At 68.4% G+C, this 57190-nt stretch carries 51 protein-coding genes (2 of these 51 running past the window's edge); 12 read left to right on the top strand and 39 right to left on the bottom strand.

Features of this window, described 5'->3' with window-relative positions; genetic code table 11:
* The 3 genes from EHF44_RS22925 to EHF44_RS22915 all read left to right on the top strand — a co-directional run.
* On the top strand, positions 1–290 hold the end of the coding sequence (locus EHF44_RS22925; protein ID WP_124685981.1) for a YihY/virulence factor BrkB family protein. It extends 610 nt beyond the left edge of the window; 290 of the gene's 900 nt are visible here — the last part of the coding sequence; its start codon lies off the left edge, out of view; it ends in the stop codon at positions 288–290.
* A gap of 320 nt (positions 291–610) precedes the next feature.
* Positions 611–2854, top strand: a complete 2244-nt coding sequence (locus tag EHF44_RS22920) for an NADP-dependent isocitrate dehydrogenase (protein WP_124685980.1) — start codon at positions 611–613, stop codon at positions 2852–2854.
* A gap of 163 nt (positions 2855–3017) precedes the next feature.
* Entirely contained in the window at positions 3018–3326 is a 309-nt protein-coding gene (locus EHF44_RS22915; protein ID WP_124685979.1) for a DUF1272 domain-containing protein, read from the top strand.
* Positions 3327–3335: 9 nt separating this feature from the next.
* Here the strand turns inward: EHF44_RS22915 and EHF44_RS28900 are convergent, their stop codons facing one another.
* On the bottom strand, positions 3336–3752 hold the full coding sequence (locus EHF44_RS28900; RefSeq protein WP_124685978.1) for a rubredoxin: 417 nt from the start codon (positions 3750–3752) through the stop codon (positions 3336–3338).
* Between the two features lie 213 nt (positions 3753–3965).
* Here EHF44_RS28900 and EHF44_RS22905 point away from each other — a divergent pair, with 213 nt between their 5' ends.
* The 4 genes from EHF44_RS22905 to EHF44_RS22890 are packed head-to-tail and all read left to right on the top strand — an operon-like array spanning position 3966 to position 7382.
* Positions 3966–5237, top strand: a complete 1272-nt coding sequence (locus tag EHF44_RS22905) for a flavin-dependent oxidoreductase (RefSeq protein WP_124685977.1) — start codon at positions 3966–3968, stop codon at positions 5235–5237.
* 17 nt (positions 5238–5254) lie between these two features.
* Positions 5255–6400, top strand: a complete 1146-nt coding sequence (locus tag EHF44_RS22900; RefSeq protein ID WP_124685976.1) for an ABC transporter substrate-binding protein — start codon at positions 5255–5257, stop codon at positions 6398–6400.
* On the top strand, positions 6397–6882 hold the full coding sequence (locus EHF44_RS22895; RefSeq protein ID WP_124685975.1) for a DUF3237 domain-containing protein: 486 nt from the start codon (positions 6397–6399) through the stop codon (positions 6880–6882). Before EHF44_RS22900 ends, EHF44_RS22895 begins: the two co-directional genes overlap by 4 nt.
* 2 nt (positions 6883–6884) lie before the next feature.
* Positions 6885–7382 carry a MarR family winged helix-turn-helix transcriptional regulator gene (locus tag EHF44_RS22890; RefSeq protein ID WP_124685974.1) on the top strand — a complete coding sequence of 166 codons (498 nt, stop codon included), beginning with the start codon at positions 6885–6887 and terminating at the stop codon, positions 7380–7382.
* Between the two features lie 92 nt (positions 7383–7474).
* Here the strand turns inward: EHF44_RS22890 and paoC are convergent, their stop codons facing one another.
* The 10 genes from paoC to EHF44_RS22840 form a co-directional block, all read right to left on the bottom strand.
* Positions 7475–9667, bottom strand: a complete 2193-nt coding sequence (gene paoC, locus EHF44_RS22885; protein WP_124685973.1) for an aldehyde oxidoreductase molybdenum-binding subunit PaoC — start codon at positions 9665–9667, stop codon at positions 7475–7477.
* Positions 9668–9671: 4 nt separating this feature from the next.
* Entirely contained in the window at positions 9672–10622 is a 951-nt protein-coding gene (locus EHF44_RS22880) for an FAD binding domain-containing protein (protein ID WP_124685972.1), read from the bottom strand.
* Positions 10619–11275, bottom strand: coding sequence for an aldehyde dehydrogenase iron-sulfur subunit PaoA (paoA, locus tag EHF44_RS22875; RefSeq protein ID WP_124685971.1), 657 nt, complete (start codon positions 11273–11275; stop codon positions 10619–10621). Before paoA ends, EHF44_RS22880 begins: the two co-directional genes overlap by 4 nt.
* A gap of 234 nt (positions 11276–11509) precedes the next feature.
* Positions 11510–11968, bottom strand: coding sequence for a flagellar protein FlhE (locus EHF44_RS22870; RefSeq protein ID WP_437340334.1), 459 nt, complete (start codon positions 11966–11968; stop codon positions 11510–11512).
* Positions 11968–12684, bottom strand: a complete 717-nt coding sequence (locus EHF44_RS22865) for an RNA polymerase sigma factor FliA (protein WP_124685970.1) — start codon at positions 12682–12684, stop codon at positions 11968–11970. The genes EHF44_RS22870 and EHF44_RS22865 overlap by 1 nt, the downstream gene beginning before the upstream one ends.
* Before the next feature lie 113 nt (positions 12685–12797).
* Complete coding sequence (locus EHF44_RS22860; protein ID WP_124686742.1) at positions 12798–13613, bottom strand: MinD/ParA family ATP-binding protein; 816 nt, start codon at positions 13611–13613, stop codon at positions 12798–12800.
* A 12-nt stretch (positions 13614–13625) separates the two neighbouring features.
* Complete coding sequence (gene flhF, locus EHF44_RS22855) at positions 13626–16166, bottom strand: flagellar biosynthesis protein FlhF (protein WP_124685969.1); 2541 nt, start codon at positions 16164–16166, stop codon at positions 13626–13628.
* 10 nt (positions 16167–16176) lie between these two features.
* A complete protein-coding gene (gene flhA / locus EHF44_RS22850; protein ID WP_124685968.1) occupies positions 16177–18264 on the bottom strand; it encodes a flagellar biosynthesis protein FlhA in 2088 nt (695 codons plus the stop codon).
* Positions 18261–19406: a flagellar biosynthesis protein FlhB gene (flhB, locus tag EHF44_RS22845; protein ID WP_124685967.1), complete on the bottom strand. Its 1146-nt coding sequence runs from the start codon at positions 19404–19406 to the stop codon at positions 18261–18263. Before flhB ends, flhA begins: the two co-directional genes overlap by 4 nt.
* Before the next feature lie 353 nt (positions 19407–19759).
* Entirely contained in the window at positions 19760–20464 is a 705-nt protein-coding gene (locus EHF44_RS22840) for a YceH family protein (protein ID WP_124685966.1), read from the bottom strand.
* Between the two features lie 217 nt (positions 20465–20681).
* Here EHF44_RS22840 and maiA point away from each other — a divergent pair, with 217 nt between their 5' ends.
* Positions 20682–21320 carry a maleylacetoacetate isomerase gene (gene maiA / locus EHF44_RS22835; protein WP_124685965.1) on the top strand — a complete coding sequence of 213 codons (639 nt, stop codon included), beginning with the start codon at positions 20682–20684 and terminating at the stop codon, positions 21318–21320.
* 105 nt (positions 21321–21425) lie between these two features.
* The gene (locus EHF44_RS22830) at positions 21426–22373 is read left to right on the top strand and encodes an ABC transporter substrate-binding protein (RefSeq protein WP_124685964.1); all 948 of its coding nucleotides are present in this window, start codon (positions 21426–21428) and stop codon (positions 22371–22373) included.
* 13 nt (positions 22374–22386) lie between these two features.
* On the opposite strand, the gene EHF44_RS22825 is transcribed toward EHF44_RS22830, so the two are convergent.
* The 19 genes from EHF44_RS22825 to EHF44_RS22735 all read right to left on the bottom strand — a co-directional run bounded on the left by EHF44_RS22825 (position 22387) and on the right by EHF44_RS22735 (position 43556).
* Positions 22387–23739 (bottom strand): M20/M25/M40 family metallo-hydrolase, encoded by a 1353-nt coding sequence (locus EHF44_RS22825; protein WP_124685963.1) that lies wholly within the window; start codon positions 23737–23739, stop codon positions 22387–22389.
* 306 nt (positions 23740–24045) lie between these two features.
* Positions 24046–24681: a protein phosphatase CheZ gene (gene cheZ, locus EHF44_RS22820; RefSeq protein ID WP_124685962.1), complete on the bottom strand. Its 636-nt coding sequence runs from the start codon at positions 24679–24681 to the stop codon at positions 24046–24048.
* 15 nt (positions 24682–24696) lie between these two features.
* Positions 24697–25083: a chemotaxis response regulator CheY gene (gene cheY / locus EHF44_RS22815; protein WP_124685961.1), complete on the bottom strand. Its 387-nt coding sequence runs from the start codon at positions 25081–25083 to the stop codon at positions 24697–24699.
* A gap of 82 nt (positions 25084–25165) precedes the next feature.
* Positions 25166–26242 carry a protein-glutamate methylesterase/protein-glutamine glutaminase gene (locus EHF44_RS22810; protein ID WP_124685960.1) on the bottom strand — a complete coding sequence of 359 codons (1077 nt, stop codon included), beginning with the start codon at positions 26240–26242 and terminating at the stop codon, positions 25166–25168.
* A 23-nt stretch (positions 26243–26265) separates the two neighbouring features.
* Positions 26266–26928 carry a chemoreceptor glutamine deamidase CheD gene (gene cheD, locus EHF44_RS22805; RefSeq protein ID WP_409559042.1) on the bottom strand — a complete coding sequence of 221 codons (663 nt, stop codon included), beginning with the start codon at positions 26926–26928 and terminating at the stop codon, positions 26266–26268.
* Complete coding sequence (locus tag EHF44_RS22800; protein WP_124685959.1) at positions 26925–27836, bottom strand: CheR family methyltransferase; 912 nt, start codon at positions 27834–27836, stop codon at positions 26925–26927. The genes cheD and EHF44_RS22800 overlap by 4 nt, the downstream gene beginning before the upstream one ends.
* A 70-nt stretch (positions 27837–27906) precedes the next feature.
* Entirely contained in the window at positions 27907–28401 is a 495-nt protein-coding gene (locus EHF44_RS22795) for a chemotaxis protein CheW (RefSeq protein ID WP_124685958.1), read from the bottom strand.
* A gap of 21 nt (positions 28402–28422) precedes the next feature.
* Positions 28423–30450 (bottom strand): chemotaxis protein CheA, encoded by a 2028-nt coding sequence (gene cheA / locus EHF44_RS22790; protein WP_124685957.1) that lies wholly within the window; start codon positions 30448–30450, stop codon positions 28423–28425.
* Between the two features lie 76 nt (positions 30451–30526).
* Complete coding sequence (gene motB, locus EHF44_RS22785; protein ID WP_124685956.1) at positions 30527–31498, bottom strand: flagellar motor protein MotB; 972 nt, start codon at positions 31496–31498, stop codon at positions 30527–30529.
* Positions 31499–31511: 13 nt separating this feature from the next.
* Entirely contained in the window at positions 31512–32375 is an 864-nt protein-coding gene (gene motA / locus EHF44_RS22780) for a flagellar motor stator protein MotA (RefSeq protein WP_124685955.1), read from the bottom strand.
* A 127-nt stretch (positions 32376–32502) separates the two neighbouring features.
* On the bottom strand, positions 32503–33108 hold the full coding sequence (gene flhC / locus EHF44_RS22775) for a flagellar transcriptional regulator FlhC (protein ID WP_124685954.1): 606 nt from the start codon (positions 33106–33108) through the stop codon (positions 32503–32505).
* A complete protein-coding gene (gene flhD, locus EHF44_RS22770) occupies positions 33105–33476 on the bottom strand; it encodes a flagellar transcriptional regulator FlhD (protein WP_172966159.1) in 372 nt (123 codons plus the stop codon). Before flhD ends, flhC begins: the two co-directional genes overlap by 4 nt.
* Before the next feature lie 344 nt (positions 33477–33820).
* A complete protein-coding gene (locus EHF44_RS22765) occupies positions 33821–34573 on the bottom strand; it encodes a DUF4088 domain-containing protein (RefSeq protein WP_124685953.1) in 753 nt (250 codons plus the stop codon).
* A gap of 112 nt (positions 34574–34685) precedes the next feature.
* Positions 34686–36530 (bottom strand): methyl-accepting chemotaxis protein, encoded by a 1845-nt coding sequence (locus EHF44_RS22760; RefSeq protein ID WP_124685952.1) that lies wholly within the window; start codon positions 36528–36530, stop codon positions 34686–34688.
* A 173-nt stretch (positions 36531–36703) separates the two neighbouring features.
* Positions 36704–38341: a methyl-accepting chemotaxis protein gene (locus EHF44_RS22755; RefSeq protein WP_124685951.1), complete on the bottom strand. Its 1638-nt coding sequence runs from the start codon at positions 38339–38341 to the stop codon at positions 36704–36706.
* A gap of 70 nt (positions 38342–38411) precedes the next feature.
* Complete coding sequence (locus tag EHF44_RS22750) at positions 38412–38900, bottom strand: chemotaxis protein CheW (protein WP_124685950.1); 489 nt, start codon at positions 38898–38900, stop codon at positions 38412–38414.
* A 169-nt stretch (positions 38901–39069) separates the two neighbouring features.
* Entirely contained in the window at positions 39070–39453 is a 384-nt protein-coding gene (locus EHF44_RS22745; RefSeq protein ID WP_124685949.1) for a response regulator, read from the bottom strand.
* A gap of 223 nt (positions 39454–39676) precedes the next feature.
* On the bottom strand, positions 39677–41653 hold the full coding sequence (locus tag EHF44_RS22740) for a putative bifunctional diguanylate cyclase/phosphodiesterase (RefSeq protein WP_124685948.1): 1977 nt from the start codon (positions 41651–41653) through the stop codon (positions 39677–39679).
* Positions 41654–41798: 145 nt separating this feature from the next.
* Positions 41799–43556 (bottom strand): methyl-accepting chemotaxis protein, encoded by a 1758-nt coding sequence (locus tag EHF44_RS22735; protein ID WP_124685947.1) that lies wholly within the window; start codon positions 43554–43556, stop codon positions 41799–41801.
* A 556-nt stretch (positions 43557–44112) separates the two neighbouring features.
* On the opposite strand from EHF44_RS22735, the gene EHF44_RS22730 reads away from it, so the two are divergent.
* Positions 44113–44424 carry an H-NS histone family protein gene (locus EHF44_RS22730; RefSeq protein ID WP_124685946.1) on the top strand — a complete coding sequence of 104 codons (312 nt, stop codon included), beginning with the start codon at positions 44113–44115 and terminating at the stop codon, positions 44422–44424.
* Positions 44425–44492: 68 nt separating this feature from the next.
* Here the strand turns inward: EHF44_RS22730 and galE are convergent, their stop codons facing one another.
* Both galE and EHF44_RS22720 read right to left on the bottom strand, forming a co-directional pair.
* Complete coding sequence (gene galE, locus EHF44_RS22725; RefSeq protein ID WP_124685945.1) at positions 44493–45512, bottom strand: UDP-glucose 4-epimerase GalE; 1020 nt, start codon at positions 45510–45512, stop codon at positions 44493–44495.
* Positions 45513–45617: 105 nt separating this feature from the next.
* Positions 45618–46682 (bottom strand): tyrosine-type recombinase/integrase, encoded by a 1065-nt coding sequence (locus EHF44_RS22720; protein ID WP_124685944.1) that lies wholly within the window; start codon positions 46680–46682, stop codon positions 45618–45620.
* A gap of 188 nt (positions 46683–46870) precedes the next feature.
* On the opposite strand from EHF44_RS22720, the gene EHF44_RS22715 reads away from it, so the two are divergent.
* Positions 46871–47860: an NAD(P)H-dependent flavin oxidoreductase gene (locus EHF44_RS22715; RefSeq protein WP_124685943.1), complete on the top strand. Its 990-nt coding sequence runs from the start codon at positions 46871–46873 to the stop codon at positions 47858–47860.
* A 62-nt stretch (positions 47861–47922) separates the two neighbouring features.
* On the opposite strand, the gene EHF44_RS22710 is transcribed toward EHF44_RS22715, so the two are convergent.
* Positions 47923–48498 carry a PadR family transcriptional regulator gene (locus EHF44_RS22710; RefSeq protein WP_124685942.1) on the bottom strand — a complete coding sequence of 192 codons (576 nt, stop codon included), beginning with the start codon at positions 48496–48498 and terminating at the stop codon, positions 47923–47925.
* A 344-nt stretch (positions 48499–48842) separates the two neighbouring features.
* Here EHF44_RS22710 and EHF44_RS22705 point away from each other — a divergent pair, with 344 nt between their 5' ends.
* On the top strand, positions 48843–49058 hold the full coding sequence (locus tag EHF44_RS22705; protein WP_124685941.1) for a hypothetical protein: 216 nt from the start codon (positions 48843–48845) through the stop codon (positions 49056–49058).
* A gap of 177 nt (positions 49059–49235) precedes the next feature.
* Here EHF44_RS22705 and EHF44_RS22700 read toward each other — a convergent pair whose 3' ends face one another.
* From EHF44_RS22700 to EHF44_RS22675, 6 genes are all read right to left on the bottom strand, one after another.
* Positions 49236–50240, bottom strand: a complete 1005-nt coding sequence (locus EHF44_RS22700) for a Bug family tripartite tricarboxylate transporter substrate binding protein (protein ID WP_124685940.1) — start codon at positions 50238–50240, stop codon at positions 49236–49238.
* A gap of 95 nt (positions 50241–50335) precedes the next feature.
* Positions 50336–51067 (bottom strand): SDR family NAD(P)-dependent oxidoreductase, encoded by a 732-nt coding sequence (locus EHF44_RS22695; RefSeq protein WP_124685939.1) that lies wholly within the window; start codon positions 51065–51067, stop codon positions 50336–50338.
* Positions 51068–51264: 197 nt separating this feature from the next.
* Positions 51265–52467, bottom strand: coding sequence for a 3-oxoadipyl-CoA thiolase (gene pcaF, locus EHF44_RS22690; protein ID WP_124685938.1), 1203 nt, complete (start codon positions 52465–52467; stop codon positions 51265–51267).
* A gap of 28 nt (positions 52468–52495) precedes the next feature.
* Positions 52496–53143 carry a 3-oxoacid CoA-transferase subunit B gene (locus tag EHF44_RS22685; RefSeq protein ID WP_124685937.1) on the bottom strand — a complete coding sequence of 216 codons (648 nt, stop codon included), beginning with the start codon at positions 53141–53143 and terminating at the stop codon, positions 52496–52498.
* A 20-nt stretch (positions 53144–53163) separates the two neighbouring features.
* Positions 53164–53847 (bottom strand): 3-oxoacid CoA-transferase subunit A, encoded by a 684-nt coding sequence (locus tag EHF44_RS22680; protein WP_124685936.1) that lies wholly within the window; start codon positions 53845–53847, stop codon positions 53164–53166.
* 344 nt (positions 53848–54191) lie between these two features.
* Positions 54192–57190, bottom strand: the 3' portion of a protein-coding gene (locus EHF44_RS22675) for an AAA family ATPase (protein WP_124685935.1). 55 nt of this gene lie beyond the right edge of the window; only the last 2999 of its 3054 coding nucleotides appear in the window; its start codon lies off the right edge, out of view; its stop codon occupies positions 54192–54194.

The raw sequence follows: 57190 nt of genomic DNA, 5'->3' as shown, positions 1-57190 counted from the left end.
CGATCTACCTGGTCATGCCGGTGGGCCGGCTGTCGGTGCGCCATGCGCTGGTCGGCGCGATCTTTGCGGCCGTGCTCTGGGAAATCTCGCGCCATGTGCTGGTCTGGTATTTCTCGACGCTGTCCCAGGTGGGGCGGGTCTATGGCTCACTGACCACGGCCATCGTAGTGTTGCTGAGCCTGGAGATCGCCGCCACGCTGCTGCTGTTCGGCGCGCAGATCATTGCGGACTTCGAGCGCAGTGCCACGCCCGCCCCGGGCGCGCGCGACGCCGGCGCCTTCCACACCTGACGCCAACGCCTCAAAGTGCGTCTTTGCGCACTTCACATGCCGGGATACCCGAGCAGCGCAGTCGAACTCTTCTATAAGACATAAGAATCGTCAATTTTGCATGCGCCAGAATCTATCCTAGATTGATGATTTTGAGCGCCGAAGACAGACATTGACACAACGTTCCGCAAACGGGCGTTGGATGCCGGTGTATGCAGCACACAAATTTCACATGAAGGATGGCCCCTCCGCCATGCAAAATCAGGCAAAATTCGAGTCTTGCCTCGGACCGCGACCCGGGCGGGGCATTTTCCAACCCCGAATTTGATGCGAGATCAGCGATGAGTAACCAGCAGCCCACCATCATCTACACCCTAACCGACGAAGCTCCGCTGCTGGCCACCAGTGCCTTCCTGCCCATCATCCGCACGTTCACCAAGCCCGCCGGCGTGAACGTGGTAACCAGCGACATCTCGGTGGCCGGCCGTATCCTGGGCGAATTCCCCGAATTCCTGACCGAAGAGCAGCGCGTGCCGGACAACCTGGCCGAACTGGGCAAGCTCACGCAGGACCCCGACACCAACATCATCAAGCTGCCGAACATCAGCGCATCGGTGTTCCAACTCGTCAGCGCGATCAAGGAACTGCAGTCGAAGGGCTATCGCATCCCCGACTACCCCGAAGATCCCAAGACCGACGAGGAAAAGGCCATCCAGAAGCGCTACTCCAAGTGCCTGGGCAGCGCCGTGAACCCGGTGCTGCGCGAAGGCAACTCGGACCGCCGCGCCCCGGCCGCCGTCAAGAACTACGCCCGCAAGCACCCGCACAGCATGGGCGAGTGGAGCATGGCGTCGCGCACGCACGTTGCCCACATGAAGCACGGCGACTTCTACCACGGCGAAAAGTCGATCACGCTCGAAAAGGGCCGTGAAGTCCGCATGGAACTGGTGACCAAGAGCGGCAAGACCATCGTGCTCAAGCCGAAGGTGGCCCTGCAGGACGGCGAGATCATCGACAGCATGTTCATGAGCAAGAAGGCCCTGCTGGCCTTCTACGAGGAACAGATGGAAGACGCGCGCAAGACCGGCGTCATGCTGAGCCTGCACGTCAAGGCGACGATGATGAAGGTGTCGCACCCCATCGTGTTCGGCCACGCCGTCAAGGTCTTCTACAAGGACGCCTTCGCCAAGCACCAGAAGCTGTTCGACGAACTGGGCGTGAACGTCAACAACGGCCTGGTGGACCTGTACACCAAGATCGAGGCGCTGCCCGAGTCGAAGAAGGAAGAAGTCATCCGCGACATGCACGCCTGCCACGAGCATCGCCCGGAACTGGCGATGGTGGACTCGGCCAAGGGCATCTCGAACCTGCACGCGCCGAACGACGTGATCGTCGACGCATCGATGCCGGCCATGATCCGTATCGGCGGCAAGATGTGGGGCGCCGACGGCCGCACCAAGGACACCAAGTGCCTGATCCCGGAATCGACGTTCGCCCGGATCTACCAGGAAATCATCAACTTCTGCAAGACCAATGGCGCGTTCGACCCGGTGACGATGGGCACGGTGCCGAACGTCGGCCTGATGGCGCAGAAGGCCGAGGAATACGGCTCGCACGACAAGACCTTCGAGATTCCCGAGGACGGCGAGGCCCGCATCGTCGACAACGCCACCGGCGAAGTGCTGACGGCGCTGACGCAGCAGGTCGAGCAGGGCGACATCTGGCGCATGTGCCAGGTCAAGGACGCACCGATCCGTGACTGGGTGAAGCTGGCCGTGACGCGCGCCCGCAACTCGGGCATGCCGGCCGTCTTCTGGCTTGACCCGTACCGTCCGCACGAGGCCGAGCTGATCAAGAAGGTGGAAACGTACCTGAAGGATCACGACACCAACGGGCTGGACATCCAGATCATGTCGCAGGTCCGCGCCATGCGCTACACGCTGGAGCGCGTGATCCGCGGCCTGGACACCATCTCGGTCACCGGCAACATCCTGCGCGACTACCTGACCGACCTGTTCCCGATCATGGAACTGGGCACCAGCGCCAAGATGCTGTCGATCGTCCCGCTGATGGCCGGCGGCGGCATGTACGAGACCGGCGCCGGCGGTTCGGCCCCGAAGCACGTGCAGCAACTGGTGGAAGAAAACCACCTGCGCTGGGACTCGCTGGGTGAATTCCTGGCCCTGGCCGTGTCGCTGGAAGAGCTCGGCATCAAGTCGGGCAATGCCCGCGCCAAGATCCTGGCCAAGACGCTGGACGCCGCGACCGGCAAGCTGCTGGACAACGCCAAGAGCCCGTCGCCGAAGACCGGCCAGCTCGACAACCGTGGCAGCCAGTTCTACCTGGCGATGTACTGGGCCCAGGAACTGGCCGCGCAGACCGACGACGCCGAACTGGCCAAGGCGTTTGCTCCGCTGGCCAAGACGCTGACCGAGAACGAGAAGACCATCATCGGCGAACTGGGCGACGTCCAGGGCAAGCCGGCCGACATCGGCGGCTACTACAAGCCGGACGAGGCCAAGCTGTCGGCCGTGATGCGTCCGAGCAAGACGCTGAACGCCGCGCTGGAATCGGTAAAGGCGTAAGCCCGCACCGGCCACGCGCCGCAAGCGAAACGCCCCGGGGCAGCGATGCCCCGGGGCGTTTTTTTCTTGGCCGAAAGCTGGCGCGTGCGAAGGCACCTGCATGGCGCGCGGGACAGGTTGGCGGCTATGATGGCACGAACCATCACGACCCAAGGAGAACGCCGTGCTTGAGCTGCGCCCCACCTGCGAACACTGCAACGTCGCCCTGCCACCCGCATCCACGCAGGCGCGCATCTGCAGCTTCGAATGCACGTTCTGCGCGGACTGTGTCGATGGCGTGCTCGGCAACGTCTGCCCCAACTGCGGCGGCGGCTTTGCCCCGCGCCCGGTGCGTCCGGCCCGCGACTGGAAGAACGGCAATACCGTGGCCAAGTATCCGCCGTCGGCCACCGTCAAGCACCGCCCGGTCGACGCGGCCGCGCATGCCGCATTCGCGGCGCGGGTAGCCGACGTCCCGCCGGCGGAGCGCTGAGCGCCGGCCTTAGAACGCCACCATCGCAAAGTCTTCCTTGCCGACGTCGCATTCGGGGCAACGCCAGTCGTCCGGAATGTCTTCCCAGCGCGTGCCGGGCGCGATGCCGTCCTCGGGCAGGCCGGCCGCCTCGTCGTAGATCCAGCCGCAGATGATGCAGACCCACTGCCTGAAATCGTCGGCCGGGGGTGCGACAGGCGCCTGCGCCGCAGCGTCCTTCTGTGCGTGGATGACCGGCGGGCCTTCCAGGCTGAACACCAGCGGCGCGGCCGTGGGGTCGCCCGACTGGGCCAGATGCTGTTGCAGGCGCGCGAGCAGCGCCTGCGCCTCGTCGGTCGTCAGGTCCACCCAGTACGGATCGCCGGCGGCGTCGTTCAGGCGTTGCGGGGGAAACTGGATCTCGACGGAAGTGCCTTTCTTGTACATGCGGGGGCGGGGCGAAGTGAAAACAAGCAGACCGCAGATGGGGCATGCGTGCGCAAATTCAAGGCGGGTGGCCGCCGCCACGTTGTCCACGACCCGCGCGCATGGCCGACGCCCTGCTGGCCGGCTGACCGCTCAGGGAAACCGCTAGCTGGCGGCGCGGCCGATTAGTTATACAGTAGAACAATCACAGAACACGGCGGTGCCAGGAGACTCATGAAGATCGCAATCGCCGGCGGTGGCATCGGCGGGCTGACGCTCGCGCTGCTCTGCCATCGCCACGGGCTCGACGTGGAGGTGTGGGAAGCGAGCGAATCGCTGCGCCCGCTCGGCGTCGGCATCAACCTGCTGCCCCATGCCGTGCGCGAACTCTGCGCGCTGGGGCTGGAGGCGGACCTGGCCCGCATCGGCATCCAGACATCGTCACTGTCCTACTACAACAAGTTCGGCCAGCGCATCTGGCACGAGCCCCGCGGCCGCGCGGCCGGCTACGACTGGCCGCAGTTCTCGGTCCATCGCGGCGAATTCCAGATGCTGCTGTACGAGACCGCGCGGCAACGGCTTGGCGCCGACCGGCTGCACACGGGCCATGCGCTGGAGTCGATCGAACACACCGGCGGCCAGGGCGAGCCGGCGCGCTTCACGCTGCGCCGGCGCCATGACCAGGCGCTGGTCGCGGCCCAGGCCGACGTGCTGGTGGGCGCCGACGGCATCCACTCGGCCGTGCGCCGGCATTTCTATCCGACCGGCGACGCCCCGCGCTTCTCGCGCCGCCTGCTGTGGCGCGCCACCACCGACGCGGCGCCCTACCTCGACGGCCGCTCGATGTTCATGGCCGGCTTCCAGGACCAGAAGTTCGTGGCCTATCCGATCTCCGAGCCGCTACGCGCGCAGGGCCGCTCGCGCATCAACTGGATCGCCGAGCTGAAGGTGCCCGACGACTACCCCGACACGCCGCCGCGCAGCGACTGGAACCGCCAGGTCGACAAGTCAGTCTTCCGCGATGCCTTTGCCGGCTGGCGCTGGGACTGGATCGACATCCCGGCGCTGATCGACGGCGCCGAAGCCATCTACGAGTTCCCGATGGTCGACAAGGACCCGCTGCCGCGCTGGACGTTCGGCCGCGTGACGCTGCTGGGCGACGCCGCGCATCCGATGTACCCCATCGGCTCCAACGGCAGCGCGCAGGCCATCGTGGACGCGCGCTACCTGACCGACTGCCTGCTGGCCGAACGCGACCCCGACTACGCGCTGCGCGAGTACGAGGCGGAACGCCTGCCGCGCACGGCCGGTATCGTGCTGCGCAACCGCATGAACGGCCCCGAGCAGGTGATGCAGCTGGCCGAGGAACGCGCGCCGCAGGGCTTCAGCGATATCGACACCGTGATTCCGCTGCGCGAACGCGAGGCGATTGCCCAGCGCTACAAGACACTGGCCGGCTTTGGGCAGCAGCAGTTGCAGGCCAGCCAGCCGCAGGCATCCAGATAACAAGGGAGACCAACAACATGCCCCAATTCCTGATCCCGCGCGCCGCCATCGCGGCCGCCGCGCTGATGCTGCTGAGCGCCACGGCGCGGGCCGACGTGACCGTCGGCGTCAGCATCGCCTCCACCGGGCCGTCCGCGTCGCTGGGCATCCCGCAGAAGAACACCATGCCGTTCCTGCCCGAGACCATTGCGGGCGAGAAGATCCACTACATCGTCATGGACGATGGCTCGGACCCCACGCAGGGCACCAAGATCGCGCGGCGCTTTGTCACCGAGGACAAGGTCGACATCATCCTGGGCTCGTCGGCCGTGGCGCCGTCGATCGCCATCTCTGAAGTGGCCGACGAAAGCCAGACCGTGCAGCTGGCGTTCTCGCCGATCGAACTCAAGCCCGGCCGCGGCGCGTGGACGTACCGGCTGGCGCAGCCCGTCAAGCTGATGGCCGAGGCCGTGGCCGGCGCCGCCAAGGCCAACGGCGTGAAGACCGTGGCGTTCATCGGCTTTGCCGATGCCTACGGCGAGACCTGGCTCAAGGAATTCACCACCGCCGCGCAGGCCAACGGCATCAAGGTCGTGGCCGCCGAGCGCTATGCGCGTTCCGACACCAGCGTCACGGCCCAGACGCTGAAGCTGATTGCCGCGCGCGCGGATGCGGTGCTGATTGCCGGCGCGGGCACGGGCGCGGCGCTGCCGCATACCACGCTGCGCGAGCGCGGCTACACGGGCCCGGTCTACCAGACCCACGGCGCCGCCACGCGCGACCTGATCCGCATCGGCGGCAAGGCCGTCAACGGCGCCATCCTGCCCGCCGGCCCGGTGATCGTGGCCGAGCAGCTTCCCGCCACCAGCGCCGCCAAGAAGCCGGGCATGGACTACGTGACCCGCTACGAGAAACAGTACGGCCCCGAGAGCCGCACGCAGTTCGGCGCGCATCCGTATGACGCGGGGCTGGTGCTGCAGCGGATCGTGCCGGTGGCGCTGAAGAAGGCCAAGCCGGGCACGCCGGAATTCCGCAAGGCGCTCAAGGACGCGCTGGAGTCGGAGCGCGACATCGTCGTGTCGCACGGCGTGCTGAACTACACGGCGCAGGACCACTTCGGCTTCGACCAGCGCGGGCGGGTGCTGCTGACCATCGACAATGGCAACTGGAAGCTCCTGAAATGAGCGCCGGCATCGCCCAGCCCACGCTGGAACACGTGGCCGACTTCGACCTGCAGGTGGCGCCGCCCACCGAGGTGGGCGTGACGCCGCTGGGCCAGCGCCGCGTGATCCCGATCCTGTCGGGCACGGTGCGCGGCCCGCGCCTGAACGGCCACATCCTGCCGGGCGGCGCGGACTTCCAGTTGATCCGGCACCCGGGCGGCGACGACGTGACCACGGCCGACATCGAGGCCCGCTATGTGCTGGAAACCGACGACGGCGCGCGCATCTACATCGTCAACGCCGGCGTGCGCAGCGGCAGCGCGGCGGTCATCGCCCGGCTCAACCGCGGCGAACAGGTGGACCCGGCCGAGATCTACTTCCGCACCGCGCCCCGCTTCGAGACCGCCGCGCCGCGCTATCGCTGGCTGATGCAGCACCTGTTCGTGGCCTCGGGCGCGCGCTACCCGGACCGGGTGGTGCTGCGCTACTTCATGGTCAGGTGAGCATGGCGCCGTCCCGCAAGACGCGCGAGGCGCTGGCGCCCGACCCCAACGGCGGGCACTTCGACCCCCACCTGCCCAATGTCGACTACGGGGTGCTCGATTCGCTGATCGGATACGCGATCCGCCGCGCGCAGATCCGCGTCTACGAAGACTTCGTGGCCGCGCTGGCCCCGTGGAACATCACGCCGCCCCGCTTCTCCGCGCTGCAGATCATCGCGCGCAACGCCAACCTGAAACTGACCGACCTGGCAACGATCCTGGGCATCGCCCGCTCCGGCGCGGTGCTGCTCGTCGACGCGCTGGAGGCAATGGGCCTGGTCGAGCGCGTGCCCTCCCCGACCGACCGGCGCGCGTTCGGCCTGGTGCTGACGGATGCCGGGCAAAAGACGCTGCGGGAGGTTACCGATGCGGTCTGCGCGCACGACGCCCGGATCGCGGGCGGCCTGTCGGCGGAGGAACAGCGGGTGTTGAAGGGATTGCTGGAGCGGCTGGGGCGGTAGGGGGTGTTCGACTGCGCTACTTCATTGCCGCCGGTTGTCTCCCCTCTCCCGCTTGCGGGAGAGGGGAGCAAATCCCCCGCGCCAAATCCCCCCTACCCCACCACCGGCATCGCCGCCAGCATCTTGTCCAGCGTGACCGGATAATCCCTCACCCTGACCCCGGTAGCGTGGTACACCGCGTTGGCCACGGCGGCGGCTACGCCGCAGATGCCCAGTTCGCCCACGCCCTTGGCCTTCATCGGCGACGAGATCGGGTCGGTCTCGTCCAGGAAGATGACTTCCTGGTGCGGGATGTCGGCGTGCACGGGCACCTCGTAGCTGGCCAGGTCGTGGTTGGCGAAGAAGCCCACGCGCTTGTCGACGTGCAGCGCCTCCATCAGCGCCGCGCCCACGCCCATCGTCATCGCGCCGATCACCTGGCTGCGGGCCGACTTGGGGTTCAGGATGCGGCCCGCCGCGCAGACGGCCAGCATGCGCTGCACGCGCACCTCGGCGGTGGCCAGGTCCACGGCCACCTCCACGAAGTGGCCGCCGAACGTGGACTGCTGGTACTTCTTGTCCAGGTCGCCGTACTCGATGATGTCCTCGGCCGACGCGCCCGCGAACTGCGCCAGCGGCACGCTGCGTCCGCCCGCCCGGATCTGGCCACCCTCGAACACCGCGTGCGCGGCGTCCAGCCCGGCGCGTTCGGCCAGCGTCTGGCGCAGCTTCATGCAGGCCGCGTAGACGCCCGCCGTGGCGTTGTTGCCGCCCCACTGCCCGCCCGAGCCGCACGACTCCGGAAAGTTCGAATCGCCGAGCCGCACCACCACGCGGTCCAGCGGCACGCCCATCATCTCGGCCGCGGTCTGCGCGATGATCGTGTAGCTGCCCGTGCCGATGTCGGTCATGTCGGTTTCCACGACCACGGCGCCGCCCGCGTCGATGGCCACGCGCGCGCCGGACTTCGTCAGCAGGTTGTTGCGGAACGCCGACGCCACGCCCATGCCGATCAGCCACTGGCCCTCGCGCATCGACCCCGGCTTCGGGTTGCGCCGGTTCCAGCCGAAATGCTCGGCCCCCAGCCGCAGGCATTCCACGAAACGGCGCTGCGAGAACGGCCGCTCGGGCTTCTCCGGGTCCACCTGGGTGTCATTGAGGATGCGGAACTGCACCGGGTCCATGCCCAGCTTCTCGGCCATCTCGTCGATGGCGATTTCCAGCGCCATCAGCCCGGGCGCCTCGCCCGGCGCGCGCATGGCGTTGCCCTCGGGCAGGTCCAGCGTTGCCAGCCGCATCGTGGTCATGCGGTTGGCGCCCGCATAGAGCAGGCGCGTCTGCATCACGGCCGTCTCCGGCTGGCCGCCCTGCAGGTCGCCCGACCAGCTTTCGTGGCCGATGGCCGTGATCTTGCCATCGCGCGTGGCGCCGATGCGGATGCGCTGGATCGTGGCCGGCCGGTGCGTGGTGTTGTTGGCCATCAGCGGCCGCGTCAGCGCCACCTTCACGGGCCGCCGGGCCTCGCGCGCGCCCAGCACGGCCAGCAGCACCTCGGCGCGCAGGAACAGCTTGCCGCCGAAGCCGCCGCCAATGAACGGCGAGACGATGCGGATCTTTTCCTTCGGGATGCCAAGCGTGGTCGCCATGTCCTCGTGCGCCCAGGCCACCATCTGGTTGGCGGTCCAGATCGTCACCTTGTCGCCCGACCACGCAGCCATCGACGCATGCGGTTCCATCATGCAGTGCGACTGGTCCGGCGTCGTGTAGCGCGCGTCGAGCTGCACCGGCGCGGCTGCGAAGGCGCCTTCGAAGTCGCCGACCTCGGTATCGGGCTTCGAATCCTTCTTCGGCTTGGCGGAAAAGCAGCACGCGTCCTCCAGGTCGAACTGGCCTTTCTCGGCCGCGTAGTCGACGCGGATCAGCGCGGCGGCGGCACGGGCCTGCTCGAACGTCTCGGCCACCACCAGCGCGATGGCCTGGTGGTAGTGCTGGATCTCGGGCCCGGCCAGCAGCCTGGCCGTGTTGCGCTTGGCCTTGCCGAGCTTGCCGGCGTTCTGGGCCGTGACGATGGCCAGCACGCCCGGCGCGCGGCGGGCGGCGTCCAGCTGCATCGTGCGGATGCGCCCCTTGGCGATGCCGGCGCCGACCACGTAGCCGTAGGCCGGGTTCGGCGCCACGTCGTGCCATTCATAGGCGTAGGTGGCCGTGCCCGTGGTCTTGCGGGCGCCGTCGATACGGTCCACTGCCTGGCCGACCACGCGGCCGGCGTCGATGGGATTGGTTGTCGCGGGTGTGTCGAATTTCATGGCTTCACCCCTTGGCCTGTGTCAGGACCGCGGCCACCGTGCGCCGCACCAGTTGGATCTTGTAGGCGTTTTCCGCCGTCGGCGTGGCGCCGTCCAGCAGCCGCTGGGTGACGGCCGTGGGCCCGTGCGGCATCTCGGCATCGGCCGCGGCCACGCGCCACGGCTTGTGGGCCACGCCGCCCAGCGCCACGCGGCCCGTGCCGTCGCGCTGCACGATGGCCGCCACGGACACCAGCGCAAACGCGTACGAGGCGCGGTCGCGGACCTTGCGGTAGAGGTGCACGCCGCCCACCGGCGGCGGCAGCGTCACGGCCGTGATCAGCTCGCCGCGCTCCAGCACGGTTTCGATATGCGGCGTGTTGCCGGGCAGCCGATGGAAATCGGCAATCGGGATGACGCGCCGCTGACCGTCCGGGCGCACCGTCTCGACGCTGGCGTCCAGCACGCGCATGGCCACGGCCATGTCGCTCGGATGCGTGGCGATGCAGGCGTCGCTGCCGCCGATCACGGCCAGTTGCCGGCTGAAGCCGCCGATGGCGCCGCAGCCGCTGCCCGGCTGGCGCTTGTTGCACGGCTGGGCCGTGTCGTAGAAATAGGGGCAGCGCGTGCGCTGCAGCAGGTTGCCGGCCGTGGTGGCGCGGTTGCGCAACTGGCCCGACGCACCGGCCAGTAGCGCGCGCGACAGCACGCCGTAGTCGCGCCGCACGCGCGGGTCCGCCGCAAGGTCGGTGTTGCGCACCAGCGCGCCCACGCGCAGGCCGCCCTGCTGCGTCGGCTCGATCTTGTCCAGCGCCAGCCCGTTGACGTCCACCAGATGCGTGGGCGCCTCGATGCCGAGCTTCATCAGGTCCAGCAGGTTGGTGCCGCCGGCGATGAAGCGCGCGCCGGGGTGCTTTATCGCCGCTGCGGCGGCGTCGGCCGGGGTGGCCGCGCGTTCGTAGGTAAACGGGTTCATGACTGGCCTCCCGCCACCTCGGTGATTGCGTCCAGGATGTTCGAATAGGCGCCGCAGCGGCAGATGTTGCCGCTCATGCGCTCGCGGATCTCGCCCGGCGACGCCTGCGGCCGGGCGTTCAGGTCCGGCGTCACGTGGCTGGGAATGCCGGCGCGAATCTCGTCGAGCACGGCCACGGCCGAGCAGATCTGGCCCGGCGTGCAGTAGCCGCACTGGTAGCCGTCATGCTTGACGAATGCCACCTGCATCGGGTGCATCCGGTTCGGATGGCCCAGCCCTTCCACGGTCGTGATGGTGGCGCCTTCGTGCATCACGGCCAGCGTCAGGCAGGAATTGATGCGCCTGCCGTCCACGATGACCGTGCAGGCGCCGCACTGGCCGTGGTCGCAGCCCTTCTTGGTGCCGGTCAGGTGCAGGTGCTCGCGCAGCGCATCGAGCAGCGTGGTACGGGTGTCCAGCGCCAGCGCGCGCGGCTGGCCGTTGACGACGAACGATACGTTGGCGGCCACGGGCTTGAGCGCGCCGGGCGCCACGCTGGCGCCGGCCGCCGGGGGCGTGGCGGCGCCGGCCGGCACGGCGGCGGCCGTGACCGATGCCGCCCCGGCCACCACGAACTCGCGGCGGGAAAGCTTGATGTCGCGGAAATCTTCCATTGCGTTGGATCCTTTCTGGCTGACAGAGGATGGCAACGTGGCGAGACTTGCACGTAGGAATTACATGGCGGCAGCGATACGCGGGCATGGCTACGCCGCAGCCGGGATGCATAGGGGACGAATGTCGCGCTTTCCGCACGTTGCTGGGCGGGGAAAGCGCAGGAAGCGTGCCACCGGGCGCCGGATGTGGCGTTCGGTGACCGTCTGCACGGCCCGGTGGGGCCCGGCGGCGGGTCAGCGGTAGTTGACGGTGACCTCGTTGCTGCGGCCCTGGAGCATCGGGGCGAGCCCGCCGTGGCCGGGGATGCGATAGGCAAACACGAAGCCCTTGGAGGCATCGTCGCCCACGAAGGCGTCGGTGCGGCCCTCGGCGCCCGGCAGCATCACGCAGCGGTCGGCGTTGCACAGGTAGGCCTGCAGGTCCACCGGCGGCGTGCGGGTAAAGCTGTAGCGCCAGCGTACCGACGTGATGCGGCCCATGGCCTGCGGCATCGTCGCCAGCGGCATGATCGGCGCCGACAGCGCACGCTGGCCCTTGCTGGCGATCTGCGGGCCCATCGACGACGCCGTCCACGCAAAGCGCGACCCGGCGATCTCGTAGTTGGCCCGGGTGAACACGGGCGCCGGCGTCTGCGCGTGGGACGCGGCCTGGCCCATTGCCCAGAGCGCGGCAAGGATCAGTACGCGCCGCATCACAGCATCCCGCGCAACTGGGTGCGCAGGCGCGCGATGGCCTGGCTGCGGATCTGGCACACGCGCGACTCGGTCACTTCCAGCACCGCGCCGATTTCGCGCAGGTTCAGTTCCTGGTCGTAGCACAGCGACAGCACCAGCTTCTCGCGCTCCGGCAGCTTGTCGATGGCGCGGATCAGCGCCTCGCGCATGCCCGATTCCATCAGCACCGTCAGCGGGTTGGCATCGTCGGTGACGCCCAGGTGGCGGTCCAGGAAGTCTTCCTCGCCCGAGCGCTCGAAATCCTCGTAGTGCAGCAGCTGGCAGCCGTAGACCTCGTTGAGCAGCTCCTGGTACTCCTCAAGCGGCATCTCCAGCTCCTTGGCCACCTCGGAGTCGATCGGCGTGCGGCCCAGCTTCTGCTCCAGCTGGCGCTGCGTGCGCTCGATCTTGCGCGTGAACTGCCGCAGGCTGCGCGATTGCCAGTCGTTGGCGCGCACCTCGTCGAGCATGGCACCCCGGATGCGCTGGCTGGCGTAGGTCTCGAACCGCGCGCCATGGTTGTCTTCGTAGCGCTTGGCGGCGTCGAGCAGGCCGATCATGCCGGCCTGTATCAGGTCGTCGATCTGTACGCTGGCGGGCAGCTTGGCCGCCAGTTGCAGCGCGATGCGCCGCACCAGTGGCGCGTGCGACTTGACCACGTCCGCCTGCTCGAGCTTTCCCTGAATCGTGTACATGGTGGAACTCTCGTTAAATGCTTTCTGTGTTTGCCAAAGCCGGCTGTTACTGGGAGTCGGCGTCTGGCAGGCTGAGTTTCCGGTCTTGTCGGGACTTCTTGTTCTTTGCGAGGTCATGCGGGCACGGCCGGAGCCGTGCCCAGGAGCGCTGCTTCCTGGCGCAGCGGCCATGCGCCGATACGGCTGGCGATGTGCCGCAACGCACCGGTAGCCGTGGCGGCGGGATACGCCTCCACCACGCACCGCCCCAGCTGGAGCGCACGCGCCACCAGCGGATCCATCGGCAGGTACCCTGCCAGGCTGGCCTCCACGCCCAGGTACTGGCTCGCCGTGCGGGCCAGGTTGCGCGCGAGCGCCGTGACCGTTCCCTCCGCGGCCGCCAGGTTGACGACGAGCTGGAAGTGACGGCATGCGTATTCGTGATGCAGCCGCTTGATGCAGGCATAGGCGGCCGTGATCGACGTGGCCTCGGGCCGCATGACGATCACGAAGTTGTGCGACTGCCCGGCCAGCACCGACAGCGCGCCCGTGGCGTCGCGGCGGGCGTCCACCAGCAGCGAGCGCACGTCGGGCAGACGCGCGGCCAGCACCGGCTCGGCCGGCAACATGCCAACCGGCGGATGGCCGGCCTGCAGCACGGCAATGCCGGTGGCAGGCCGCGTGCCCACCGCCGCCGCGAACGGCGCGCGGCCGTCGAGCACGTCGGCCAGCGTCGCGGCCGGGGCGGCACCTGCCAGCCGCATGGCGCGCGCGCCGTAGCGGTCCTCGTCCACCAGCAGCACACGCTCGCCCTGCATCGCTAGCGCGTTGGCCAGGCCCAGCGCCACGGTCGTGGCGCCCACGCCCGGCTCGGCACCCACCACGGCGATGCGGCGCGTCACGCGCGGCGCCAGCAGGCGGCGCAGGCTTTCGGCCTGATCGGAGCCCATCAGGTTCAAGGCTTACTCCCCGGCGGCCGCGAGTTGCGGCATGGCTTGCGTGGCTTCCATGGCGGCCATGGCCTGCATGGCGGACGTGGCCGATTCGGGCACGTCGTCGTGCAGCGCGGGCGCCGGCGCGGCGCCGCGGCCCGGATAGTTCTCCAGCACGTCCAGCAGCGCCAGCAGGCGGCCCATGCCTTCGTTGAGCACGGCGCCGGCCACCGGAGCGTTCACGCGGGCGGAAGCCCGGCCAGCCAGGCGCGACAGGAAGGCCGGCGCGGTCGGCGTGGGCGTGTGCTGCAGGCGCAGCGCGGTCAGGCCCAGTTGCAGCGACACCATGCCTTCGCACGGCGCCGCATCCGCGTCACCGTCCTGCGCGAAATGCTCGATCGCGTGGCGCAGCGTGCGGAACTGTTCCTCGGCCGCCAGCGTCCACTGCGACCAGCGCGCCACCTGGGCGGCGTCGTCGGCCAGTGCCGGATCGCACAGCGTGTATTCGACCGACACCGTGTCGCCGGTCTCGTGGTCGACCAGGCGGGACACCACCAGGCAGGCTTCGGTGCCGCTCTCGCCGGCATGGCCCTTGCCGCGCGCGGCGGCACGCACCTGGCCGTCCGGAATGCGGACCAGCCCGTGGGCCAGCCAGTGCGCGGCGGCGCGGTCGCGGTACGTCACGTCGCCGATGGCGTGGAACGTCAGCGTGTCGGCCACCGTGTCGAGCTTGTTGGCGGCGCCGTCGGCGATCACGCGCATGGTCTTGCGCGCGCCGGCGATCCAGCGTTCGCCCGTCTGCTGCCAGCGGGCCAGCGTGGCGGGCGTGGGCAGCGAGCTGTTCAGGTTCACCACCGTGCGGGCGGCGGCCAGCGTGGCGCGCACCGTGGCGGCTTCGGCATCGGCCTCGGCTTCCGACAGCGAATGGCGGGCGCGCACGGCGGACACCACCGTGCTGGCCAGCGGCATGCCGTCGCGGTCGGCCAGCCACAGCGTGTGCTGCATCATCTGCGGGGCGCGGCGGCCCTGCACGGTCTGCGCGACGTTCTGCGTCACGTTCAGCACGTAGCGGTCGCACGCGCGGCTGGCGTCGCGGCACATGGCCAGGCGCACCTGCTGCACCATCGGACGCAGCGCCGACGCGCCGCCGGCACGCTGCTGCCAGAGCTGGCGAGCCAGGTCGAAGCCGTACTGCGGGCCGCTCAGTTCTTCCACGCAGACGCCCACGGCGTTGGCGCTGTCGGTCAGCGAGCGCAGCACGTCGTCGGCGCCGCCGTTGCGGTCGGCCTGGCGCGGCGTGGCGGCTTCGGCAGCCCCGGCCTGGCGGCGCGCCACGTCGGCGTCATTGAACAGCGAGCCGCGGCGCGGCGTCAGGAATGCACGTTCCACGAGCGCACCGGCCTGGGCGAGTTCCAGATGCTCGGGCACGCGCTGGCCGGTGGATGCGTAGAACACCGGCAGCCGGTGGCGGATCACCACGTCAAGCACGGACCCCAGGTGCGTGGCTTCGTCGAGCTTGCTGATGATGCAGCCGTCGATGCCGCCAGCGGCGCCGGCGGCGTCGTTGCGGTAGGCGTGCACCACCTCGTTGAGCGTGTCGCCGTGCGCGGCGCCGTTCAGCAGCAGCACGCGCTGCATCGGCATCTGCACCCCGGCCAGCATGGCGATCTGGTCCGACAGGCTGCGGTCGCGCTGGCTCATGCCCACCGTGTCGATGATCACGAGGTGCTTGTCCTTCATGGCCGACAGCGCGAAGCGCAGATCCGCGGCGTCCTTGACCGCGTGCACAGGCACGCCAAGGATGTCGCCGTAGATGCGAAGCTGCTCGTGCGCGCCGATCCGGAAGCGGTCGGTCGTCAGCAGGGCCAGGCTCTGCGGGCCGTGGCGCAGCACGAAGCGGGCCGCCAGCTTGGCGGTGGTGGTGGTCTTGCCCACGCCGGTCGGGCCGATCAGCGCCAGCACGCCGCCCTGCGCGAACAGCGCGTCCTCGTCGGCCAGCACCGGCACCTTGCTGGCCAGTTCCTGGCGGATCCAGGCCATCGCGGCCGGGCGGTCGGTGCCCACGGGCAGGCGCGACAGCAGCGTGCGCGAAAGCTGGCCCGAGAACCCGGCGTTGACCATCCATTCGAACAGCGACTCGCGCAGCGGATCGCCGGCGGCCACGCCATTGCCGCCCTGCGACAGGCCGGCGAACTGGCGCTCCAGCAGCGAGCGCATCGACGCCAGTTCACCGCGCAGGTCGCCGAGCATCGCGTCGCCTTGGCCGGCGTGGGCCGGCGGCATGGCCGCGAAGGCGTCGGGCGTCGGCGCCAGGATGGTGGCCGGCTGCGACGGGTACGCATCGTGCAGCGCCTGCAGCATCGGCAGCGGCGCCGGCGACGCCAGCGCGGCCGGCTCGTAGAGCTGGGCGCTGGCGCTGACCGAACCCAGGTCGGTATCGCGCATCGCCACGATTTCCACGCCGCCCTCGATGGTGCGGTTGGAGAGCACCACGGCGTCGGGGCCCATGGCCTCGCGCACCTTGCGCATCGCTTCGCGGCCGTTGGCCGCCACAAACTTTGCCACGCTCATCGTTCAGTCCTCACGCTGCGCCGCCGATCATGGCGGTAATACGAATGTTGCGGTTATCCGGTACCTCGGCATGCGACAGCACTTTCAGCTGGGGCAGCGTGCGGCGCAGGAAGCGGGCCATCAGCGGGCGCATCGGCGGCGGCACCAGCAGCACCGGGTCCAGCCCCAGTTGTTCCTGGCGGGCCACGGCGCCCTGCGCCTGCTGCAGCAGTGCATCGGCCAGGCCCGGCTCGATGCCGCCGCCGTTGGCCAGCGCCTGCGTCAGCACGCGCTCCAGGCCGGCGTCCAGGCCGATCACCTGCATGTCGGCGTTGTTCGGGAAGAGCTGCTGCGTGATGGCGCGGCCCAGGGCCACGCGCACCAGCGTGGTCAGCTCGGCCGGGTCGTTGATCTTCGGCGCGTTCTCGGCCACCACGTCCAGCACCGTGCGCATGTCGCGGATCGCCACGCCTTCGTCCAGCAGGTTCTGCAGCACCTTCTGCAGGCCGGTCAGCGAGATCGTCTTGGGCACCAGGTCCTCGGTCAGCTTGGGCGCTTCCTTGCCGATGCGGTCCAGCAGCGCCTGCACTTCCTGGCGGCCCAGCAGTTCCGATGCGTGCATCTGGATCAGGTGGTTCAGGTGCGTGGCCACCACGGTGCTGGCGTCCACCACCGTGTAGCCGTATGCCTGGGCCTGCTCCTTGAGCGCGGCGTCGATCCACACGGCCGGCAGGCCGAACGCGGGGTCGCGCGTGGCGGCGCCCGGCAGCGTGCCGGTGACCTGCCCGGGGTTGATCGCCATCCACTGGCCGGGGTTGGCCTCGCCGCTGCCGATCTCCACGCCCTTGAGCGTGATGCGGTAGGCGTTGGGCTTCAGTTCCAGGTTGTCGCGGATGTGCACCACCGGCACCAGGAAGCCGATGTCCTGCGCGATCTTCTTGCGGATGCTCTTGATGCGGCCCAGCAGCTCGCCGTTCTGGCCGCGGTCCACCAGCGTGATCAGGCGGTAGCCCACTTCCATGCCCAGCGGGTCAACCATCGTGACGTCTTCCCACGTGGCTTCGGCCACCTCGGCCTGCACGGCCGGGCTGCGTTCCTCGCTGGCCTTGGACTCGGTCGCCTTGACCTCGCGGCGCATCATGTAGCGGCCAAACCAGATCAGCGCGCCGGCCAGCAGCAGGAAGGCAAAGTGCGGCATGCCCGGGATCAGGCCCATCGTGCCGATGATGCCGGCGGTGATGAACATCACGCGCGGGTCAGAGAACAGCTGGCCGGTCAGCTGCTGGCCAACGTCCTGCTCGTTCGACACGCGCGACACGATCACACCGGCGGCCGTGGAGATCACCAGCGCGGGGATCTGGGCCACCAGGCCGTCGCCAATCGTCAGCAGCGTGTAGTTGTGGACGGCCGTGCCGAAGTCCAGGTCGTGCTGGACCATGCCCACGACCATGCCGGCGGCCACGTTGATGAACATGATCAGCAGGCCGGCGATGGCGTCGCCGCGCACGAACTTCGACGCACCGTCCATGGCGCCGTAGAAGTCCGATTCCTGCGCCACCTCGGACCGGCGCTTGCGGGCGCCTTCCTCGTTGATCAGGCCGGCGTTCAGGTCGGCGTCGATGGCCATCTGCTTGCCGGGCATGGCGTCGAGCATGAAGCGCGCGCCGACTTCGGCGATACGGCCCGCGCCCTTGGTAATCACCATGAAGTTGATGACGACCAGGATGGCGAACACCACGATACCGACCGCAAAGTTGCCGCCCACCAGGAAGTGGCCGAACGCCTCGATCACCTTGCCGGCCGCGTCGGGGCCGGTATGGCCTTCCAGCAGCACCACGCGGGTCGACGCCACGTTCAGCGACAGGCGCAGCAGCGTGGAGAACAGCAGCACGGCCGGGAACGCCGCGAAATCCAGCGGGCGCTGCGTGTACATGCCCACCAGCAGCACCATGATCGACAGCGCGATGTTGAACGTGAACAGCAGGTCCAGGATGAACGCCGGCAGCGGCAGGATCATCATGCCGAGGATCATGACGATCAGCAGCGGGCCAGCCAGCGCCTTCATCTGGGCGCCACCCCGCAGTGCGGGCATGTTGAATAGGTTGGTCAGGGCGTTCATGCGCGGCTTTCCGGTACGGCTAGTTCATCCGGCACCAGCAGGTCGGTCGGCGAATCGGGCTGCGGACCATAGCTGTAGTGCCAGTTCTTCAATTGATAAACCCAGGCGAGGATCTCGGCGACGGCCGTGTACAGGCCGGCCGGGATCTCGTGGCCGATTTCCACGTGGCGGTGCAGCGCGCGGGCCAGCGGCGGTGCCGACAGCACCGGCACGCGGTTTTCGCGGGCCAGTTCGCGGATGCGGGCCGCCACCTCGTCGGCGCCCTTGGCCACCACGCGCGGCGCGTTCCAGCGCGCGCCTTCGTCGTAGCGCAGCGCCACGGCGAAGTGCGTGGGGTTGGTCACCACGACGTCGGCCTTGGGCACCTCGGCCATCATCCGGCGCCGGGCCATGGCCCGCTGCTGCTGGCGGATGCGCGCCTTGATGTGCGGGTCGCCGTCGGTTTCCTTCATCTCCTGCTTGACCTCTTCCTTGGTCATGCGGAGCTTCTTGTAGAACGTCCAGAGCTGCCACGGCGTGTCGAGCGCCGCCACCAGGATCAGCGATCCGGCCACGATGCCGCACACGTACAGCACCATGTCCATCATGCGCAGCATGGCCTCGTTGACCGGGGCGTTCATCAGCGCGATGGCCTCCGGCAGCTCGCGCCACACCATCCACGCGCCCACGCCGCCCACCAGCACCGACTTCGCGATGGCCTTGACCAGTTCCGCCAGCGACTGCGACGAGAACATCCGGCCCAGCCCCTCCAGCGGCGACAGGCGCGAGAAATTGGGCGCGAATGACTTGGTCGAGAACAGCCAGCCGCCCAGCGCCAGCGGGGCCACCAGCGCGGCCACGCCAAACATCAGCAGCAGCGGCATGAAAGCCAGCAGGCTGTCCCAGATGGCGATGGCGAACTGCGACAGCATGCGGTTGGGGTCGAAGGCCGTGGCCGGCTCGAACGCCAGGCTGGCCTGCATCACCCCGTTCAGCTTGCGGCCCAGCGGGCCGCCCAGCGTCCAGAGCCCCAGCACGCCGGTCATCAGCATCACGAACGTGCCGAGTTCGCGCGAACGCACCACCTGCCCCTCCTCGCGCGCCTTTTCCAGGCGCCGGGGTGAGGCGGGTTCGGTTTTTTCGAGATCGCTTTCCTCGGACATGAATGCTCCAGTGCAAAGCGCGCGGGCGGCACTTCGTCACCGAGGATTATCAAAGCCCGGGGGTCACGGCATTGGGGGGAAAAGGCGGGGAAACAGGTGCCTGTTTCAGGAATGAGAGGGGCAGCGGGAATAACGGCCCCGATGTGGCGATCTTTAGGCCCGGATCGCCGGAATGTGCCGATCATGCCGGCATCGGACGGGATCGGGGCCGATGATGTCACGTTTCGGACGTGGCATCGGCCGCCGGCGGGTTGGCCGGTGGGCGGGACGCCCGGACCGGGGTCCTGGCCGGCCTGCCCGCCCTGCCGCATGGCGGGCGGGCAGAGCGAACACTTACATGCCTGGCCGGCGGATCAGCCCAGCCGGCCCGGTTCGATCTCGATGCCGAGCTGGCCGGCCATTTCCACGACCAGCGCCTGCAGCCGGGCCACCTTTTCCTGCAGTTCGCGATGGCCGATGCGCAGCGCTTCCAGCTCGGACGGCGACGCGGGCGCCGCGTCGGCGCGCGAGGGCGCGGCCAGTTCGGCCACGTTGACGTCGCCGCACAGCAGGTGCATCCACCGGTGCTCGCGCTCGCCGGGCGCGCGCGGCAGCTTCACGACCAGCGCGGGCGCACGTTCGGCCAGTTCGTCCAGGAACGCCTCGACCGACGAGATATCGGCAAACGCGTGCAGCCGGGCCGTGTTCAGGCGCAGTTCGGCGGCCGTCTGGGGGCCGCGCAGCAGCAGCGTGGACAGCAGCGCCGCCGACTGGCTCGGCACGCCCAGCACCTTGCCCAGGTTCTGTTCGAAGCGCGGCACGCGGCTGCTGCTGCCCTCGAAGACCAGGCTCAGCGACTTCAGGCCGTCGATGGCGGCCAGGATCTCGTCCTCGGTCACGCTCATCACCGGCGCGCGCGCCGTCTTCTGGTTGCATCCCGCGGCCAGCGCGTTCAGCGACAGCGGATAGGTGTCCGGCACGGTGAACTGCTTTTCCAGCAGCACGGCCACCACGCGGCCCTCCAGCGGGGTCAGCGCGCGCAGCGCGGGGCGGGACGGGGTGTCGGGCGTGGGTTCCATGATGGCATCGGGCAGGTTTTCGAGGGGCCCATTGAAGCGCAACCGGGCGGGCGATGCAACCGCGCCGGGCAGGCTGCATTGTCACGCAGTGTATCTGGCGCCGGCGGCGCCACAGGCCGATACGCGCGCGGGCGGTGCGCGACACATCGCCGATACGCCGGCGCCCGAAGCTTGCGCCATCGCCACTGCAAGCGGGGACCGCCCCGGAAGGAACATCATGAAGCTCTATGCCAACGAGGTGTCATCGGCCACGTCGCGCGTGAAGATCGCGCTGGCGCTCAAGGGCCTGGCGGTCGAGACCGAGCCGGTCACGATCTTTGGCGAGGCGGCCGAGTCACGCCAGGCCCGCTACCGCGCGATCAACCCGCAGGGGCTGGTGCCCGCGCTGCAGACCGACACCGGTGAGCTGATTACCCAGTCGCTGGCCATCATCGAATACCTGGACGAACGCTACCGCACGCCGCCGCTGCTGCCGGCCGACCCCGAGGACCGCGCGTTTGCGCGTGCCATTGCGCTGTCGATCGCCGCCGAGATCCACGCCTTGCTGCCGCCGCGCGTGGCTGCGCGCCTGTCGACCATTCCCGGCATGGACGCCGAGGGCGTGGCCGCGTGGGCGCGCCACTGGGTCGACGTGGGCTTCTGCGCGATCGAGGAACGGCTGGCGGCGCGCCGCACCGGGCGCTTCGTGGTGGGCGACGTGCCGACCGTGGCCGACATCTACCTGTTCCCGCAGGCCATTGGTGCCGGGCGCATGGGCTTTGACGTCGCGCAGCGCTGGCCGCACATCGCCGCCATCGTCGCGGCGCTGCACGACGTGCCGGCGTTCGCGCTCAACGCGCCGGCGCCGCGCACGTAGGCGTGCGGGCCGGGGCCGGGCATAACGACTTGCGAAAACATTCGTTGGGATTCGCGCGCGGCGGGCGTACGGTCGGGGCTCCAGTCACCCTTACTGCCGCCCCGCATGACGATCGATCGCCGCCAGTTCCTGCATGCCGCCAGCGCCGTTGCGCTGGCCGGCGCCCTGCCCACCGCGCACGCCCAGCCCCGCCCGGTGCTGAAGGCCGGCGACCAGAAAGGCGGCCTGCGCGCGCTGCTGGAATCGGCCGATGCGCTCAAGGGCCTGACCTACGACATCCAGTGGACCGAGTTCCCGGCCGCCGCGCCGCTGGCCGAGGCGCTTAACGCCGGCGCCGTCGACAGCGGGCCGATTGGCGACGCGCCCGCGATCTTCGCGCTGGCGGCGGGCACGCGCATCCGCCTGATCGGCGCCAACCGGTCAGACCCGTATGGCACCGCCGTGCTGGTGCGGCCGGATTCGCCGCTGCGCAGCGCGGCCGACCTGAAGGGCAGGCGCATCGGCACCAATCGCGGCTCGATCGGCCATTTCGTGACGCTCAAGGCGCTGGCGTCGGCCGGCCTGAAGCCCGAAGACGCCGACATCCGCTTCCTGCCGCCAGCCGATGCCAAGCTGGCGCTGACCAACGGCTCGGTGGATGCCTGGGCCACGTGGGAGCCGTACACAGCCATGGCCGAGACCAGCGGCCATGCGCGCGTGCTGGTCAGCGGGCGCGGCCTGTGGTCCGGCCTGAGCTACCTGGCTGCCACCGACACGGCGCTGGCCACCAAGCGCGCCGTGCTGGCCGACTTCCTGCAGCGCGTGGTGCGCGCGCAGGTCTGGTCGTACCAGCACGTGCCCGAGTTCTCGGCCACGCTGGCGCGCATCATCGGCATTCCGCCCGAGGCGGCGCGGCTGCAGTTCGAGCGCCGCCGCACACGCTGGCAGGCCATCGACGCCGAGGTGGTCGCCATCCAGCAGCAGACCGCCGACTTCTACCTGCAGGCCGGGCTGCTGAAGCAGCGGCTGGACGTGGCGGCCACGTTCGATCGCAACTTTCCGCTGACCGCCTAGCCGGCCGTTGCAATCAGCGCGCGGCGGCCGTGCGGGCCGCGCGGCGCGCCAGCAGCGGATCGGCCACGCCGTCGACGCCCACCAGGCCGAGCACCGTGGTCAGGCCCCATTGCGCGCCTTCGTAGGCGTTGGTGGGATCGAACCATTCGTCGCGCGAGTGCGAGCCGCCCGACTTGCCGCCGCTGCCGATGATGATGGCCGGGATGCCCAGCGACATCGGCACATTGGCGTCGGTGCTGCCGCCGCGCAGCGAGGGCGCTTCCTTGGCGCGGCTTCGGATCACGCGCACCGCCGACTGCACGATCACGGCGTCGGTGGGCGTCTGCCCGGCGGGCCGGTCGCCGATCATGCGCGTCTGGAACGTGATTTCCTGCCCGCGCGCGGGCTTCCAGCGCGCGTTCTCGTCGGCCACGCCGGCGGCGATCGCGTCCATGATCTGCTTTTCGGCCTCCAGCAGCGCGGGCGTGCCGTTGGAGCGAATGTCGATGGCCATGCGGGCATCGCCGGCAATCGCGTTGACCGACGTGCCACCGCCAACGGTGCCCACCGTGAACGTGGTCTTGGGATCGGTGGGCGTGCGGACATCGCCAATCTTGCTGACGGCGCGGCCCATCGCATGGATCGCGCTGGGCAGGCCGAACGCGCCGAAGCTGTGGCCGCCCGGCCCCTTGAACGTGACTTCGTAGCGGTGGCTGCCGGTGCCCTGCGTGAGCACGCGCTCGCCGGTGCCGGGTTCGATGCCGACCATGCCGTCGATGTCGGCATGGTCGCGGAACACGGCCTTCATGCCGCGCAGGTTGCCCAGTTCCTCCTCGCCGACGTTGCCGACGAAGACCAGGTCGCCCACGGTGCGTACGTTGTTGTCGTTGAGCACCTTGAGCCACGAGAGCAGCACGGCCAGCCCGCGCGTGTCGTCGCCGATGCCGGGCGCGTAGAGCTTGCCGTCGCGCGCCTTCACGGTAACGTCGGTGCCTTCCGGGAAGACCGTGTCCAGGTGGGCCGATACCAGCAGCCTGGGCCCGTTGCCGGTGCCCTTGCGAATGCCGATGGCATTGCCTTCGGCGTCGATATGGGCGTCCGTCAGCCCCAGCGCCTTGAGCCGCGCCACGAAGTATTCGGCGCGCGCCTTTTCCTTGAACGGCGGCGCGGGGATCTCGGTCATCGTCTTCAGTTCGGCCAGCGCGCGGGCGTCGTCGGCGCGCACGTCGGCCATCAGCTTCTGGTAGACCGGGGCGGCCTCCAGCCTGGCGTAGGCGCTATCGACGGATGGGGAAACCTGCGGGACGGTCAGCGTCTGACCCTGGGCGATGCCGGCGGAAAACGCGGCGGCAACGGCGACGACAACAACGGTACGGCGAGCATGCATGGGGGCGATCCTCTGGCACTGGGGAAACCGTGGTCGACCACGATTGTGCCAGCGAATGCGAGTGGGGGTTGGGGGTGGGAGTTGGGGGGTGGCGGCGTGGGTGGCAGGTTGGGTCGCTGGCCCTCTCCCCCGGCCCCTCTCCCGCGCAGCGGGAGAGGGGAGACCACAGACGCCATCCTCAACCGCCCAGGGGGGCGGGAGAGGGGAGACCACAGACGCCATCCTCAACCGCCCGGGGGGGCGGGAGAGGGGAGACCACAAGCGCCATCCTCAGCCGCCCGGGGGGGCGGGAGAGGGAGGCCGGGCTCAGAAGCCCAGGCTGGCCAGCAGGTCGTCCACCTGGGACTGGTCGGACACGACGTCGGCCTTGCCTTCCGGGTTGATCTGCGGGCCGTTCATCAGCGTCGGGGCCGCTTCCACACGGCGGTCCGCCGGGACGTTGTCGATCAGCACCTGCAGCAGTTCCTGCTCCAGGGTGCGGATCATGTCCATCATCTTCTTGATCACCTGGCCGGTCAGGTCCTGGAAGTCCTGGGCCATCATGATTTCGAGCAGGTGGCCGCCGGTGGCCTTGGCCTTCTGCGGGACCTCGGTCAGGAACTCGCGGGTGTCCAGCACCAGCGCGCGGGCGTCGCCCAGCTCCACCGGTTGCGCGAACCACTCGTCCCAGCGCTTGTCCAGCGCGGTGGCCTTGCCTTCCAGGTCTTCCTGCAGCGGCTGCGCCAGTTCCACGGCGGTAAGCGTGCGCTCGGCCGCCTGCTCGGTCATGGCGGCGATGTAGTTGAGGCGGTCGCGCGCATCGGGAATGGCCAGGGCGGCCTTCTCGATTTCCTTGTCGAGCCCCAGCTCACGCATGTTGTCGCGCAGCATTCGCGTCAGGTTGCCGATGCGATGGATGATCTGCTCGGCCGATTCTTGGCTGAAAGTCGGAGTCGTCGACATGTCGCGTACCTCTTCTTATTGACCGAGCTTCTCGAAGATCTTGGTGATCTTTTCGTCCAGCGTTGCGGCCGTGAAGGGCTTGACCACGTAGCCGTTGGCGCCGGCCTGCGCGGCGGCGATGATGTTCTCCTTCTTTGCCTCGGCCGTCACCATCAGCACCGGCGTCTTCTCGATGCCGGGCGTGGCGCGGATCGACTGCAGCATGGTCAGGCCGTCCATGTTGGGCATGTTCCAGTCCGACACCACGAACTGGAAGCTGCCGTCCTTGGCCTTTTCCAGGCCGGCGGCGCCGTCCTCGGCTTCCTCGACGTTGGTGAAACCCAGCTCCTTGAGCAGGTTACGGATGATCCGACGCATGGTCGGGAAGTCGTCGACCACGAGGATCTTGATGTTCTTGTCCACTATACGGCTCCAAAACGGTTGCGGATGACGGTGCCATCCGGTTGTTGTTGCTGATCTGACCTCTCCCGCGCGCGCTCCGGCACTACACGCGCTGCGCCCGCGCGCCGAACGTCGCCAGGTGGGCCATGACGCGCTGGCTCATCTGGTTCAGTGGCACGACTTCATGCACGCCGCCGGTGGCGATTGCCTCCTTCGGCATGCCGAATACGATGCAGGACTGCTCGTCCTGCGCCAGGTTGTACGACCCGGCTTCCTTCATCCGCAGCATGCCGCGGGCGCCGTCCTTGCCCATGCCGGTCAGGATCACGCCGGTCACGTTCTTGCCGCCGTGGATGGCGGCCGAATCGAACAGCACGTCCACGGACGGGCGATGCCGGTTCACCGGCGCCTCGGCCGACAGGTGCGCCACGTAGTTGGCGCCGCTGCGCGCCAGCAGCAGATGCGAGTCGCCCGGGGCGATGTACGCGTAGCCGGGCAGCACGCGCTCGCCGTGCTCGGCTTCCTTGACCGTGATGCGGCACAGCCCGTTCAGGCGCTGCGCGAACGACTTGGTGAAGCCGGCCGGCATGTGCTGCACGATCATGACGGCGGGCGAATCGGGCGGCAGCGGCATCAGGAATTCCTTGATGGCCTCGGTGCCGCCGGTGGACGCGCCGACGATGATCAGCTTCTCGGTCGACAGCAGCGGCGCGCGCAGGATCGGCGCGGCCGGGGCCCCACCGGTGGCCGCCGCCTCGGGCCGGGCCCGCACGCGGGCGCGGGCGGCGGCGCGGAGCTTGTCGGCGATGGTGTCGGTGTACTCGATCAGGCCGTCGCGGATGCCCAGCTTGGGCTTGGTCACGAAGTCCACGGCGCCCAGTTCCAGCGCGCGCATCGTGATCTCGGACCCGCGCTCGGTCAGCGACGACACCATCAGCACCGGCATCGGCCGCAGCCGCATCAGGCGCTCCAGGAAGTCGAGCCCGTCCATTCGTGGCATTTCCACGTCCAGCGTCAGCACGTCGGGGTTCAGGCGCTTGATCATGTCGCGGGCCACCAGCGGGTCGGGGGCGGTACCCACCACCTCCATGTCCGGCTGGCTGTTGATGATCTCCGTCATCAGGCTGCGGATCAGCGCGGAATCATCCACGCACAGCACCTTGATTTTCGCGGCGGTCATGTTCGTCTCTACGTCTTCAGTTTTCAGGACGGCGTCTTCGCCGTTGCCTGCCGCGTAAACAATTCCACGGCACCACGCGCGGGCGCCTTCGTGGATGTGGACAGCGCGCGTGCCAGGGCACGTTCCTCGCGTTCCACGCCAACCGTATCGTCCTGGCGCGTCAGCCGGCGCACCAGCGCCAGGCCCGTGCGCGGGAAGTAGCTCACGCGCCGGGCGTGCGGACCGCGCAGGTCCTGGGCGGCGACGCGGATCTCCTCGGTGCGCAGGTACTTCAGTACGAAATCGGCATTCCGGTCCCCAATATTGAGGGTCGTCATGTTCGCCAGCACCGCGCCGCCGCCAAAAACCTTGGCCTCCAGGCGCTCGCGGCGGGCGCCCATCTTCAGCAGTTCATTGATCAGCACTTCCAGCGCATAGCAGCCGTAGCGCATCGACGCCGACAGCAGGCGGTCGGCGCCGGCGTTCTCGTCGTCGGGCAGCATGAAATGGTTCATGCCGCCCACGCCCGCGTACTCGTCGCGGATGCACGCGGCCACGCACGACCCCAGCACCGTGGTCAGCACCACGTCGTCGCCGGTCACGTAGTACTCGTTGGGCAGCAGCTTGATGGCCTGCTTGCCGAACTCGCGGTCGAAATACTTGCGCGTCGCGATGGCCTCTGGGATCTGGGGCGTGCCGCGCATCATGCACCCCCGCCCTTGCCGGCCAGTTCGTAGACGGTCTGCCCGCGCAGCTGGAACGCGCGCGAGACATAGGAAAAGTTTTCCGAATGGCCGGCGAACAGCAGGCCATGCGGCTTGAGCATCGGCGCAAACCGTTCCAGGATGCGGCCCTGGGTCGGCTTGTCGAAGTAGATCATCACGTTGCGGCAGAAGATCGCGTCGAACTTCTCGCGGATGCCCCAGTCGGGCGCCAGCAGGTTCAGCGGCGCGAACGTGATGGTCGACGCGAGGTCGGGCTTGACCTTGACCGACCCCGCACGGGCGCCGGTGCCTTTCAGAAAGAAGCGGCGCAGCTGTTCCTGCTGCAGGCGCGCCACCTGCTCGGTGGTATAGACCCCCGCGCGCGCCTTGGCCAGCACCTGCGTGTCGATGTCGGTGGCCAGCACGGTGGCGGCGCGGTCGCCCAGCGCCTCGGCCAGCGTGATGGCGATCGAGTACGGCTCCTCGCCGGTGGATGCCGCCGCGCACCACACGCTGTAGGGCCGGCCCACCTTCCTGGCATGTTCGGCCAGCAGCGGAAAGTGGTGCGATTCCCGGAAGAACGACGTGAGGTTGGTGGTCAGCGCGTTGGTGAAGTATTCCCACTCGTCCGACCGTTCGTCGGCTTCGAGCAGTTCCAGGTACGTGCCGAAATCGCTGATCTGCAGCGAGCGCAGGCGCCGCGCCAGGCGGCTGTAGACCATCTCGCGCTTGTGGCTGCCCAGCGAGATGCCCGCGCGCTTGTGGATCAGCGTGCGGACTTTCTCGAAGTCACGCTCGGTCAGCAGAAAGTCACGCATGTCGTCGCGCAGCGGCGCCAGCACCGGCGTGCCGGCACTGGCGGCCGCGCCTGGCTTCCCGGTGGCGCTGGAGGAAGAACGGAGCGGCGTCATGGGTGTATGTCTTCAGGGTTGCCGATGCACGGCGGTTACAGGCGTCTTCGGGGGCGGGCCGGCAGGCGCTTTAGGCGAGCTCGGCCTCGATCAGCTCCATCTCGGGGCTGGTCATCATGCGTTCGATGTCGATCAGGATCAGCATCCGGCCTTCCACCGAACCCAGGCCCGTCAGGTGCTCGTTCGACACCGACACGCCGAATTCCGGCGCGGCCTTGATGTCGTCGCCGGTCAGCGTCAGCACGTCCGACACGCCGTCGACCACGATGCCCACCACGCGGCCCGCCACGTTCAGGATGATCACCACGGTCTGGTGGTCATACCGCACGTTGGCCAGGTTGAACTTCAGGCGCAGGTCGACGATCGGCACGATCACGCCGCGCAGGTTGGTGACGCCCTTGATGAAATCGGGCGCGTTGGCGATGCGGGTCACCGTCTCGTAGCTGCGGATCTCCTGCACCTTCAGGATGTCGATGCCATATTCCTCGGTGCCCAGCGTGAAGACCAGGTATTCCTGGCCAGAGGCTTCGCTGCCCTGGGTATCGATGTGTCCGATGCCGGCCATGTCCGTTCTCCTTGCTGTCAGTTACAGTGCGATCGCCATGTCCTGGCGGCGCACGCCGGTGCGCTGCAGCGCGGCCACGTCCACGATCAGCGCGACGCTGCCGTCGCCCAGGATCGTCGCGGCCGAGATGCACGGCACCTTGCGGTAGTTGGTTTCCAGGTTCTTCAGCACCACCTGGTGCTGGCCGATCAACTGGTCCACGAGCAGCGCGAAGCGCTTGCCCTCGGCGGACAGGATCACGGCGATGCCCTGCGTGGGCTCCTGCACGGCGCTGGCCACGTTGAAGACCTTGTGCAGTTCCAGCAGCGGCAGGTATTCGCCGCGCACGTTCATCACGCGCTCGCCGTTGGCGGCGGTGTGCACGTCGTCGGCCTTCGGCTGCAGAGACTCCATCACGCAGTTCAGCGGCAGGATGAACGTTTCCTCGCCGGTGCGCACCGACATGCCGTCCAGGATGGCCAGCGTCAGCGGCAGCACGATGCGCGTGGTGGTGCCCAGGCCCTGGCGCGAGCTAATTTCCACGTGGCCGCCCATTTCCTGGATGTTCCGCTTGACCACGTCCATGCCCACGCCGCGGCCCGACACGTCGGTCACCACCTCGGCCGTGGAAAAGCCCGGCGCGAAGATGAACTGCCAGACTTCCTCGTCGGGCATGCTCTCCGACACGCCCGGCAGGTTGTTCTGCAGCGCCTTGGACAGGATGCGGTCGCGGTTCAGGCCACCGCCGTCGTCGCTGACCTCGATCACGATGTTGCCGCCCGCGTGCTGCGCGGACAGGATGAGCTGGCCGGTCGGCTCCTTGCCGGCGGCCACGCGCTTCTCGGGGGTCTCGATGCCGTGGTCCAGGCTGTTGCGCACCAGGTGGGTCAGCGGGTCGATGATCCGCTCGATCAGGCTCTTGTCCAGCTCGGTGGCCTTGCCGAAGGTGACCAGGTCGATCTGCTTGCCCAGCTTGCTGGCCAGGTCGCGCACCAGGCGCGGGAAGCGCGAGAACACGTAGTCCATCGGCATCATGCGGATCGACATCACCGCTTCCTGCAGGTCGCGGGCGTTGCGCTCCAGCTGGCCCATGCCCGAGAACAGGCGGTCGAACAGCACCGGGTCCAGCGACGAGGCGGTCTGCGCCAGCATCGACTGGGTGATGACCAGTTCGCCCACCAGGTTGATGATCTGGTCGACCTTCTCGGTCGGCACGCGGATCGAACCCGAATCCGGCGCATGCGCGGCGGCCGCGGCGGCCGGCTTGGCTTTTTCCTTGTCCTTGGCGGCCGGGGCGGCGGCGGGCGCGGCGGCAACCGGCGCCGGGGCGGCCACGGGGGCCGGTGCCGGGGCCGGCGCGGCGGCGGGTGCCTCGCCGGGGGCCACGGCTTCCACGGCGATCTGCTTCTCGTCGATCACGAAACAGCAGACCGCGATGATGTCGTCGGTGCCGCACTGGCTGTTCAGCCAGATGGTCAGGTCGCCGTCGGCCTCTTCCTGGCCGGTGATCTCGCCCAGGTTGGCCAGTTCCTCGCGCAGCAGCGCCTGGTCGGCCGGGGACACCTTGATCAGGCGGACCTTGAGGTTGCCGCCGGCCGGCGCTGCGGCCGGCGCGGGGGCCGGGGCCGCCACGGCAGCGGGTGCGGGGGCCGGAGCGTGACCCGCATCGCCGCCGGCTTCCTGCGCCAGTTGTTGCAGGACGGCGCAGATGCGCTTGAACGTTTCCGGATCGGGTTCGGTGCCGTTGCGATAGGCGTTGAGCTGGTCTTGCAACACGTCCTTGGTTTCCAGAAAGGTGTCGATGATGACCCGGGTCAGGGCCAGTTCCCGCCGCCGCGTGCGGTCGAGCAGGTTCTCGAAGATGTGCGTGGTCTCGGTCAGGGCCGTGAAGCCGAACGTGGCGGCACCGCCCTTGATGGAATGCGCGGCACGGAAGATGGCGTTGAGCGCTTCGGCATCGGGCGACTCGATGTCCACCTCGAGCAGCAGCTGCTCCATTTCAACGAGCAGTTCCTCTGCCTCTTCGAAGAAGGTCTGGTAGAACTGCGTGATATCGATATCGACAGACATGGTTGTCCTGGCTCGCTAGATTGCTGGGAGGACGCGCCGCCCACCGCGGTGGCGCGCCCCCTTCTTCCCTCTGTTCCTACTTGGCCTTCGGCGCGCTGGCAGCCACTGCCGCCGCGCCCGGGGCGCCCTCCACCTGCGCCTGGAACTCCTCGGCCGCGCGCCCCTTCGTGGCCTGCACCTGCACGTCGGCGGCGCTGGCGTTTTCCTGCTCGAACTGGGCCTGCGCACGCTTGTTCAGCACCACGATGCTGATGCGGCGGTTGGTGGGCGCCAGCGCGTCGTTCTTTTCCAGCGGCATCGTGTCGGCCAGGCCCAGCACGCGCAGCACCTTGCCTTCCTGCATGCCGCCGGCAATCAGCTCCTGGCGCGACGCGTTGGCGCGGTCGGCCGACAGCTCCCAGTTGCTGTACGCGCGCTCCCCGCGCATGTACGTGGCCGAGTCGGTGTGGCCAGACAGGCTCACCTTGTTGGGCATCTCGTTGAGCACCGGGCCGATCTCGCGCAGGATGGTGCGCATGTACGGCTCCACCGCGGCGCTGCCGGTGCGGAACATCGGCCGGTTCTGCGTATCCAGGATCTGGATGCGCAGGCCCTCGCTGGTGATGTCCAGCAGCAACTGCGGCCGGAACTGGCGCAGCGTGGGGTTGTTCTCGATGATCTGTTCCAGGCGGCCCTTGAGCGCGCGCAGGCGCTCGCTGTCCATCTGGTCGCGGCGGCGCTGGGCGTCGGCCGGGTCGTTGGTCATGGCGCGCATGACCTCGCCGTCCTTGGCCGTGGGGTCCTTGCCGCCGCCGGGGATCACGCTCTTCGACAGGCTGCTCTTGTCGCCGCCGGCCACCGCCACCTTCAGCGGCGTCTTGAAGTACTCGGCCACGCCCACCAGCGTCTTGGGCGACGACGAACTCAGCAGCCACAGCACCAGGAACAGCGCCATCATGGCCGTCATGAAGTCGGCGTAGGCAATCTTCCAGCTATGGTTGCCGTGCGGCTTGGCGTGCGACTTCGCCTTCTTGATGATGATCGGACGAAGGTCCTGGGCGCTGCTCATGGCTGCTCTCCCGTCAGGTCAGGCTCTTGACTTCGCGGACGTGGTCGTCGAGCTCGAGGAACGACGGACGTACCGTGGAGTACAGCACCTTGCGGCCGAATTCCACCGCCACCAGCGGCGCGTAGCCGTTGAGCGACGCCAGCAGGGTCACCTTGATGCATTCGTACATCTTGATGCTCTCGGACACCTGGTGCTCCACCCGCGACGCCAGCGGCGACACGAAGCCGTAAGCCAGCAGGATGCCCAGGAACGTACCCACCATGGCGTGGGCGATCAGGGCGCCCAGTTCGGCCGGCGGCAGGTCTGCCGAGGCCAGCGCGTGCACCACGCCCATCACCGCGGCAACGATGCCGAAGGCGGGCAGGCCGTCGCCGACGCGCGACAGCGCATGGGCGGGAATCTCGGCCTCGTGGCGGAACGTTTCGATTTCGTGGTCCATGAGCGCCTCGATCTCGAACGCGTTCATGTTGCCGTTGACCATCATGCGCAGGTAGTCGGTCAGGAACTCCATCATCTTGGCGTCGGCCAGGATGCGGGGGTACTGGCTGAAGACACTGCTCGATGCGGGATCGGCAATTTCCTTTTCGAGGAACAGGATGCCCTCGCGGCGTGCCTTGGACAGCAGCACGTAGAGCAGCGCCATCACGTCCAGGTACAGTTCCTTCTTGTACTTGGAGCCCTTGAGCAGCGAGGGCATGGCCTTCATCGTGGCCTTGATGGCCTTGCCGCTGTTGGAGCTGATGAAGGCGCCCACCGCGGCGCCGCCAATGATGATCAGCTCCGCCGGTTGGTAAAGCGCGCCCATGTGGCCGCCGGTGAGGGCGTAACCACCCAGCACCGCCACAACTACGACGACATAGCCAAGAACTACTAGCACGATCGGATCCCCGTCTGAAAAACACGCGTCAGGCGCACAAGGGCTCCCTGGCGTACAGGCGAACGGGGTCAGCGCCCGCCGGTACGTCCGGGGCCCACCTGCCGTGAAGACGTCAGTCCCGATGAACTCAGGCTTCGGTCTGCGCGGCTGTGGCGTCCTTCGAGAGCTTCTTCACCTTTCCGGCCCGCGAGGGCGGACGGCACAGGCTGCAGACGAAGTTCGCGTGCGGCTCATAGGCATGCGTCACGAACTGGCCGCCGCAACAGGTGCACGTGGAAAGCTGCAGCATGTTGCTCTCGAAAAACCGTACTAACGTCCAGGCACGGGTGAAACTTAAGACGATTTCGCCGCCGAGCAGCGAAACATGCTCGAGGTACAGACGGTAAGCGGCCACTACGGCACGAATGCCCGACGTCTCGCCTTCCTGCACCATGAACTGGTACGCCGAGAAGAACAGCGACGAGTGGATATTCGGCAGCCAGGTGGTGAACCAGTCCGTCGAGAAGGGGAGCATGCCCTTGGGCGGCGACGCGCCCCGGAGCTCCTTGTAGAGCCGGATCAACCGGTCGCGCGAGAGCGTGGTCTCGGCTTCAAGCACCTGCAGGCGCGCCCCCAGCCCGATCAGCTCGATGGCGAGCTGGGTCTGGTTGGCATCCTGCAGGACGCTCTTGCGGTTGGGTACGGGTGTGGCCGTGAAGCTGCGAGCCGGCTGGGCCTGGAGGAGCGCGGTCAATTGAGCGACTCCACAGGTTGCCGGGCCAGCAGGATAGCAGCGTGGATCTGCTGCATATCATGGCTCTTGGCCGTGTGGGTGAGGGTGGACAGCAACGCATGGTCGTCAAAGCGGAAACGGCACAGCACCATGTTGGATGCTGCCAGCTTGACGAGTTGCGCCGACGTCAGCTTGGCAAGGATCTCAGCAATTTCCTTGCTGACACCAAGCCTGAACATGGCTTCCACCTGGTTTTCGCGCACCAGTCGTTGCGCAAGCAGAAGATAGGCGAGATTGACCTCCCTGATCTCCTGGAGAACTTCACTGCTTTCCAATTTTTCCCCGCTACCAAAAAACCTCTCGACCGCTTGTCCGGCGCTTACCGGCATGGAACTCCTGCCGGCGACCAGATCGTTTGGTGCGTGTTCGAGTAGGTACGACGTACAACGAAAGATACTTCGCCCGGTTACACCTTAACCCTGAAACGTTACAGATGTTACAGAGTGTAAGTGAAACTGTTACGTTTATATCGGCAATCCGCCCACAATGCCAATCCCTACTTACGTTGGGGATTGCGGAATGTCGCAAGGAAAAGACATGGCCAGCCAAATTTGTAACAGCGAATGTGACTGACTTCTGATTTTCATCAAAGGTGTAACAGTTTGTGTACAGAACGGATAGGGTTCCCGAGCCGTGCACACGCCACCTGCTGAAGTGGGGTTGCTGCTTTCCACTATTGACGAACCAGCGCGCCTTGGCTAAACACGCGCCGCAGCCACGCGGCCAGCCGCGCAAAGACGTCGTCGGGGGCTTCGCGGAACAGATGCGGCCGCGCACGCTCCACTTGTTCCAGCACGCGCGCGGCTTCCTCGGCACTTACAGAACCGTATTCGAGCGCCAGCCCCAGCAGCGTCCGCAGCTCGCCCACCTTGCTGCGGCCCAGCGCCTCGCTCTGCTCGGTCTGCAGCGCGTACATGACGTCGTACGCCCGCTGGCGCAGTCCGTCGGCAATCCGCCAGGCCGGCGTGCGCATGCGCTCCTCGATGGCGCGCACATCGACGGCCGACGACGAGATCTGCGCCGCCAGCGCCTCGGTGAACGCCGCGTCGGCGCCCGCTTCGGACAGGATGTTGGCCGCCCACTCGCGGGCGTGATCCACGCGCTGCTGAGGCGTCCAGTCCGGCTGCACGACCAGCGCAAAGCCAAAGCGCTGCGCGTCGCGCATCAGCGCCGCCAGCGCGTTGGGCAGCTGCTTGTCGAAGACCTTCTTGGCCCAGCCGTACTCGCCACTGGCCAGCAGCCGCATCACGGCCCGCTCGGTTAGCGGCCCGTCCTGCTGCATCAGCCGGGCGCGCATGAAGTCGTCAAAGGCGGGCGGGATGAACTGCGGGTCCAGCCCGGTGGAAACTTTTACAAAGGCGTCGAAGTCCGCTCGCAACCGCGCTACGGCTTCGGCCGACAGGGACAGACTGATTTCCGTATGCATGATGTTCTGCGGACGTGTGAACGCCCCGGCGCAGCGGGGGTGCCGCTGTGCCGGGGCGTGCCGTCTGGTGACGACGGCGAGTTCAGGCGCCGGGACAAGTCCCGGCGGTCGATCAGAAGGCGCTCCAGTCGCCGTTGTCGGACGCGGCGGTCAATGCCGGGCGCTTCTTGTAGCTATCGGCAGCTTCCTCGGCTTCTTCACCGACGCCCGGCGCGGCGGCCGCCACGGCCACCAGCGCGGTCGCGGCGCGGGACGCCTTGCCACCGGTCTTGCGAGCCTTGCCCACGCGGGCCACAGCCGGCTTGGCGGCCGGCTTGACCACCGAGCGCACGGCCGGGGCGGTCGGGGCGGCCAGCATCGGGGCCGCCGCCACGTGGCCGTCGTCGTCGGACAGGCGGAAGCTGGACACCGAATCCATCAGGCGCGACGCCTGGTCCTGCAGCGACCCGGCCGCCGCGGCAGCCTGCTCCACCAGCGCCGCGTTCTGCTGCGTCACCTCGTCCATCTGCGCCACGGCCTGGTTCACCTGCTCGATGCCCGAGCTCTGCTCGGCGGAGGCCGCGCTGATCTCGCCCATGATGTCGGTCACGCGCTTCACGGCCTGCACGATCTCGTCCATCGTCGTGCCGGCCTGGCTCACCAGCGCCGCGCCGGTATCCACCTGCGCCACCGAGTTGTCGATCAGCGTCTTGATTTCCTTGGCGGCGTTGGCGCTGCGCTGCGCCAGGCTGCGCACTTCACCGGCCACCACCGCAAAGCCACGGCCCTGCTCGCCGGCGCGGGCCGCTTCCACGGCCGCGTTCAGCGCCAGGATGTTGGTCTGGAACGCGATACCCTCGATCACGCCGATGATGTCGACGATCTTGCGCGAGGCGTCGTTGATCTCGCCCATCGTCTCCACCACGCGGCCCACCACCTCGCCGCCGCGCACGGCCGTATCCGACGCGTTGGCCGCCAGCCCGCTGGCCTGGCGCGCGTTGTCGGCGTTCTGGCGCACGGTGCTGGTCAGTTCCTCCATGCTCGACGCCGTTTCCTCCAGCGACGCGGCCTGCTGCTCGGTACGCTGCGACAGGTCGTTGTTGCCCGCCGCGATCTGGCGCGACGCCGTGCCGATCGATTCGGCCGATTCCTTGAAGTCGCGCACCATGCCCGAGAGCTGCTGCTGCATCTGGCTCATGGCGTGCAGCAGGCTGTGGTCGTCGCCCCGGCGCAGTTCCACCTTGCCCGAGAAGTCGCCGTCGGCGATGCGCGCGGCAATCGACGCGGCGTAGCCCGGCTCGCCGCCAAGCTGGCGCGACAGCTGGCGGGCCAGCAGCCAGCCCAGCACCACCGAGATCACGACGCCGCCCAGCACCAGCAGCAGCATCAGCACGCGCGAGCTGTTGTAGACGCTGGTCGATTCATCCATGTTGGCCTTGGCGCGCTCGTCGCGGCGCTTGACCATCTTGAACAGCACGTCTTCCAGCGCGCGGCTGTCCTTGAGCAGGTCGGTGCTTTCCGTGAACACGGTGCTTTCGAACTGCGACGTGTCCAGCGGCTGCTTGCTGACCAGGTCGACGTACTTCTGCATGCGCTCGCGGAACGGCGGCACCAGCGTCTCGTACTGCTTGAACAGGGCCTGGCCCTCGGGCGACGCGAACGAGTCCTTGGCCGACTTGACGCGGGTTTCCATGGCGGTCAGCGACTTCTGGATCTGTTCCTTCTCGGTCGCCCGCTCGCCCATGGTCGACGCCGACAGCAGCGCAATCTGGGCGCGGCTGGCGTAGACCAGGTTGATGTTGCCGTCCTGCACGGCCTTCAGCGCCTGCAGGTCGGTGTTGTAGATCTTGCCGGTCCATTCCGCCATGCGCCCCATGTTGACCACGCCCAGCAGGCCGATGACGGCACCGATCACGGATACGACCAGGAAGCCGGCGATCAGCCTGGTCGTCACGCGAAGTTGATTGAACCACTGCATAGAACTACCCCCTTCTTCTGTCAGAAATGACCGGAACGGCCACGCCGCTCCGGGTTGCATGTCGCTGCCGCCTGCGTGGGCGGCCGCTCTACCCCGTTCCTGATGCCGCGCCCGAGACGCGGCCCTTTTATGAAAGCCCGGCCACCCTGCGGCGCGCGGGCCTGCTCCCCACTTCAGCCAGCCACATGCGCCAGCGCCGCCACGCCGCGCGGGCGCGCGGGCCGGACCTCGGCCTGCGTGCTCACGCGAAACGTGGAGATCGACTCGCGCAGGCGCTCGGCCTGTTCCTCCAGTGCGCCGGCCGCGGCAGCAGCCTGCTCCACCAGCGCGGCGTTCTGCTGCGTGCCTTCGTCCATCTGCGCCACCGCCTCGTTCACCTGTTCGATGCCCGCGCTCTGCTCGGCCGATGCCGAACTGATGTCGCCCATGATGTCGGTCACGCGCTTCACGGCCTGGACGATCTCGTCCATCGTCGCGCCAGCCTCGCTGACCTGCGCGGCGCCGTTTTCCACGCGCGCCACGGTGTTGCCGATCAGCCCCTTGATTTCCTTGGCCGCATTGGCGCTGCGCTGGGCCAGGCTGCGCACCTCGCCCGCCACCACGGCAAACCCGCGGCCCTGTTCGCCAGCCCGCGCCGCTTCCACGGCCGCATTCAGCGCCAGGATGTTGGTCTGGAACGCGATGCCCTCGATCACGCCGATGATGTCGACGATCTTGCGCGACGCCTCGTTGATGTCCTGCATGGTGTGCACCACGCGCCCCACGGCCTCGCCGCCGCGCAGCGCGGTCTCGGAGGCGTTGGCGGCCAGCCCGCTGGCCTGCCGCGCGTTGTCGGCGTTCTGGCGCACCGTGCCGGTCAACTGCTCCATGCTAGACGCGGTCTCCTCCAGCGACGCGGCCTGCTGCTCGGTACGCTGCGACAGGTCGTTGTTGCCCGCCGCCACCTGGTGCGTGGCCGTGGAGATGCTGGTCATGCCTTCCTGGATGTCATGCACCACCGACAGCAGGCTGCGCTGCATCGTGCGCATTGCACGCGCCAGCGCGCCCACCTCGTCGGCGGCCTTGTGTTCGAACGTCGTGGTCAGGTCGCCGGCGCCCATGCGCAGCGCGAAGTCGAGCATCTCGCTCACGGGCCGCTCCACGCGCGCCACCAGCAGCGCGCCCGACGCCATCGACGACAGCACGGCCAGCGCGAACGCGCCCCACAGCCATGGCCACAGTTGCGCGGCGGCCTCGGCCGACATCCAGTGCACGCCGCCCAGCGCCGCCAGGAACCAGGCCAGCCCGGCCGCCTGCGCCCAGAGGATGCGCCGGCGCAGCGTCAGCCGCGTGAGCCTGCCGAACAGCCCCGCCACGCCGGTGCGCACCACGGCGCCATCGCGGATCGCCAGGCCGGCGGCGCGGTTTTCGCGGAAGCGCCGGTAGGCCGCGTCGGCGGCCTCGATCTGCTCGCGCGTGGCCATCGAGCGCACGGACGTGTAGCCGATGATGCGGCCGTCCACGCGCGTGGCGGTCACGGTGGCCTGTACCCAGTAGTAGTCGCCGTTCTTGCGGCGGTTCTTGACGATGCCGACCCACGACTTGCCGGCCTGGATCGATGCCCAGAGGTCGGCAAACGCCTCCGGCGGCATGTCGGGATGGCGCACGAGGTTGTGCGGCGCGCCCAGCAGCTCGGCCGCCGGGAAGCCGCTGGTCTCCACGAACGCCCGGTTCGCGAAGGTGATCCGCCCCTTGAGGTCGGTCCGCGAGATCAGGTAATCGTCCGGCGAGAGCAGGTGCTCGTGCTGCGTGACTGGCTGGTTGTTGCGCATTGCTGTGTGGCGGCTCTGGGGCCTGGCCCGCCGCGTCGGCGCGGGCCGGGCCGCGGGTTGGTCGGGGGGTTCAGGCGGTGCCGGCGGCGGCGTCCAGCGCCGCGAGGTCGTCGACGTTCATCAGCTTCTCGATGTCGGCCAGAATCAGCATGCGGCCTTCGAGCGAGCCGAGCCCGCGGATGTATTCGGTTTCCACGCCGCCGGACAGCGCCGGCGCGGGCTTGATCTGCGACGCGGTCAGCGTCAGCACGTCGGACACGCCGTCAACCACGATGCCGGTGGTGCGTTCATGGATATCGACGATGATCACCACGGTGTACTGGTCGTAGCTGATCTGGGCCTGCCGGAACTTGATGCGCAGGTCGATGATCGGGACGATGGTGCCGCGCAGGTTGATCACGCCCTTCAGGTAGTCAGGCGCGTTGGCGATCTGCGTGACCGATTCGTAGCCACGGATTTCCTGGACCTTGAGGATGTCGATGCCGTATTCCTCGCGGCCCAGCCGGAAGGCCAGGAATTCTTCGCCCGCGCCGTCCGCGCGGCTGTTGCTGGTGTTCATGTTGCCCCCGCTGGCAAGGTTGGTCGTGGCCGGGGTAGCGTGCCCCTGGCTGCTGGCGACCCGAGGCGGCACCCGGCGCGGCCCCATGGGCCCGGCCGGACCACCTGCTATGGCCCTCCAGTATTTACGGCAGGCGGCGGGGTGAATTAAGCACGACTTCGCGCCCGGATTACCCCTCCGTGGGAGGGTCCAGCAGCGCGTGGACCGACGCCATCAGCTCTTCGGGGTCGAACGGCTTGGCCAGGAAGCCCGAGGCACCGGCCTCGCGGGCCTGGTCCAGGATGCGGCTGTCGTGCTCGGTGGACAGCATCAGGATGGGGATGGCGGCGTAGGCCGGCGTGGCGCGCAGCGCGCGGATCAGCGACAGGCCGTCCATGCCGGGCATGACCTGGTCGGTCACCAGCATGCCGAACCCGCCCTCCATCGCCACCTCGTGCGCTTCCTTGCCATCGGCCGCCTCGGTGACCGTGAATCCGCCCGCGCGCAGGCAGGCAACGGTCATGCGGCGCAGGGACGGCGAATCGTCGACGACGAGGATGTGCGGAAGGGACATCGGTGACTCCAGAAGCGGTGGGTCCGCCAGTGCCAAGGCAATGCGGCCGGCGACGGACAGGCCAGCTGGCTGGCGCGCGCCAATGCCGGCACGCGCCACTGCCCTGTCCTTTCCATATCGACACGCCAGCGCCGCGCTTTAGCGTTGGCGGGGCAAAGTTGACAATTTTTCACGTTCGCGGCGGTTTCGGCGGTTCCGGCAATGGGCGGACCGGCCCCGGCAGCTACGCCCGCAGCCGCTGGGCGCCGGCCATCAGCTCGGCAAAGGCCGGCACGTCGAGCGGCATGGCCATCAGGTAGCCCTGCACCTCGTCGCAGCCCATGTCGTGCAGGATTTCCAGCTGCGACGCCGATTCCACGCCCTCGGCCACCACCTTCATGCGCAGTTCGTGCGCCAGCGCCACCATCGACCCGACGATGGCCCGGCCCTGCGGGTCGGCGTCCAGCCCGCCGATCAGCGTGCGGTCGATCTTCAGCGTGCCCACCCGCAGCCGCTTCAGGTAACCCAGGCTGGAATAGCCGCTGCCGAAGTCGTCCAGCGCCACGTGGATGCCCAGCGACTGCAGCTCCGCCAGCGTCTCCATCGACTTGCCGATGTCCTTCATGGCCGCCGTCTCGGTGATTTCCAGCGTGATGGCCGACGGCGGAATGTCGTGCTGGTGGATCTGTTCGAGCAGGTACTGCGGGAAATTGCGGCTGGCAAAGCGCAGGCCGGACACGTTGATGGCCACCGGCACCGTCGGCAGCCCGGCGTCCTGCCACTGGCGCACCTGCGCGCAGACCGTGGAGATGACCCAGTCGTCAAGCTTGTCGATCTGGCCCGACTGCTCGGCCACCATGATGAATTCGGCCGGATTCACGGGCCCCAGCGTCGGATGGCGCCAGCGGCACAGCGCCTCGGCACCCACCACGCCGCGCGACTTCACGTCGTACTTGGGCTGGTAGACCAGCGACAGGGCGTCGTCCTGGATGGCGGGCCAGAGGTCGCGGCGGATTACCCGCATGCGGCGCGCGCGCTCGCCGGCGGCCGAATTGAACACCCGCATCTGGTTGGACCCGCTTTCGCGCGCCTCGGACAGGCTCACGCGCGCGGCCTGCATCAGCGACTCCGACGTGGCCGCGTCGCGCGGGTAGATCGCGATGCCGATGTTGACGCCGATCTGCATCTGCAGCCCGCGCGCGGCCACGAACTCGGACAGCGACCCCAGCACGCGGGCGCCCACGTCGTGCGCGCGGCTGTGCTGCACCAGTTCGGGCACGCCCACGGCAAATTCGTCGCGCGCCAGCCGGGCCAGGAAGTGGTGCGGCTCCAGCGCGGCCTGCGCCAGCGCGCCGGCGTCCTGCGCCAGGATGTCGTCGGCGCGGACTTCGAAGACTTCGTCCACCTCGCGGAAATCGGCGATATGGATCAGCAGCACCGCGCAGGCGGTTTCCGACAGCCGCGCGTGCGCGATGGTCTGGTCCAGCCAGCGCGCAAACGCGGTGCGGTCGGGCAGTTCGGTGCTGACGCTGTATTCGCCCACGGGCGGCTGGCCCCGGCCCGGCGAGCGCACGGTCAGGCCGCCCATGCGGCCATGGGCGCGGCGCACCACGCGCGACTCGCCGCCGCGCCCGGCCGCCGGATGATCGTCGATGGCGTCATCGGGCAGCGCCATGTCGCCGAACGCGCCCGCCCACTTGCGCGACTGCAGCCGGTGCATCGCGTAAAGCCCCGAGCACAGCAGCGCCAGCCCGCCGGCCAGCCACGCCGGCCCGTGCACGCCTGCCGCATCGAGGCAGCCGCGCGGCGACATCGACAGCCCGCCGCACGCCCGGCCCAGCCGCGCGCCGGCCACGGCCACCAGCCCGGCGCCGGCCAGCATCGCCGTGGCGATGGCCAGTTGCCAGCCCCGGCCGCCGTGGCGCGTCCACTGCACCACCGGCGCCAGCAGGTTGGACGCCGCCACGCTGGCGGCCAGCGTGGCGGCGAACGTGGCCGCCATCTCGGCGCCCTGGTTGGCGGCGCTGATCGTGCCGGAACCGAGCGTCACCCAGAGCGGCATGCCGGTCGTGGTCTGCGACATCAGCGCGGCGGACCAGCCCAGCGACCGGACCGCCTTGCGCCCCGGCTCGCCGTCCGCTTTGGCCGCGCGCAGCCACAGCGCGGCCGCGACGCCGAGCGTGGCCGCAAGCAGCAACAGGAGGGTATTCGTGGCAATCATCGGGGGGCGCGAAGAATGACGGCAGCGGCGCGGCGGACAACAAGATGCGGGATGGGAAAAACCCCGCATCATGGCATCCCGCGCGCGTGCTGTGAACCTGGAACCGCGTGGCAGTCTGTCCTGTCTTGTATCGGTCCGGAAACAATCAGAAGGCAGCCCAGTCGTCGTCGGCCGATCCGCCGCCCGGCTGGTTCATCGCGGGACGCAGCAGCTTGGGCTCGCGGGCCGTGCGGACCACGGGCTGACGCTTGGCGGCCGGGCGGGCCGGTGCCTTGGCAGCCGGGGCGGCCGGGGCGGGGGCCGGGGCCGGACGGGCCGGGGCAGCAAGCTGGCGCGTCGCGCCGCCGTCGGATGCCAGCGAGAACACCGACACCACGCTCTTCAGCTTCTGCGCCTGTTCTTCCAGCGCGCCGGCCGCGGCGGCGGCTTCTTCCACCAGCGCCGCGTTCTGCTGCGTTACCTGGTCCATCTGCGACACGGCCTGGTTCACCTGCTCGATGCCGGTGGTCTGCTCCTGCGACGCCGCGCTGATCTCGTTCATGATGTCCGTCACGCGGCGCACGGCCTGCACGATCTCGCCCATCGTCTGGCCGGCCTCGGCCACGAGCTTCGTGCCGCTTTCCACGCGCTGGCCGGACTCACTGATCAGCGATTCGATTTCCTTGGCGGCGTTGGCGCTGCGCTGCGCCAGGCTGCGCACCTCGCCCGCCACCACGGCAAAGCCACGGCCCTGCTCGCCGGCGCGGGCCGCTTCCACGGCCGCGTTCAGCGCCAGGATGTTGGTCTGGAACGCGATACCCTCTATCACGCCGATGATCTCCACCACCTTGCGCGACGCGCCGTTGATCTCGTTCATCGTGTCCACCACGCGGCCCACCACGTCGCCGCCCTTCATGGCGATCTGCGACGCCTCGCCGGCCAGCATGCCGGCCTGGCGCGCGTTGTCGGCGTTCTGCCGCACGACCGTGGTCAGTTCCTCCATGCTCGCGGCGGTCTGCTCCAGCGACGCGGCCTGTTCCTCGGTGCGCTGCGAGAGGTCGGTGTTGCCCGCGGCGATCTGCTTGGTGGCGGACGCGATCGAATCGGTCCCGCCGCGCACTTCGGACACGATGCCGGACAGGCTGTCCTGCATCTTCGCCAGCGCCTGCATCATCCGGCCAATCTCGTTCTTCGACATGCTGCTGATGTGCGACGTCAGGTCGCCGCCGGCCATGCGCTCGAACACGGTCAGCGCCTCTTCCACGGGGCGCACGATGGCGCGGTGGAGCATCACGGCCGCGCCGATGGCAATGGCGATGCCGGCGACGATCAGCACGATCGCCATCATCCGGATCGTCTCGAAGCGCGACTGGGCCGTCTCGAAGCTCGTCCTGGCCGCTTCCATCTGGAATTTTTCGAGCTTGTCGTGCGCGGAGGCCATGCTGCGCTGCAGCTCGGGCATCACGTCGCGCGCCAGCTTCAGCGATTCTTCACGGTTGCCGGCGGTCAGCGCCTGCTGCCACCTGGCCACGCCTTTCTCGAAGAAGTCCTGGCGCTTGGCGGCCAGCGCGCTGGACAGCACCTTTTCCTCGTCGTTCTGCGGCAGGGCCATGTAGCGCTTCCAGCCGCGCTCGGACGATTCGATGAACGTCTTGGAGCGGTCGACGTGCTTCTGCATGTCGTCGCCCTCGCTACCCGGCATGACGGTGCGGTCCAGCGCCAGGCGCAGGCGGGTGGTGCCGACCATGGCCTCGGCCAGCGCCTGCGACGACGCCAGCTGGTTCGTGTAGGTCTCCCTCAGCGCATCATTGGACTGGGACATCCCATGCAGTCCCGCGCCGCCCACAAGCAGCAGGATGGCCCCGAGCAAGGCCATGGCGCCCCGCAGGAGGGTCTTGATCTGGATATTCTGGTGAAAGGACATGATGTGCTGACCATTAGGAGATAACCCGGAGCCACTCCCCTGCCCCGGTCCGGCAGACCGACACCCCGTACGGCCTGCTCAGGACTCGATAACGGTCGGCTGGCAACCTTACTTGAGTTGCGCGGCAAATCGATTTCGGGTATGGCGCGTGATGCACTTGGATTCGCGCCAGCCCGATTAAACACCGCTGCCGCGCCAACGCGCCATTTGCCCCGGCGGTAATGAAAATCCTTGAAGACTGTATTCAGCGCCTGCTGAATCCGCGCTTTGAATGGCGGCCCGGCCAATGGCGAATGGCGGAATTGTCTGATGGCGGCGGCCCGTACCGGCACCGCAAGGCTGGCGCCCCATGGGACGCGCGCTTGCGGAATGGGCCGCGCATTTTGCGCTCGCCCTGGCTGACTTTGTCGTCCGATATAAGTTCAGTAATTCTTCGTTATTGAGAATTTTCGCAAAATGCGGGTCTGGCGCCTTAAAGCATTTGCAGGCCGGCCGTCTATGGTTATAAAATGCTTTGCGTCAATTCACGGACCCACCAGTAAATCGAGGGATACAAATGGCGACATATCAGGAAATCGTTCAGAAAATCAGCGAACTGCAGAAGCAGGCCGAAGAGATCAAGGCACGCGAACAAGCGTCCGTGATCGCCGAGATTCGCGAGAAAATCGAACAATTTGGCCTGACCGCCGAAGACCTGGGATTTGGCGGCAAGGCCGCGGCCGGCAAGAAGGCGCCGGTGGCCCGCAAGGTGCCGGTCCGTTACCGCGACAGCGCCGGCAATACCTGGACGGGCCGCGGCAAGCGCCCGGGCTGGCTGACCCAGGCCCTGGCCAACGGCAAGTCGATGGAAGACTTTCTGATTCGCTGATCTCCGCCGCCACGCGGGATCAAAAAAAAACCGGGCTTCGGCCCGGTTTTTTTATTGGCTGCGTCGATTCAGTTCGCAAACCCCATCGGATTCATCGACTGCCAGCGCCAGGAATCCTCGCACATGCGGTCGAGGTCGTGCCGGGCACGCCACCCGAGCAGCGACTGGGCCAGCGACGGATCGGCGTAGCACGACGCGATATCGCCGGGCCGCCGGTCGACGATCTGGTACGGCACCGGGCGACCGCTGGCACGTTCGTAGGCCTTCACTACCTCCAGGACGCTGTAGCCACGGCCTGTGCCGAGGTTGACCGTGACGCCGCCGGTGTGGTCGCGCAGGTAGTTCAGCGCCGCCACGTGGCCGTCGGCGAGGTCGCAGACGTGGATGTAGTCGCGCACGCCGGTGCCGTCCACGGTTGGGTAGTCGTCGCCATAAACACTGAGTTTTTCCCGGCGCCCGCCGGCCACCTGGGCCACGTAAGGCATCAGGTTGTTCGGAATACCGCCCGGGTCTTCGCCGATCAGCCCGCTTTCATGCGCGCCGACCGGATTGAAATATCGCAAAAACGCGATGCGCCATTCCGGATCCGATTTTTCGAGATCGCGCAGGATCTGCTCGCCCATCAGTTTGGTCTGGCCGTAGGGATTCGTGGCCGACAGCGGGAAATCTTCCAGAATCGGCACGGTATGCGGATTGCCATACACGGTGGCCGACGAACTGAAGACCAGCTGCTTGACGCCGGCCGCCTGAATGGCGCTGCACAGCGTAATCATCCCTTCGAGATTGTTACCGTAATACGCCAGCGGCTGGCTGACCGATTCCCCCACGGCCTTGAGCGCCGCGAAATGGATGGCGCCCGTGATGTCGTGCTCGGCAAACAGGCGGTCCAGCAGCGCGCGGTCGCGCACGTCACCCTCGACAAATTGGGGCGTGGTGCCGGTAATGCGGGCCAGGCGGTTCACGACCTCGCGGTTACTGTTGCAAAGATTATCGAGCCCGATCACCTGATAGCCAGCGGCATGAAGCGCCAGCCAGGTGTGGGAAGCGATATATCCGGTTGCGCCAGTGAGCAATAGGGTTTGAGCCATGGAGATATTGAGATCGGATTTGTGTCGGTGCCGGCGGCAAATGGCCGGCCGGCACCCATCTTAACCGAGCGATATTACGACCGCCTCGTCCGTTTGTACGGTCGTCTACATTTCCCGCCCGGTCCGTTCGGGCTGCCGGGCCATCAGCGGCAGGCCAGCCCGCGCCTGCCAGGCTTCGTAGGCCGCATGGAGCCGCCAGCCCGATTCCAGGTCGCGCATGCCCAGCAGTTGCGCCACGGCGGCCGGCGTTGCGCCGGCATCGAAGTGCATCGCACCGCACGTATTGCGCAGCGTCTGCGGCGATGCTCGCTCGCTGCGGCCGGCCAGCACGCCGGCTTCCTCCAGCAGGATTTCGACCCGCCGATAGACCGACGCCGCGTGCATGGGCCGGCCGTTGGCCATGGCCGGGAAGACCAGGTCGCCAAGCGTATCAGCGGCCGCCCGCAGGGCCAGCCACTGGCGCAGCGGCGCGCGGGCAAAGCCGAACAGCGGCACCGTGTACGCGCGGCCGTTGTCGGGCCGGACCATGCGGATCGACATGGCACCGTCGTTGACCCGTTTGATGGACTCGATGCGCAACGCGCGCACCTCGGCCACCTTGAGCCCGCCGCCCAGCAGCACGGCCAGCAGCGCCACGTCACGCGCGCGCTTCCACGCCGTCGGCGAAATGCCATCCTTGCCAGCCTTGCCGTCCCGCTCGGCCGGCAGCCCCGGCGCGAGGATGCGCGCCACCAGCAGGTCACGCTCGCCGGGCAGCAGGAAGGCGGTCGGATCGTTCTCGCCCTCGGCCAGATGCGACTTCACGGCCTGGCTGGCCGGGTTGTGCAGGTTCTGCTGCAGCGAGGCCAGGTGGTGGAAGATGCGCTCTATCAATCTGGCGTAGCGATAGCGATGGCGCTTGTGCAGGTCCTGGGCGTCCAGAAACGCGCCGATCTGGGCCGCCGACCATTTCAGCGGCGGCAGGCCCTGCTCGCCCGACCAGCGCAGCAGCTTGCCCCACATCGCCCGGTAGACGACGGCCGTGCCGGGCCGGAAACCATGGTGCGCCAGCCAGCCATCGAACGCGCGTTCGGGCTGGCCATACCACGCCGCCAGGTCGGCGTCGAACAGGTCGTCGGACACCGGCTTCGGCCCGTTGGCCGGGACACCGTCGGTCGCGGGGTGAGTCACCACTGATCTCCTGCTTGGCGCGTCGCAATCCGCTCATTGTAGACAAAGCGCCACTGGCAGCCGGACGCCCGCGCGGAAATGTCTTGCCAACGAGTTGCACGATGCGCCGGCACCGTGATACCTTGCCAGCCATCATGCAACTGGTTGCATAGTTGCATTCGCTCCGATGTGACCCCGAAGGAACCGTCATGGCCATTCCCGCCCTGCTGCAAAACCTGTCGCTGCCGGCCGTCTGCTCGCCGCTGTTCATCATTTCCAACCCGGACCTCGTGATTGCCCAGTGCAAGGCCGGCGTGGTCGGCTCGTTCCCGGCCCTGAACGCCCGGCCGGCCGAGAAGCTGTCGGAATGGCTGGACCGCATCACGACCGAACTGGGCGAGCACGACGCCAAGCACCCGGACCGTCCCGCCGCGCCGTTCGCGGTGAACCAGATCGTGCACAAGTCGAACGACCGCCTCGAACACGACCTGGAACAGTGCGTGCGCTACAAGGTGCCGATCGTGATCACGTCGCTGGGCGCGCGCGCGGAGGTCAACGACGCCGTGCACGGCTACGGCGGCATCGTGCTGCACGACGTGATCAACAACAAGTTCGCCCGCAAGGCGATCGAGAAGGGTGCCGACGGCCTGATCGCCGTGGCAGCCGGCGCGGGCGGCCATGCCGGCACGCTGTCGCCGTTTGCGCTGCTGCACGAGATCCGCGAATGGTTCGATGGCCCGCTGCTGCTGTCGGGCGCCATTGCCAGCGGCGACGCGGTGCTGGCCGCGCAGGCCGCCGGCGCCGACCTGGCCTACATCGGCTCGGCCTTCATCGCCACGCTGGAAGCCAACGCCCAGGACGCCTACAAGCAGATGATCGTCGACAGCACGGCCGACGACATCATCTACTCGAACCTGTTCACCGGGGTGCACGGCAACTACCTGCGCGAAAGCATCGTGCGGTCGGGCCTGGACCCGGAGGCGCTGCCGACGTCGGACGCCTCGGCCATGAACTTTGGCTCGACCCGCGTCAAGCCGTGGAAGGATATCTGGGGTGCCGGCCAGGGCGTGGGCGCCATCAAGCGCGTGGTGCCGGCCGCCGAGCTGGTGCGCCGGTTTGTGGAAGAGTACGCGCTGGCCCGCCGCCGCCTGGGCCTGGCCCCGGCCGAAGCGGCCGCCCGCGCCGCCAGCGTGGCCTGATCCCCGCTCACTCGCTTGCCCGCGCCGGCCATGCCGGCGGCGGGCGCCAGCCCCACCCGGTCTCAGCCGGGCTTACGCAGCATCGGCAGCAGTTCCCGCCCCCACTTCACCCAGTCCTCCTGGAACCGGATGCCGCGCATCAGCAGCGCGTACTGGATCTGCTGGCGCCGGTCCAGCGTCCCCGCGAAATCCTTGCTTTCGATGCGCCGGTAGAGCGCCAGCCGCTCCTCGTGCAGCGCGATCAGCCGCAGCATTTCCTGGTCCAGCCCCAGCGGCCCGATTGCAGCATCTGCACGTAGCTTGACCAGAATTTCCTCACGCTGGTCCAGCCCGGCACCGGGCGCCAGCACCCATCGCACCAGTTCCTCGCGGCCGGCCGGCAGCACGTAGTACACCTTCTTGCGGCTCTTCTTCTCGCTGCCGCCGGCGGCGTCCGCCGGCTCGGCCACCGGCGCCTCGCGCGCGGGGTCTTCGGCCGAGATCCAGCCCAGTTCGGCCATGCGGCCCAGTTCGCGGTAGATCTGCTGGTGCGTGGCGTGCCAGAAGTAGCCGATGGACTTGTCGAACCGGCGCGCCAGGTCGTAGCCCGACGATGGCTTTTCGATCAGGGAAATCAGGAGCGCGTGCTGGGTCGACATTCGCCGGAGCGTCCAGTGAGCCCGGTTGGCATGGAGATTGCTGCCTAGTGCCGGGAATGTTCAGGGTGGCGCTATGGTAACCCGCAAGTCGGGGCCCGTCATGCCGTTAACCCCTTGGACGCGCCGAGCGGCTGGCCACGAAGGGGAGACACCTTCCGATATCGACCGCCACGGTGGAATTCTGAAATATGACAAGAAAGTCAATTGTCCTGAAACTGATTTAAAAAAATCGAAATGGCTTTTCGCGACCGCCTGCAATACATTCCAGACATTGTTACCCGCATGCGCGCGCCTTTTGTTTGCCGGCCCAACGTTCAGCGCCATGCGTCTCAAGGGAGTCGTCGATGAACGCAAGACCGGAAATTTCCGAAGGCACGTCGGCGGGCGATATCTCCGCCTCCGTCAGTGCGGCGCGCGCCCGTGCCGGTGCGGCGCCGATTTATTACCGGCTGCCGGATACCCCGGACGGCCATCACATCAAGGAATACGCCAGCGGCCTGCGGCAGCTGGTGCGCTTTGTCGGCGTGGAAGAACAGGTCGTCAAGTACAGCCTGTTCTGACCTGGTACCCGCCGACGGCGCCAACGCTTGTCTCCTCCTGTCCTCCACGGACCTGGGATTTAAACCCGCGATGATCTCGCGGGTTTTTTTTTCGCCCCGGCGCGGCGCCCAATGCAAAACGGCCGCCGGGCAAGGCACCCGGCGGCCGTTTCAGTACAGCAAGCTACGCGGGAGCGATCAGTCCACCGTCGCGCCCGACGCCTTCACGACCTTGGCCCACTTGGCGGCCTCGGACTTCATGAACGCGGCCAGCTGGGCCGGCTTCTCGGGGTTGGCTTCGGCGCCCTGCTCGGCCATCTGCTTCTTCACTTCCGGCATGGCCAGGATCTTGACCACTTCGGCGTTCAGGCGGTCGACGATCGGCTGCGGCGTGCCGCCGGTGGCGTACAGCGCGAACCACGACGTGGCTTCATAGCCCGGCACGCCGGCTTCGGCCACGGTCGGCACGTCCGGCAGCGCCGGCGAGCGCTTGCCCGACGTCACGGCCAGCGCGCGCAGCTTGCCAGCCTTCACATGCGGGTACGACGACGGCAGGTTGTCGAACATCAGGCCGATCTGGTTGCCCAGCAGGTCATTCACGGCCGGGGCGCTGCCCTTGTACGGAATGTGCTGGATGTGCAGACCGGTCATCGAGTTGAACAGCTCGCCCGACAGGTGCATCGACGAACCGCTGCCCGACGAACCGTACGAAAGCTTGTCCGGGTTCGCCTTCACGTAGGCGATCAGTTCCTTGATGTTGTGGACCGGCACCTTCGGGTTCACCACGACGATGTTCGGCACCATGGCCACGCGCGTGATCGGCGCGAAATCCTTGACCGGGTCGAACGGCAGCTTCGAGTACAGCGACTGGTTGATCGCGTGCGTGCCGATGGTGCCCATGAACAGCGTGTAGCCGTCGGCCGGGGCCTTGGCGGCCAGCGACGCGCCGATGTTGCCGCCGGCGCCCGGACGGTTGTCCACCACCACGGACTGGCCCAGCGCCTTGCCCAGTTGCAGGCTGACGATACGCGCCAGGATGTCGGTGGTGCCACCGGCCGAGAACGGCACGATCATCGTGATCGGCTTGGTCGGATAGTTGCCCTGCGCCTGCGCGCCCGTCATGACGGCAAAGCCGGCGGCCATGGCCACGCCAGCGGCCAGCAGGCGTCTGCGCGCCTTCGAGGTTTGGTTGATGATGCTCATCTTGTGCTCCAGGAGTTTGATGCACGCCCGGCGGCCCCGCCGCGGGCGCAATGCTTGTGTATCGCTATTCCACCCCGTGCCTCGGGGCGGGCAACTTATACGGGCGCCACCCCCAGCGTGGTTCCGCCGCAGACGTACAGCACCTGTCCCGTCACGAAACCATTCTCGGGGGCGAGGAAGAACAGCGAGGCACGCGCCACATCTTCCGGCGTTCCCATTCTCTTCACGGCGATGCTTGCCAGGATGCGCCGTGTCTGTTCGCTGCCCTCCGGATTGCTCCGTCGGAACAGCTCGGTGGCGATGGGACCCGGTGCCACGGCGTTGACGGTGATACCGTCGCCGCCCAGCTCCATCGCCAGCGTTCGGGTCATGCCAACCAGCCCGGCCTTGGCCGCGGAATACACCACGCGCTCGGGCTTGCCCAGCGCCGCGCGCGAGGCCATGTTGACGATACGTCCAAAGCCGGCCGCGCGCATCGCGGGCAGGCAGGCCTGGGTCAGCAGCATCGTGGCCTGCAGCGTCAGGCCCACGACATAGTCCAGATCGGCCGCCGTGGCCGTGTCGGCCGTGCCGGGCCGCGTGGCGCCGGCGTTGTTCACGAGCCGCGTCACCGCGAACTGCGCGGTCACCTGCTCGCCCACCGCGCGCGTGGCGTCGGCATCGGTCAGGTCGGCCTGGAAGAAGGTCATGTTGGGGTGCGACCACGTCGGCGCTGCATAGTCGACATTGATCACACGGGTCACGCCGTCGGCGAGCAGCATCTCGGCAATGGCACGGCCGATACCGGAACTGGCGCCAGTCACAAGCGTGGCAACGGGAAGGGACATCTCGATACTCCGCACCGGCCGCCCAGGGCGCCGGGTCAGTCAAAAAAGATGCGGCCGGACCGGCGAGCCCGTCGGCCTGGCCGCAATGCTCTACCTCGTTGGGGAAGAGACACTACCTGGACTTCCCATCCGGGTTAACGGCAGGAAGCGAGGGGAAGTTGAGTGGTCTCAGGGCCAGCTCAAGACCCCCAATTACCTCAAACCCGCTCGATCACCATCGCGATGCCCTGGCCCACGCCGATGCACATCGTGCACAGCGCAAAGCGGCCGTTGGTGCGTTCGAGCTGGTACAGGGCGGTGGTCACCAGGCGCGCGCCGCTCATGCCCAGCGGGTGGCCCAGGGCGATGGCGCCGCCGTTCGGGTTCACGCGCTTGTCGTCGTCGGCCACGCCCAGTTCGCGCAGCACGGCCAGGCCCTGCGCCGCGAACGCCTCGTTCAGTTCGATCACGTCGATCTGGTCCAGCGACATGCCCAGTTGCTTCATCAGCTTCTGCGTGGCCGGTGCCGGGCCGATGCCCATCACGCGCGGCGCCACGCCGGCCGTGGCCATGCCGACGATGCGGGCGCGCGGCTTCAGGCCGTGCTGCTTCAGGCCCGCCTCGCTTGCCAGCAGCAGCGCGCAGGCGCCGTCATTCACGCCCGACGCATTGCCCGCCGTCACGGTGCCGTCCGGGCGCACCACGCCGCGCAGCTTGGCCAGCGCTTCCATGCTCGTGGCGCGCGGGTGCTCGTCACGGTCCACCACGATCGGGTCGCCCTTCTTCTGGGCGATGGTGACCGCGGTGATTTCCTGCGCCAGCGTGCCGTCGGCCTGGGCCCGCGACGCCTTTTCCTGGCTGCGCAGCGCCATCAGGTCCTGGTCCTCGCGGCTGATCTTGTAGTCGGTGGCCACGTTCTCGGCCGTCTCCGGCATCGAATCCACGCCGTACGCGGCACGCATGGCCGGGTTGATAAAGCGCCAGCCGATGGTGGTGTCGAAGATCTCGGCCTGGCGCGAGAACGCCGACGTGGCCTTGCCCATCACGAACGGGGCGCGGCTCATGCTTTCCACGCCGCCCGAGATCATCAGGTTGGCTTCGCCCGACTTGATCGCCCGCGCGGCCGTGCCGGTGGCGTCCATGCCCGAGCCGCACAGGCGGTTGATCGTCGCGCCCGGCACTTCCTGCGGCAGCCCGGCCAGCAGCAGCGACATGCGCGCCACGTTGCGGTTGTCTTCGCCCGCCTGGTTGGCGTTGCCGAAGATCACGTCGTCGATGGCCTTCCAGTCCAGGTTGGCATTGCGGGCCATCAGGGCCTTCAGGGGCACCGCGCCCAGGTCGTCCGCGCGCACGGCCGACAGGCTGCCGCCGTAACGGCCGATGGGGGTGCGGATGGCGTCAACGATGAATGCGTCGCTCATGTTCTGTCTCACTCGTCTGGGGTGGATATCAGGCGGCTACGGCCTGCTTCAGGGGCACGCCGGTCAGGCGTTGCAGTTCGTCGAACGACAGGCCGTCGACCAGGTCGCGCGCCACCAGGCCGTCCGGCGTCACGTCGATGGTCGCCAGGTCCGTGTAGATGCGGGTCACGCAGCCGATGCCGGTCAGCGGGTAGGTGCACTCGGGCACGATCTTGCTCTCGCCCTGCTTGGTCTGGTGTTCCATCATCACGAACACCTGCTTGGCGCCGATTGCCAGGTCCATCGCGCCGCCCACGGCGGGGATGGCGCCGGGCGCGCCGGTGTGCCAGTTGGCCAGGTCGCCGCGCTCGGACACCTGGAAGGCACCCAGCACGCAGAAGTCCAGGTGGCCGCCGCGCATCATCGCGAACGAATCGGCATGGTGGAAGTACGAGCCGCCGGCCTTGATCGTCACCGGCTGCTTGCCGGCGTTGATCAGGTCGCCATCTTCCTGGCCGGCCGCGGGCGCGGGGCCCATGCCGAGCAGGCCGTTCTCGCTGTGCAGCAGGATCTCGCGGTCGGCCGGCAGGTGGTTGCCGACCAGGGTGGGCAGGCCGATGCCGAGGTTCACCACGGCACCTTCCGGAATGTCTTTGGCCACGCGGGCGGCCATCTGGTCGCGGGTCAGGCGTTGCATGTCTCTATCTCCTTCTGCGCTCAGGCGGCCTTGGCGGCGGCGCCGCCGACCTTGACCACGCGCTTGACGAACAGGCCCGGCGTGACGATGTGCTCGGGGTCCATCTCGCCCAGTTCCACGACGTTGCTGACCTGCACGATGGCGCACTTGGCGGCCATCGCCATGATCGGGCCGAAGTTGCGGGCCGTCTTGCGGTAGGTCAGGTTGCCCCAGCGGTCGGCCGTGTCGGCCTTGATCAGCGCAAAGTCGGCATGGATCGGGCCCTCGAACACGTAGCCCTGGCCGTCGATGATGCGCGTTTCCTTGCCTTCGGCCAACGGGGTGCCGTAGGCCGTGCGCGTGAAGAACCCGCCGATGCCGGCACCGGCGGCGCGGATGCGCTCGGCCAGGTTGCCCTGCGGCACCAGTTCCAGCTCGATCTCGCCCGCATGGTAGAGCGAATCGAACACGTACGAATCCACCTGGCGCGGGAACGAGCAAATGATCTTGCGCACGCGCTTGGTCTTCAGCAGCGCGGCCAGGCCGGTGTCGCCGTTGCCGGCGTTGTTGTTGACGATGGTCAGGTCGCGCGCGCCCTGGGCGATCAGCGCGTCGATCAGTTCGGCAGGCATGCCCGCCAGGCCAAAGCCGCCGATCAGGATCGTGGCGCCATCGTGGATGCCGGCCACCGCCGCTTCCACCGAGTCATATAGCTTGTTGATCACTTGCGTTCCAGTACGGAAGGGTCCGGCGTCGCACCGGAGCTGGCCGCAAGATGGGCGGCACGCAAAGTCGTCTCCGGGCAGGCTGCGCGAACGGGCGTCCCGAGGATTTCCAGGACAGGGTCCAACAATCTTGCAGTTGTCTTGATGAGCCGTCTTGCGGCGGCCTATGTGAAAGGTCCGCGATCAAACCGTGGAGCTATCGTACAGCGATCGTACAGCACTGTTCGCTATACGAACTCCAATTCGCAGAATGAACAAAGGTTACCGCCCCCGCCCGCGTCCCGCAATAAGGGTTGGCGCGACGAGGGCGATAATCGGACACGGGACGTTTTGCAGCGCAGCAATCAGGGCAGGCGCAGCACCGCCTGGCTGCCGGCCACGCCGGGGCGCACTTCGAGCCGCACGTCGATGCGCTCGCGCAACTCCGCCACATGCGAAATGATGCCCACCAGCCGCCCGGTCTGCTGCAGGTCCAGCAGCGTGCGGATGGCGAAGTCCAGGCTCTCCGGATCGAGCGTGCCGAAGCCTTCGTCGACGAACAGCGTGTCGAGCTGGATGCCGCCGGCGCGCGACTGCACCACGTCGGCCAGCCCCAGCGCCAGCGACAGCGACGCCAGGAAGCCCTCGCCGCCCGACAGCGTATTGGCCGGCCGCGTGACCCCGGTATCGTGGTCGAACACCTCCAGGTCCAGCCCGCCGGCCATGCGCTGGTCGCCCTGCTCGCGCACGCGCTGCAGCGCGTAGCGGCCCCGGCTCATGCGCAGCAGCCGCAGCGACGCCGCCTCCAGCACCTCGTCCAGCAGCGTGGCCAGCACAAAGCGCTGGAACGTCATGCGGCGCGGATTGTTGCCGTTGGCCACTTCCGACAGCCGCCCCAGCACCGCGTAGCGCGTTTCCACCTCGCGGCCCTCGGCGGCCAGCGATTCCACCTGGCCCTTGCATTGCAGCAGCGCATCGCGCGCGGCCGCCACCTCGCTGCGCTGGCGGATCGCGTTTTCCAGCCGCACCGCCGCCTCGTCGCGCGCGGCCAGCAGCGCCGGCAGGTCGGGCAATGGCAGCGCCTGGGCAAGCGCGGCCGTGCGGGCGCGCCATTCGGCCGCCCGGGCAATCTCCACGTCGAACGCGCGGATCGCGTCGTCCAGCGCGGCCATCTCGGCCTCGGGCAGGAAGGCGGCGGCGTAGGCCGCGTCGTCGTCGAACCCGGCCGCTGCCATGGCCGCTGCCAGCGCGGCCTCGCGCTCCTGCATGCGGGCGTCGGCCTGCGTGGCGTTGTCGCGCGCCGATGCCAGCGCGGCCGCCGTGGCCGCCTGCAACGCCACCGCATCGCGCTCGGCACCCTGCGCGGCCTGCAAGGCCGCTTCCAGCGCGCCCGATTCGCGGCGCGCCGCCTCGATCGCCACGGTCATCGCGTCGGGGTCGCGCGATGCCTCGGGCACCTGCGCGCAGTGGGCCTGCCATTCGCCGTCCAGCCGCGCGTGCTCCTGCGTGGCGGTGCGCACGGCCACGTCGGCCGCCTGCGCCGCCGCCTCGGCCGCCTCGCGCGCGGTGCGGGCCTGGGCCAGTTGCTCGCCCAGCGTCGCCGCGCGCTGCGCGGCCTGTGCGGCGCGTGCCACCGCCTGCGCCAGTTCGGCGATCTGCGTGTCCAGCGCCTGCGCGCCGGCGGCCGAGACATCGCCGGCCGCCTCGGCCAGGTCCGCCAGCCGCGCCTCGCACTGCGCCACCTTCGCCCCGGCGTCCTGGCAGGCGGCCGTGGCCTGCGCCAGGCGGTCCTCGTCGCGTTGCAAGGCCAGCCGCGCGGCATCCAGGTCGTCGTCGCTGACCAGCGCCAGCGTCTGCTGGGCCAGTGCGGGATGGTCCTTGCCGCCGCAGACCGGACATGCCTCGCCCCGCTTCAGGCTGCCGGCCAGCCGCGCGGCCTGGCCGTGGCGCCAGTCCACCTCGGCCTGCCGCACGGCGGCGCGCGCCGCGTCGCGCGCGTCGGCGGCGCTGCGGCGGGCCGCCTCGTGCGTGGCCAGCGCGGCGCGCAGCGGCGCCAGTTCGGCTTCACGTTGCCGATACCGGGCCACGCGCGCGGCACGTTCGCGCGCCTGCGCCAGTTGCAGTTCCAGCGCCTGCAGCCCGGCCGCGTCGTGGCGCGCCTGTTCGAACTGGGTTTCGCACGTCTTCAGCGTGGCGGCGGCGGCCCCGAACGCTTCGATCCGCTGCGTGCAGACCGACTGCGCCATCGCCAGCGCGGTGCCGGCCTGTGCCACTGCGTTGCGCAGCACACCGAGCTTGCGGGCCTGCGGCAACAGGTGTTCGAGCGTGGCCACGGTGCGTTGCGCGGCGGTGCGGGCGTCATGGCGCGACAGCTCGGCACGCAGCGCGCGCGCGGCGGCTTCGGCCTGCTGCCCGGCCCGCGCGGCCGATGCCTCGGCCTGGGCCTGGGCGGCCCGGGCGGCGGCCTGGTCCTGCCGCGCCGCCTGCAGGTGCTGCACGGCCGGCGTGACCTGTGCCGCGCGTCGCGCCGCCAGCAGCCGCGCGCGGTCGGCATCGACGCCTGCGGCCCGGGCGGCCAGCACCGCGTGGGCGCCTTCGGCCTCCTGCCACGCCTTGATCTGGGTGTTTTCGAGTTCGCCCTTGCGCAGCGACGCCTGGGCGGCCTCGCTGGTCGCGCGCGCCACATCCTCGCGGCGCTGCAACTCGGTGAGCGTGCCCTGCAAGTCGTCGATGCGCGCGCCCAGCGCCTCCACCGACGCCATCTGGTGCTGGTCCAGCAGCGCCTTGCGGCGCACGGCGATGTCCTCGGCCTCGCGGCGGATGCTGGCGGCCTGCTCCTTGAGCTGCTCTTCCACACGCCGGTACAGCTCGGTGTGGAACAGCCGCTCCAGAATGCCCTGGCGCGCGCGGGAATCGGCGGTCAGCAGTTCGCGAAAGCGCCCCTGCGGCAGCACGATGACCTGCCGGAACTGGGCGCTGTCGAAGCCCAGCAGGTCGCGCACGGCGTCGCTAACGCGGTTCGGCTGGCTCGCGTGGCTCTTCCACTGATCGTCCAGCAGCACGTCCAGCTGCGCCTTGGCGGCCTCCTTGACGAAGCCGCCGGCTGCGCGCTGGCTCGGCCGGTCCTGCGTGGGCGAGCGCGTCACGCGGTAGTGCATCGGCCCCAGGCCGAATTCCAGCGTCACCTCGGTGCGCAGCGCGGGGTCGGCGTTGGCGCTGCGCATGTCCTGCGCGGTGCGCTCGCCGCCCGACGTGTCGCCATAGAGCGCAAAGCAGATGGCGTCGAGCAGCGTGGTCTTGCCCGCGCCGGTCGGGCCGTGGATCAGGAAGAACGCCTGGTCCCCGAGCCGCGTGAAATCGATGG

It is taken from the genome of Cupriavidus pauculus (genome assembly GCF_003854935.1).
GTDB lineage: Bacteria > Pseudomonadota > Gammaproteobacteria > Burkholderiales > Burkholderiaceae > Cupriavidus > Cupriavidus pauculus_C.
The sequence above is the reverse complement of the archived record's forward strand: the minus strand, read 5'-3'. Positions and strand labels throughout refer to the sequence as shown.

Bases quoted from the DNA above. Each gene is read 5' to 3' on its own strand.
- EHF44_RS22830 (WP_124685964.1), top strand. From the start codon at position 21,426: ATGACGATCGATCGCCGCCAGTTCCTGCATGCCGCCAGCGCCGTTGCG.
- EHF44_RS22860 (WP_124686742.1), bottom strand. From the start codon at position 13,613: ATGGGCTCCGATCAGGCCGAAAGCCTGCGCCGCCTGCTGGCGCCGCGC.
- EHF44_RS22755 (WP_124685951.1), bottom strand. From the start codon at position 38,341: ATGCGCAACAACCAGCCAGTCACGCAGCACGAGCACCTGCTCTCGCCG.
- cheA (WP_124685957.1), bottom strand. From the start codon at position 30,450: ATGTCTGTCGATATCGATATCACGCAGTTCTACCAGACCTTCTTCGAA.
- EHF44_RS22880 (WP_124685972.1), bottom strand. From the start codon at position 10,622: ATGAACCCGTTTACCTACGAACGCGCGGCCACCCCGGCCGACGCCGCC.
- cheZ (WP_124685962.1), bottom strand. From the start codon at position 24,681: ATGTCGACGACTCCGACTTTCAGCCAAGAATCGGCCGAGCAGATCATC.
- EHF44_RS28900 (WP_124685978.1), bottom strand. From the start codon at position 3,752: ATGTACAAGAAAGGCACTTCCGTCGAGATCCAGTTTCCCCCGCAACGC.
- EHF44_RS22905 (WP_124685977.1), top strand. From the start codon at position 3,966: ATGAAGATCGCAATCGCCGGCGGTGGCATCGGCGGGCTGACGCTCGCG.
- EHF44_RS22745 (WP_124685949.1), bottom strand. From the start codon at position 39,453: ATGTCCCTTCCGCACATCCTCGTCGTCGACGATTCGCCGTCCCTGCGC.
- EHF44_RS22760 (WP_124685952.1), bottom strand. From the start codon at position 36,530: ATGCAGTGGTTCAATCAACTTCGCGTGACGACCAGGCTGATCGCCGGC.
- EHF44_RS22920 (WP_124685980.1), top strand. From the start codon at position 611: ATGAGTAACCAGCAGCCCACCATCATCTACACCCTAACCGACGAAGCT.
- EHF44_RS22765 (WP_124685953.1), bottom strand. From the start codon at position 34,573: ATGCATACGGAAATCAGTCTGTCCCTGTCGGCCGAAGCCGTAGCGCGG.
- flhB (WP_124685967.1), bottom strand. From the start codon at position 19,406: ATGTCCGAGGAAAGCGATCTCGAAAAAACCGAACCCGCCTCACCCCGG.
- EHF44_RS22695 (WP_124685939.1), bottom strand. From the start codon at position 51,067: ATGTCCCTTCCCGTTGCCACGCTTGTGACTGGCGCCAGTTCCGGTATC.
- EHF44_RS22840 (WP_124685966.1), bottom strand. From the start codon at position 20,464: ATGGAACCCACGCCCGACACCCCGTCCCGCCCCGCGCTGCGCGCGCTG.
- paoA (WP_124685971.1), bottom strand. From the start codon at position 11,275: ATGGAAGATTTCCGCGACATCAAGCTTTCCCGCCGCGAGTTCGTGGTG.
- EHF44_RS22705 (WP_124685941.1), top strand. From the start codon at position 48,843: ATGAACGCAAGACCGGAAATTTCCGAAGGCACGTCGGCGGGCGATATC.
- EHF44_RS22685 (WP_124685937.1), bottom strand. From the start codon at position 53,143: ATGCAACGCCTGACCCGCGACCAGATGGCCGCCCGCGTGGCCAAAGAC.
- EHF44_RS22890 (WP_124685974.1), top strand. From the start codon at position 6,885: ATGGCGCCGTCCCGCAAGACGCGCGAGGCGCTGGCGCCCGACCCCAAC.
- EHF44_RS22735 (WP_124685947.1), bottom strand. From the start codon at position 43,556: ATGTCCTTTCACCAGAATATCCAGATCAAGACCCTCCTGCGGGGCGCC.
- galE (WP_124685945.1), bottom strand. From the start codon at position 45,512: ATGGCTCAAACCCTATTGCTCACTGGCGCAACCGGATATATCGCTTCC.
- EHF44_RS22740 (WP_124685948.1), bottom strand. From the start codon at position 41,653: ATGATTGCCACGAATACCCTCCTGTTGCTGCTTGCGGCCACGCTCGGC.
- EHF44_RS22900 (WP_124685976.1), top strand. From the start codon at position 5,255: ATGCCCCAATTCCTGATCCCGCGCGCCGCCATCGCGGCCGCCGCGCTG.
- maiA (WP_124685965.1), top strand. From the start codon at position 20,682: ATGAAGCTCTATGCCAACGAGGTGTCATCGGCCACGTCGCGCGTGAAG.
- flhA (WP_124685968.1), bottom strand. From the start codon at position 18,264: ATGAACGCCCTGACCAACCTATTCAACATGCCCGCACTGCGGGGTGGC.
- EHF44_RS22800 (WP_124685959.1), bottom strand. From the start codon at position 27,836: ATGACGCCGCTCCGTTCTTCCTCCAGCGCCACCGGGAAGCCAGGCGCG.
- paoC (WP_124685973.1), bottom strand. From the start codon at position 9,667: ATGAAATTCGACACACCCGCGACAACCAATCCCATCGACGCCGGCCGC.
- flhD (WP_172966159.1), bottom strand. From the start codon at position 33,476: ATGCCGGTAAGCGCCGGACAAGCGGTCGAGAGGTTTTTTGGTAGCGGG.
- EHF44_RS22710 (WP_124685942.1), bottom strand. From the start codon at position 48,498: ATGTCGACCCAGCACGCGCTCCTGATTTCCCTGATCGAAAAGCCATCG.
- EHF44_RS22865 (WP_124685970.1), bottom strand. From the start codon at position 12,684: ATGTACACGATTCAGGGAAAGCTCGAGCAGGCGGACGTGGTCAAGTCG.
- EHF44_RS22700 (WP_124685940.1), bottom strand. From the start codon at position 50,240: ATGAGCATCATCAACCAAACCTCGAAGGCGCGCAGACGCCTGCTGGCC.
- EHF44_RS22810 (WP_124685960.1), bottom strand. From the start codon at position 26,242: ATGACCGCCGCGAAAATCAAGGTGCTGTGCGTGGATGATTCCGCGCTG.
- flhF (WP_124685969.1), bottom strand. From the start codon at position 16,166: ATGAGCGTGGCAAAGTTTGTGGCGGCCAACGGCCGCGAAGCGATGCGC.
- EHF44_RS22750 (WP_124685950.1), bottom strand. From the start codon at position 38,900: ATGAACACCAGCAACAGCCGCGCGGACGGCGCGGGCGAAGAATTCCTG.
- pcaF (WP_124685938.1), bottom strand. From the start codon at position 52,467: ATGAGCGACGCATTCATCGTTGACGCCATCCGCACCCCCATCGGCCGT.
- motB (WP_124685956.1), bottom strand. From the start codon at position 31,498: ATGAGCAGCGCCCAGGACCTTCGTCCGATCATCATCAAGAAGGCGAAG.
- EHF44_RS22795 (WP_124685958.1), bottom strand. From the start codon at position 28,401: ATGGCCGGCATCGGACACATCGATACCCAGGGCAGCGAAGCCTCTGGC.
- EHF44_RS22825 (WP_124685963.1), bottom strand. From the start codon at position 23,739: ATGCATGCTCGCCGTACCGTTGTTGTCGTCGCCGTTGCCGCCGCGTTT.
- EHF44_RS22715 (WP_124685943.1), top strand. From the start codon at position 46,871: ATGGCCATTCCCGCCCTGCTGCAAAACCTGTCGCTGCCGGCCGTCTGC.
- EHF44_RS22870 (WP_437340334.1), bottom strand. From the start codon at position 11,968: ATGCGGCGCGTACTGATCCTTGCCGCGCTCTGGGCAATGGGCCAGGCC.
- EHF44_RS22895 (WP_124685975.1), top strand. From the start codon at position 6,397: ATGAGCGCCGGCATCGCCCAGCCCACGCTGGAACACGTGGCCGACTTC.
- EHF44_RS22730 (WP_124685946.1), top strand. From the start codon at position 44,113: ATGGCGACATATCAGGAAATCGTTCAGAAAATCAGCGAACTGCAGAAG.
- cheD (WP_409559042.1), bottom strand. From the start codon at position 26,928: ATGATGCGCGGCACGCCCCAGATCCCAGAGGCCATCGCGACGCGCAAG.